The following is a 57,671-nucleotide window of genomic DNA, read 5'->3' on the forward strand; positions in this document are numbered from 1 at the left end:
AAAAAATTTGAACTATTGTTTGATCAAGATGAAAATAAAAAAGAATTAGCCCTCCGGTCATTGACAAACAAAATGAAGGCAAACCATGAACAATAAATATTAAAAAGTGAAATATAAATGCTAAAACAAATAGCAAATATTTATATTTCTGTTTCAAAAAAAGCCCAACAAAAAGAGCAATTTCTAAGATCATGACATACCAAGTAATTATAGTAATAGTATAGTCGTTTTCAAAAAGAAAACCAACAGATTTTTTCAACCAATAAGGAGCTCCAAATGTCGGGTCATTAAACCAATAATACACTGCTGTTCCATTTAGCCATTCTGGAGCAAACATTTTAGCAACGCTTGCATTAAAATATAAAACTGCCATTTGAATTTGTATAAAAACTAATGCAAATGAAGCATTACAAAGTAAAAATTGATTCGAAGTAACTTTTCTTTTGGAAACAATATGCCAACCATTTTTTCGGTTATCAAGTAAACATACAGGCAGAAGTAAAAAATTTAAAATCACATTTATTTGGTCTCCACCGTCATTAACAAGCATAGAATAAAAAATTGAATAAGAAACCCACGTCTGAAGTAAACAACTTAATCTAGGATATACTCCTGAAATTACTAATATCAAAATTACAATTGAAATGTAATAGTGTATATTGATATTGTCAAACCACAAATATATATTCAATTTAGACAGCCCATTAAAATCACTTTTAAGTTCCACAATATGTTGTACCGGAAATAAATCGTAAACTGGTGTAAAAATCAATGTAGTTAAGAAACACAAAGCTAAAAGTGATCTAGCAAGTGTTAATGTGTTTGATGTATATATTTCTTTAATTATTGTCATTGATACAAACTTTTACAACTAAAAAACGATTAAAATTTTCCTGATTAAATTTTGCCCACATATAAGGTATTGGCCGATAAAGCTTTAATAAATAATTTCCTTTTGTCACATGTTTAAAAGAAAAGTCAGTATTAATGACAATCATTTTATCATTGATGTTATCATAAATATTACCTGTTGAATTTTGTTTCCAATCATTATTTTTTACTTTCTCAGCTATTATTGACATCTCATAACCAATTATTCTAGCCGATCTTGAAAAGCCCAGTCTATTCTTTAAAGATTGATTTGAAATATCCATTTCCTCTAATTTACCATTTCGTATTTTATAAATTCTCAACACAAAATCACGAGGATTTTTTGTAAAAAATCCCCATCCTTGCGGTAAAACCTTATTTGTAAATTCTTTTAAGTTTTCATTTAATATTAACTGGCTTTTTAATGAAGAAAAAAAGACAGAAACTCCAAAGAGAATCCAACCACAAATTAGAGTTAATTTAAAAAAAATTGCTCTTTTCATATTTATCTTTAGTTACTGAAAAATTCTCCTGTTTGCGCTATAAATCGCTCTCGCTCAATACGAACACCACCATCATCGTGAAGTAAATCATCAGGAACCGGTATCCTCTCTTGTGGTCCCCAATATGCAACTTTAAAATAAACACTGTAAGCACCAACTGCAATTGAGACTGCAACTACACCTACGTAAGCAACTGCAAGTGCGGCGGCAAAGGCAGATGTAATACAGGTGTTTTTACCATTTATGTTCGTACCATTATTATTGTCAATTATAGCCTTAAACTTATCCATTCCTTCTGAAGTAGAAAGATCTAGTTCAGAAATTTGTTTCCTCAAATTATCATCATTACTAATCTTTTTTCCCATTAAGAATACAGCTCGATATTTATCCGACGACAATCCGGCTTGCTCAATATATTTGGATGCCTGATCTAAAACAGCACTAATTGAATACAGATTTCCAGAGTAGACTTTTTTTTGCAAATCATTAAAAAATTCCGGGTAGTGAGAATTTATGAAATCGACTGAAAGTTTTGAAAATTCATCCATAGACTCTCGAATTTCATTATAATTCTTTGCTTCTTGAATTTTATATTTTAAATGTGCTAATTGAGGAATACCCTCACTTATATCATTTTTAAAAAAGAAAAGTCCATTAAAAATATCTTCTCCCGAATATTTACTTTGATGATTTTCAATTATATTTTCATCAGAGCAACTAACAAACAAAAAACTTAAACTTAAAAAAAATGCAATCTTCCTTGATTTACTTCTAATTAATTTCATGATAATAATTTTTAATTCATATATATTTCTCATCCAGATTTATACTTCATTAATTTTTCTAAACCTGAATAAAATAACTAATGCAAATAAATAATATTTATTTTCTTACAAAATGAGCTAAACACATTTTGAATGTGAATTCAGCATACTCTAGGTATGCATACATTCTACTTCGTAAAAGTTAAAAAAAAGCATTTGGTGAGTATAAATAAGAAAAAATGTCCTCTATTGATTTTATAAGTATTTTCTTGTTTTATTAACTGAATAAGTACATTTATTATACATGAAACTATATCAAAAAGTAAAAGCTATTAGAGAAAGTAAAAAACTTTCACAAAGCTATCTGGCGTATGAATTAGGATTAGATCAATCCCAATACAGTAGAAGAGAAAAAGGTGAAGTTCAATTTGTGCCCGAAGAAATTATAAAAATTTCACATTTATTAAAAACTACCATTTCAGATTTATTTAGTGAATCTGAAACTCTTTCTAAAAAAGCCATTCAAAATACAGAAAATCTTATTTTAATTTCTGAAAAATTAATTGAACAATATGAATTCCGTTTAAGAGAAAAGGATGAGCTTATCAATATTTTACGAAAAAAATTAAAATCTAAAAATAGGTGAATCCAACATTCTATTTTATCTTTACAGAATGATATTAGTTACAGGAGGAACAGGTCTGGTTGGCGCACATTTATTGCTTCATTTAATTGAAAATGGAGAAAATGTGCGGGCTATTTACCGAAACCCAAACAACATTCAAAAGACAAAATCATTTTTTGATTTATACAAAAAAGCCGATTTGTTCGAAAAAATAGAATGGCTGGAAGCTAATATTCTGGATGTACCTTCCTTAGAAATTGCTTTCATAGACATTGAATACGTTTATCATTGTGCAGCATTTATTTCTCTTGACCCAAAAGACGAAGATGTACTGAGAAAAACCAATATCGAAGGAACGGCCAATATGGTCAATTTCTCTATTGCAAAAGGAGTAAAGAAATTTTGTTTTGTAAGTTCCATAGCTGCTTTAGGAGATTTAGCTACACATGAGACTATTATCACTGAAGAAACAGAATGGAATCCCGAGAAACCTCATAGTGATTATGCAATATCAAAATATGGTGCAGAAATGGAAGTCTGGAGAGGACTTCAGGAAGGCCTGGATGTCGTAATTGTAAATCCGGGAGTGATTTTAGGCCCAATTCCGAAATCAAAAACCTGTGAACAGGGAAGTGCCGAGTTTTATGTAAGAGTAGCCAATGGTCTTTCGTTTTATACTTTGGGAAGTACCGGATTTATAACCGTAAATGATGTGGTGCGAATTACATTTGAATTAATGAAAAGCGATATTAAAAACGAGCGTTTTACTTTAATTGCAGAAAATGTAGTTTTCCGCGATATTTTTAATACTATAGCGGATGCTTTAAAAGTAAAAAGACCTTCTGTTCATGCCAGCCCGTTTTTGGTGAATTTTGCCTGGATAGCAGACGGAATTGTATCTGCTATATTTTTCAGGAAAAGAAGAATTACCAAGGCTACCGCAAAAGCATCGTATTCGAAAAGTTTGTATTCTAACGAAAAAATAAAAACCGCTCTGGGAACGGTTTTTCAGGATGTACATCAATATATACATGATGTAGCTAAATTATAAGTCTATTTATTTTGCACTTGCTGCATTCTCCTCCTTGCCTGAATTGTTTTTCTTATCGAATCAACATTTGCTTTTTTGACTGTTGGAGGCACAGTTCCGTCTGCTTTTGGAGCAGGCCCTGAAACTTTATTTTTATTTTTTTTCTTTTCTTTTGCCGCTTTCTTCTCTTCAATTTTGACTAATGAATCTGCCTTTTTTTGATTTTTTTCTAACCTTTTGGCGATTTCATCAAACATATCTTTATACGTGTCATAATCTGAGGCGTAATAAATATTACTTTGCGCAAACTGAAGACTGTCTACTTTATACTTTTGGAGAACAAATTTTTTCTGATTGGTATCAATAGAATCAACTGATAGTGGATTTTGATATTTTATTGCTTCGAGAATCGATAAATCATACATAATATCAATCATTTTTTCTTTCTCAATAAGTCGTTTTGGCTCTTTTACCAAATCTTTTTTACAACTTACAGAAAGAAACAAAACCAATATTATCAATACAAAATTCTTCATTTGTCTTTTATTATCTGTCAAACAATAATCTTTTTCCGTTTCGTATATCTTTAACTTTGAAGTTATTATATACCAATTCGCCATTTACAAAAGTATGTGTTATTCTCGATCTGAAAGCATAACCTTCAAACGGAGACCAGCCACATTTTGATAAAATATTATCTGTATTGACACTCCATGGCAGAGTTGGATTTACAATAACCAAATCAGCAAAATAACCTTCCCTGATAAAACCTCTTTTTTCGATTTTAAAAAGTTTTGCAGGATTATGGCACATTTTCTCTACTATTTTTTCAATAGAAATTTTTCCCTGATGATGTGCTTCAAACATTGCCACAACAGCATGCTGAACCAACGGCCCTCCAGAAGGCGCATTCAGGTACGATTGTTTTTTCTCTTCTTTTGTATGAGGCGCGTGATCTGTTGCAATTACATCGATACGGCCATCATTCAGAGCTTCCCAAAGTGCTTTTCTGTCAGTGGCTGTTTTTACAGCGGGATTCCATTTTATAAAATTTCCTTTGGTTTTGTAATCCTCATCAGTAAACCAAAGATGGTGTACACAAACCTCAGCCGTAATTTTTTTATCTTCTAATGGAATTTTGTTGGTAAACAATTCCATTTCTTTTGCCGTTGAAAGGTGAAATATATGCAGACGTGCACCAGTTTTTTTGGCCAGCGCCACTGCTTTTGAAGATGAAATATAACAGGCTTCTGCGCTTCTGATTAAATGGTGTGCCGTTACCGGAACATCATCTCCATATTGCTCTTTAAAAGCGGCAAGATTATTTTTGATTGTCGTTTCATCTTCACAATGTACCGCAATTAACATTGGAGTACTTGAAAATATTTTTTCTAGAGTAGCTTCATTATCAACCAGCATATTTCCTGTAGAGGAACCCAGGAAGATTTTAATTCCGGCAACGTTTTTTGGATTTGTTTTTAAAACCTCTTCCAGGTTATCATTAGTTGCTCCCATCATAAACGAGTAATTCGCAAATGATTTTTCGGCTGCAATCTGATATTTATCTTCGAGGATTTCCTGAGTAACTGCATTAGGAACTGTGTTGGGCTGTTCGATAAAAGAAGTTATACCACCGGCAACAGCGGCTCTCGATTCAGATTCTATATCTCCTTTGTGCGTTAATCCCGGTTCTCTAAAATGTACCTGATCATCAATAGCGCCCGGCATCAGGTAATTTCCTTCGGCGTCTATAACTATACAATCGGATGTTTTCAGGCTGATACTGTCTGAAATTTCGACAATTAAGTCATTTTCAATCAATACATCTCCTTCAAAAATTGATCCTTCGTTTACAATTTTAGCATTCTTTATTAATATCCTATTCATCACCGTGACTTTATAATGTATTGAATAATTTTTTTAATCGAAGTGAAATCACACCAAGAATAGCTTCTTTTATAATGGCATTACTCATTTTCGAAACTCCTTTTGTGCGGTCTGTAAAAATAATAGGGACTTCTGTAATTTCAAATTTACCACAATAAGTTCTATATTTCATTTCAATCTGAAAAGCATACCCCACAAATTTAATTTTGTTGAGATTTATCTTTTCCAGAACTTCTCTTTTGTAGCAGACAAAACCTGCTGTAGCGTCGTGAATTTTCATTCCGGTAATGAATTTGACATATACCGAAGCAAAGTAAGACATTAAAACCCTGCTCAAAGGCCAGTTTACCACATTTACACCTTTTACATAACGTGAACCAATGGCTAAATCTGCTCCTCCAAAGTGGCAGGCATCATATAATTTTTCCAGATCGTTTGGGTTGTGCGAAAAATCGGCGTCCATTTCAAAAATGAAATCATATTTACGCTCTAATGCCCATCTAAAACCATGAACATAAGCCGTTCCCAAACCGGATTTTTTGGCTCTTTTTTCTAAAAACAATCTTTCCGGGAATTCTTCCTGTAATGCAATCACCTTATTAGCAGTAAAATCAGGTGAATTATCATCAATAATTAAAAGATGGAAAGGTTTATGCTGAGAAAGAACAGCTCTGACTATACTTTCTATGTTCTCAATTTCGTTATAAGTTGGAATTATGACAATACTATCATTCATTTTTCTGGGTAATTTCACCGCAAAAGTAAACTTTTTATGGCATTTGACTCATAATAAATCTATAATAAAAGTATTGATACAAAAAATTACTAATTTTGTAACGCTATGATTGAACAACTTCATCCCCGGGTTCTGGAAAACAAAGATTGGGCGACACTTTTATTTGTGTTAGCCTTTGCTCTTGTTGCTATTACTAAATCTGCTTACGAGACAAGATTCAGCGAATTCAGTAAACTTATTTTCTCTGATAAATATGCTAAAATTTATCGCGACACCAGTAACCTGAAAGGCAGTTTTATTGTCGGCCTGTTTTTTGTTCAGATTATCTCATTTTCATTTTTCATTCAGCTCACGATGCATATTTTTGGATATGCGTCAAAAACAGACTGGGTTTTATTTATCCAGATTGCCACATTTTTGCTTTATTTTATTTTAGCAAAATATTTAATCGAAAAAATCGTTGCTACTTCATTCAATATCGAAGATTTTATAGACACTCTTAACCTTCAGAAAGCGACTTACCGAACTTATATTGGCGTACTGGTGCTTCCGTTTAATGCTATTTTGTTCTATTATGACAATATTCCGAAAAGCGTACCACTAACAATCATTGGTGTTTCACTATGTATAAGTCTATTCTCATACTTTATTTCGATTAAAACGCATCAAAATATAATATTCAGCAAGTTATTTTATTTTATTTTATATCTTTGCGCTCTTGAAATAGCCCCTTATTATTTCATGTATTATTGGATTACAAAAGAGGTGGCTTAGTAAAAGTTTATAATATGAAAGTGAAAACAATTTTGGTGTCACAGCCTGAACCTAAAGTGGAAAATTCTCCTTACTTTGAGCTCCAACAAAAACACAAAATAAAAATTGATTTCAGACCATTTATTCATGTGGAGGGGGTTAGCGCAAAAGAGATCCGATTACAAAAAATCGATCTTAATCATTACACTGCGATTATTTTGACAAGCAGAAATGCAGTAGATCATTTTTTCAGAGTAGCGGACGAAATGCGCTATAAAGTTCCTGAAGGATTAAAGTATTTTTGTCAATCTGAAGCCGTTGCGTTTTACTTACAGAAATATGTAGTGTACAGAAAACGCAAAATTTATGTTGGCGCAAAAGATTTTGCAGATTTATCTCCATTAATCAAAAAATACAAAGACGAAAAATTCCTGCTTCCGGCTTCTGACCAGTTAAATGCTGATGCTCCTGTTACTTTAAACAACTTAAAAGTAGACTGGGCACAAGCGATTTTTTACAGAACTGTAATGAGCGATTTATCGGATCTTGCAGATGTTTATTATGATGTTTTGGCATTTTTTAGTCCAACCGGAATTAAATCATTATTTAAAAACTTCCCGGACTTCAAACAAAACAATACCAGAATTGCTGTTTTTGGAAGCACAACTCAAAAAGAAGCTCTGGATCACGGATTAAGAATCGACATTCTTGCCCCAACTCCTGAAACGCCTTCTATGACAATGGCTTTAGAAAAATATATTGCAGAAGCGAATAAAAGCAAATAATATTTTTTTTAAATATTAAAATTTTTAAAATTCCAAATTCCAACTTTACTGCTGGGATTTGGAATTTTTATATTTAATCAATTCATTATCCTCTTCCGTTTTACGTGGTTAAAACTACAGGATCTGTTTTTGGAATTGGGAATTTATCCCGAAGTTTCGGCATTGGGAATTTTCTTTTCCACAGCATTTTAACTACATTTGATTTCTATTCTAAACCAAACTACAAGAATTAGTTTCAAATATCAAGTTATGAAAATCAACTCCCTCCTAATTGAAATTGACGGTATCGACAAAGAAATACTTCGTTATCTTATGGACGATGCCCGAAAACCGATTTTACAAATCGCCAATAAAATTGGTATTTCCGGAGCTGCAATTCATCAGCGTTTAAAAAAACTGGAACAATCCGGAGTGATTTCAGGATCTAAATTTACTGTTAACCCAAAAGTTCTGGGATATAATACGATGGCATTTGTCGGGGTTTATCTTGACAAAGCTTCCAGAAACTCAGAAGCTGTAAAAGATTTAAAAAAAATCCCTGAAGTTTTAGAATGCCATTATACCACCGGCAACTGGTCGGTTTTGATTAAAATTATCTGCCGCGACAACGAACATTTGATGCAGCTTTTAAATACCAAAATCCAGGCAATCGAAGGCGTTTCAAGAACTGAAACGTTTATTTCTCTGGATCAGCAGATTGACAGGCAGATTCAGCTTTAGAATTGGACAATGTGTCAATTTGATAATTAGATAATTCTCTAAATGAGATAAAAACCAAAAACCCGACAGATTTTAAAAACCTGTCGGGTTTGCTATAAATTATCTAATTGACTAATTTTCTAATTGTCACATTAATTAATTCCTCCTGCTTCCTGAATAAATCGAAATATAGTACAACAACGTAGCGATTGATCCAAGCGCTGCTACAACGTATGTTCTTGCCGCCCACTTTAAGGCATCTTTTGCTCCCGCCTGTTCTTCTTGTGTCAGCATGTGTTTATTTTCTAACCAGGCCAATGCTCTGTTGCTGGCATCGTATTCTACAGGCAACGTAATGATCGAAAATAATGTTGTTGCAGCAAAAATGATAATCCCTATAAGCAGTAACTGAGGAAACGTACGAATCATCAGAATTCCGGCAAGTAAAATCCATTGCATATAGTTTGAGGCAACATTTACAATCGGCACTAATTTAGAACGCATCGTCAGCCATTCATAACCAATAGAATGCTGTACAGCGTGACCACATTCGTGCGCCGCAACAGCTGCAGCTGCCGCGCTGCGATGATTATAAACTGCTTCACTTAAATTTACCGTTTTATCACTCGGATTATAATGATCGGTTAACTGACCCGGAGTCGAAATAACACGAACATCAGTAATTCCGTTATCGGCCAGCATTTTTTCTGCAATCTCGGCACCACTCATTCCGTTTCGCAATTGCAATTTCGAATAAAGCTCAAATTTACTTTTCAGCTTTGAGCTTACCATCCAGCTAAAGAGCATAATTGCACCGGCAATTATTATATATCCGTATCCCATTTTTTTTGAATTTTTAGTTTTGAATTTAAAGTTACAAAACAAACATCAAAATGCGAACCATTTTAACAAAATGCCATTTTGACATTTTTCTGCCTAATTTGTCTTAATTCAACAAATTGTTTTTCAGCAGAAAGGCCATCAGTTCTGCTACATTTTTGGTTTTATATTTCTGAAGAATATTACGCCTGTGGGTTTGTACGGTTAAAAAACTCAGAAACAGCTCATCGGCAATTTCCTGGGTCGATTTCCCTTTTGAAAGTAGTGAGACAATATCTTTTTCCCTCCTGCTCAGACTCGGAATTCTGTCTAAATCTTCTGATTGTGGTTCGCTGATTATGGTTTTAACCTCATCGCTAAACACAATTTCACCTTCGATGGCTTTATAAATACAATTTTTAAATTCATCAAAAGAAGCACTTTTCAAAATATAACCGTTTCCTCCGTTTTGAATAAACTGCATAACCAGGCTCCTTTCGGACTGGCTGCTCATCCCGATAATAATGACTTTTGGAAACTTTTGCTTGATTATTTTACAAAGCTCAACCCCGTTTGTGAGCGGAAGGAAAATATCCATCAGAATAAGATCAACTTCATTGGCCTGAATATAATCCAAAAGCGTAACGCCTGATTCAAATTTTCCAACAATATCAATAATTTCTAAATCTGATAATAAACCCGAAATACCTGAAATCACAATAGGATGATCGTCAACAATTACTGTTTTATGTTTATTCATCGTCCTGGTTTTCTTTTTTTACTTTCAGCTCAATATAAGCCGAAGTTCCTTTATCGGTATCGCTTTCTATTTCCAGTTTTCCTTTTAGAAATTCCACCCGGTTTTTTATGTTTTTTAATCCCATTCCGGTACTTTTTGCAGAAACGTCAAAGCCAGTTCCGTTATCTTCAACCGTAATAAAAAAAGTATCTTTATTCTGAGAACAGGAAACTAGGATTTGCGATGCGTCAGAATATTTTAAGGCATTATTTAACAATTCCTGAATGATCCTGTAAATCACAATTTCATACGTTTTTGGCAAATTTGGTTTTGGAATTAAATACTGAAATTCAATATTGGTTTTGGAATTGGAACTGGCCATACACAAATCTTTTATTGCATGTTCCAGACTCAGTTCCAGAAGACTTTCAGGCATTAGGTTCTGAGATATATTCCTTAATTCTTTTATTGAATTGTCAAGCAGGGCACTAACTTCTGTTCTGTTTATGGTGTTGTCCCGATCTGATAATTTCAAATGGATTTTCAAACCCGAAAGCATACTTCCCAAGCCGTCATGTAAATCTCTGGCAATTCTTTTTCTTTCTATTTCCTCCCCTTCAATAAGCGCATTGGAAACGGACAATTTCTGTTGATTTTCTAAGGCGGTCAATTCCTGTTTATAATTGATTTCTTTCTGAACACTTAGCTTTTTCTGGTTCTTGTTAAAAACCCACAGAAACAAAACGGTAATCAGCAAAAAGACAGACAGAACCGCAAAAAGAATGACGTTTAGTGAATTATTACTGACCAGTAATGCTGCTTTTTCGTTTTGTGCCTGTAGTAAGCTAATCTTCTTTTCGTTCTCTGCTTTTTTGTATTTCGCTTCCAGTTCTACAATTTCACTTTCAAACTTGGTGCTGTTCAGGCTATCATTTATGACATTATATTTATCTGCATAAAAATAAGCCTTATCATAATTTTTGGTTGCACTGTATACCTTGGATAATTCTTTATAATAGTTTTTTTTATCTACAATAAGCTGGGAGTTTTCTATAAGATATTCCAGGTTTTCTCCGGCTTTTTTGTACTCTTTTAATTTGAACAGCACCTCATATTCTGCAAATTTCAACCTGTTTAGAGCTAAAGTATTTTGATGTTTCAGAGAAGATGCAATTCCTTTTTCATAACTCATGAGTGCTTTGGCATGCTGGTATTGTTTGGCATAATAAATTCCTTCTGCATAAAAATAAGAGTCGTTTATATTCGATTCCGGATGTTTGCTTAAAGTAGCAAAAGCTTTATCAAGTGTTTTTTTAGCATCATAAAAACGTTTTATTTCTACTAAATTTTCAGCTTTAATAATATATGTTTCCATTTTAGACTCAATAAGAGTTGGAGATCTTTTGGTGGCTTTTTCGATATAATTTTCTGCTTCTTCTAAATATTCTTCTGCTTTTTCGCGCTGGCCATTATTCATAAATATGATAGCCACGTTTTTATACAGGCCACTTATTAATTCATTGTCACCACTTTTTTTTGCAACCGGAATAGCCTCGTTGACTAATATTCGCATATAGGCTTTTTCGTTGCTTTTGCGCTGCTGCATTATACCATAATTCTGGAGCACAACTGCACGTAAGCGATAGGCTTCTATGACATTATATTTACTGAGTTTTTTATTGGCTACTAATAAGGTTTTTTCAAAACCGTCTGCATCGCCTTTTTCCAAAAACGTATAGGAGTTGTAGTAAACAGATAAATCGTTCAGGAAAGGAAATCTAACTTTAAGCTTATTGGCTTCTGCTAAATATTCTTTTGATTTTTTGACATCCTGAACCATCAGGTACAACTTGGATAATCTGAAACTGTATAAACATCTTATGCTGTCTGATTTTGTATTTCTGGTGACTTTGGCAATACTGTCGATATAAATCCTGTCATCATCAAGTGAAAGAATAACCTGAGAATAGGTTGTTGCAGAACTAAAAAATAAAAATAACAAAAGGGCGTAGAGATTCTTCATATGTGGCATTTACTCAAAGTTATAAAAAGTAAATTCTTTTTAAAAGGAAAAATCCTGTTTTTACCTGATATCAGGTAATACAAAATACATTTTATCAGGTATTGTCATCTCTTTTTATTGGGTCTAATTTTGTTAGAGATGAATAATTAATTACATATAAAACTAAATTTAACATGAAAACATTTAAAAATCTTATGCTGATGCTAACACTTGTATTTTCAATTGCATCTTGCAGCAGCGACAACGATAACGACAATGATGATACCGTAAATACCTCAAGAGAAGTGAAGTATGAAGTAACAGGGAATTTTTCAGGAGAACTTGATGCAAGTTACCTGGAGAAAAGCGGTGCTCCACTTATTGAAGATATTACGGCATTACCATGGACGAAAGAATTTACTGCCGATGCAAATTCTGATGGAGCATTAGTGCACGCCAGTGGTTACGGCGGAGTTAGTGGGCAGACCGTTACTGCTAAAGTTATTGTTGGAGGAAAAGTTGTTTCTGAATTAACAGGAACTGCAAACAGCGACGGAATTATTGTTGTGCATCCTAAAACTTACGTATTCCCTAGATAATTTAGATTAAGAATAGGATTTAATTAAAGAGCGCTTTGTAAAATCTACAAAGCGCTCTTTTTATGAATATAACTGATTGTTGACTTCTTCAAACTTTTTAATCAGATTATTTATTTTTCGCTGCTGTTTTTCAATTTGTTTTGGACGGATAAAGAACCAATTGATTCCCATCCAGAACAAAGTCATTGCATAAGTAAAAACGGCCCAGAAAATAGTCATCCTGCTTGCATATTCATACATATAAAGACAAAGTCCGATCGTAAGCAAAACAAAGTACAAACTCAATATCTTGGATTGCAGGTGCTGTTGCTTTTTCTTGATTGAAATCAATGTTTGCACATATTCCTGATTTGTTTGTGTTGAATCGATATTCTTATATGTTTTCAATAATCTGTTATAGATTACCAGATAAATAATCATGGTCAAAATGGTGATGATTATCCCAATTTTTGTCGAAACAAATTGTGGCTCATAATAATACCAGATAAAAGCAATAAAAATGCTGGTGGCGATAAGCAAAATATTAGTAATCCATAAACTGCGCAGGGCAGCCTTTTTAAACTGTTTTAATCTTGCCAGTAAATCTTCAAAGTTAGGCTGACTTACTGGCTGTTTTTTCCATAAATCCTTAAAGTCTATATTATTGTCCATTTTCTTTAAATTTTTGAGTCAGTTTTTCTTTTATCCTGTAGATTTTTACTCTTGTATTCGCTTCAGAAAGACCAACAATTTTTGCAATTTCTGTTTGCTTAATATCTTCCAGTTCCAATGAAATAATAATACGTTCTGTTTCGGGCAATTCTGCAATACATTTATATAAAAGCTGAATTTTTGGTTCTAGTGAGACTGGTTTCTCTTCGGCTATATGAAGCGGAAGTTCTGATTTAGGAAATCGTTTATCTTTTTCAATCTGCCTAAGGCAGTTGTTAGATGCAATTCTGAAAATCCAGGTTCCGATACCGGACTCGTTTCTAAAAGTGTCGAGTTTTTGCCAGACAATTATAAAGGTTTCCTGCGCCAGATCCTGTGCTGCATCATAATCATTTACAAAACCCATACAAAGTCTGAATATCTTTTCCCAATATAATTTGTAGATATTTTCAAACTCCATTATTTAACTTTTATAAAGTTGTTCAAATGTTTAAAATAAAACTCTTTGTCATCATACATGATAAAATGCAAACCTTTTGTAGCATATTGAAGATTGGCTGTTTTCAGGTTTTTGAATTGTTCTTCTATAGCCGGTTTTATATTTAAAAAATAAGATTCCAATAATATTAATGACGGGCATTTTATAGCCGAAATTTTTTCTCTTAAATCTGTATTGGCAAAATCACAATATACTTCTGCAAAAGTTTTTCTGTCCGATTTGGCACTCCAGCTCAATAATAAATCATACTTTGAAGCATCCGTCGTAAGCCTGTCTACATATTTTTTCTGATTTTCGGCAAACTGCTCATCTGTTAATGCTGACATCTGACTCACTATCGGACTGCAATCATTATTTTCTTTTGATTTGAATGAAGCATCCATCAAAGCAGCAAGACACGGAACCGCATCTACTACCACAATACGCTCTGCCAAATCCGGATAATCGGCTGCAATTGCCAATGCCAGTCCACCGCCCATACTGTGACCAATAAGAATTGGCTTTTCGATTTTATTGTCTTTTATGTAAGACGCAATGGCATCTTCCCAGTTCTTAAAAGAAGCATCGGTTTGTGGTTTTACTCCCGCAAAACCTGCCATGGTAAGTGTATAACAAGTAAAATTCTTTTCAAAATTGGCTTTTGTATCGTTCCATACTTCTCCGGAAGAAGCAAACCCCGGAATAAAGACAATAGCCTGTTTTCCTTTTCCTGATTTAACAACTTCAAAAGGATATGATTTTGTCTGAGCAAAAACATTTAAAAATGCAGCTGAAAATAATAATGCGATAACTAAGATGAAATGTTTTTTCATTAGAAATAGTTTTAAATTGTTAATTCGTCTTTTGGATACAAGAAGAATCAAAATGTTACAATGGAAATTAAATTTCAATAAAAAAATCCAAATTTCAATTTAAAGGTTAGTTAAATTATACCATCCTGAGTTACCAATCTTTTTCGATCTGGTGTGTGATACTTCGTTCTCAGAACAGGCAGACAAAAAAAAATCCAAATCCCAACAAAAATTGGAATTTGGAATTTTTATCCCGAGGCTTCGGGATTGGAATTTATTTGGTTAGCCCACCAAATTGATGATTTTTCCGGGAACAATAATCACCTTATTCGGAGTTCTTCCGTCTAATTGTTTTTGTGTTCTTTCATCTTTCATAATGATTTCTTCGATTTGCGCTGCGGTTAAATCCAAAGGCAATTCGATAGTGAAACGCATTTTTCCGTTAAAAGAAACCGGATATTCTTTATTGCTTTCAATTAAATGTTTTTCATCAAAAGCAGGAAAAGGCACTTTTGAAATAGACGTTGTATGCCCTAACTGTGACCATAATTCTTCTGCAATGTGAGGCGCATAAGATGAAACCAAAATGGCTAATGGTTCTAAAATCGCTCTTGAATGACAGTTTTGAGAAGACAATTCATTTACACAAATCATAAACTGAGAAACCGAAGTATTGAAAGAGAAATTCTCAATATCTTCTGCTACTTTTTTGATGGTTTTATGCAATGTTTTTAAGTTGTCTTTTGTTGGTTCGTCGTTGTTTACGATTAAACCATTATCATCAAAATACAATCTCCATAATTTTTTAAGGAAACCAAAGACTCCTGAAATTCCGGCAGTATTCCAAGGTTTTGCCTGCTCCAACGGACCTAAAAACATTTCGTATAAACGTAATGTATCAGCACCGTATTCGTTACAAATATCATCCGGCGTTACAACATTGTATTTTGATTTCGACATTTTTTCGACTTCGCGATTACAAATGTATTTTTCTTCTTCATTTAGAATAACTACGTCATTCAAATCTTCATATCTATTATCAGATCTAAATGCATCAACATTTAATTCGTCCGTAGTTCCTTTTAATAAACTTATATCGATATGTCTAGTAAGAACTGTTTCATTAGAAGAAATAATATCGAATGATCTTTCTGATTTTGCACCGTATTTCTTTTCTACCCAATTTTCTACTTCATCAGGTACAATTCCTGAAATTATTTGCTCGTAAGATGCCTTAGAAATTAATAGCTTTTGAGGAAAAGGCAAATCTATCGCCATGTTTCCTTTATTATAACCTTCTTTAGTTCTTGTGCTAAGCAAATAAACATAAACAAATGCACTCATCCCCAAAATCATTCCCTGATTAATCAGTTTTTTGAATGGTTCTTCGGTTGGAGCAAAACCTTTGTCTTTTAAGAATTTGTTCCAGAAACGGGAATACAATAAGTGCCCGGTTGCGTGTTCGCTTCCTCCAATGTACAAATCAACGCTTTCCCAGTATTTTAATGCTTCTTTGCTCGCAAATTCATTTTCGTTGTGTGCATCCATGTAACGCATCCAGTACCATGAACTTCCCGCCCAACCTGGCATTGTGTTCAATTCCAAAGGAAAAATAGAAACATTGTCCACTAAATCGGTATTGACAACTTTATTTTGTTTGGTGTCCCATGCCCAGACTGCTGCGTTTCCTAATGGAGGCAGACCGTCTTCAGTTGGTAAATATTTCTCAACTTCCGGCAAAATAATTGGCAAATGCTGTGCATCAATCATTTTTGGAAGACCGTTTACATAATAAACCGGGAAAGGTTCTCCCCAATAACGCTGACGGGAGAAAACAGCATCACGCAAACGGTAGTTTGTTTTTCCTGTTCCCTGTCCAATTGCTTCTAATTCTGCAATTGCTTTTTTAGTAGCGTCCTTATAATTTAATCCGTTTAAGAAATCAGAATTTGCAATTTCAACGTTGTCTTTTGATCCGTAAGCTGCTTCAGAAATATCAACATTAGCGAAGATATTTTTGATTTCCTGCATTCCCTTCTCATTCTTAAAGAAATTAGCAAAAGCGTAATCTCTTTCATCTCCGCAAGGAACGGCCATTACAGCACCAGTTCCGTAACCTGCCAAAACATAGTCACCAATCCAGACCGGAATTGATTCTTTTGTAAAAGGATGTTCTGCATAAGCTCCGGTAAATACTCCCGAAATGGTTTTTACATCAGCCATACGCTCACGCTCGGAACGTTTTGCTGTTTTTTCGATATACGCTTCAACAGCCGCTTTTTGTTCCGGAGTTGTAATTTTAGCCACCAAATCATGTTCTGGTGCCAACGTCATAAAAGTAACTCCAAAAATTGTATCAGGACGAGTAGTAAAAACCTCGATTACTTCATCATGATTTTTCACATTAAAAGTAACCAAAGCTCCAACCGATTTCCCAATCCAGTTTCTTTGAGATTCTTTGATTGACTCACTCCAATCGATATCATTTAAACCCTGAAGCAAGCGTTCGGCATAAGCAGAAATTCGCATACTCCATTGTGTCATTTTTTTTCTTATAACAGGAAAGCCTCCACGTTCAGAAACTCCGTTTACAATTTCGTCATTTGCCAGAACAGTTCCCAAACCAGGGCACCAGTTTACTTCTGTTTCTGCCAAATAAGTTAATCTGTATTGTAAAAGGATTTTTTCTTTTTGATCTTCAGAATAAGAATTCCATTCTTGCGCAGTAAAAATGGCAACATTGTCATCGCAAACCGCTTCGACCAAAACGTTTCCTTCTTCGGCAAAAACCTCGACCAAAGTTGAAATATCAAATGCCTTTCCTTGTTTTCTGCAATACCAGGAATTAAATAACTGAATAAAAATCCATTGTGTATGTTTATAATAATCAGGATTTGACGTACGAACTTCACGGCTCCAGTCAAAAGAAAACCCTATTTTATCTAATTGTTTTCTGTATCCTGCAATTTGTTTTCCTTCTTTATCTACTCCACCGTCAATATTTACGCGTGTTGTATCTTCAGGACGCTGCCCTGTCTGAATCGCATATTGTTCTGCCGGCAATCCGAAACTGTCGTAACCCATTGGATGCAAAACATTGAATCCCTGATGTCTTTTGAAACGAGAATACACATCTGAAGCGATATAACCCAGCGGATGCCCAACGTGTAATCCTGCTCCTGATGGATAAGGAAACATATCGAGAACATAATGTTTAGGTTTTTCAGCCCCGACACTTTCGGGGTTTTCAGCAGCAAAAGTTTGATTTTCTGCCCAATACTTCTGCCATTTGGCGTCTATTTCGTTTGGATTGTACTTCATTTCTAAGTGACTAAGATTCTAAGTTACTAAGGTTCTAAGGCTTTTCACTAAATTAATTATTTGGCGCAAATTTACATTTATTGCGCATTGTACCAAAGCTATTTCATTGACAAACAAATAAAATAACAAATTACGTATTTACGATTAAGTAAAAATACGTATTATTGCAAGAACATAATACTTATTTATTCGCGAATAAATGGCAGAAAATAAGAAATACAATATTGAAGTCCGCGTCTGGATTGAGGAAACGGAAGGTGCTTTTCTTGGAATTGGAAAAATCTGGCTTCTTGAAAACATCAGGAAAACCGGATCGATTACCAATGCCGCAAAAGAAATGAAAATGGCCTATCGCCAGGCCTGGCAACTGGTTGAAGAAATGAATCAGCGTGCCGAAAGTCCGCTGGTGGAAAAACTTCTTGGCGGAAAAGGAGGAGGCGGTGCAAAACTGACTGATGCCGGAGAAAGAGCGATAACTGTCTTTTATGAGATTGAAAAACGCATTAAAGAATTTGCCCAAAAGGAAACCCAGAATCTGAAATTTTAAAACCCAACCTGTTTTTAAAAAAAATAATTAACCAAAAAATAATTTTTCTAATCAGCAGTATTCATTTTAAAACATACTGAAAAACACCACAATTTATGAAACAAAAAATATTAATTATTTTGCTTTTTCCGTTTATCGGATTTTCACAGCAAAACAATTCAAAAACAACAGATTCCATAAAAACATCAAACGTTTTTATACTCGGAGAAGTTATTATAACCAATCATCAAAATAAAGACACTTTAAACAGGATAACATCAAAAACGATGGAATCTCAAAATAAAATGGAAGTTTCAAAAGCATTGAATATGCTTCCGGGAGTTAGTTTAACCGCTTCCGGCCCGAGAAACGAATCCATGGTTTCAGTTAGAGGTTTTGACTTAAGGCAGGTTCCTGTCTATATGGATGGAATTCCGGTTTACGTTCCTTATGACGGTTATGTCGATTTGGCCAGGTTCACCACTTTTGATTTGGCGGCAGTTGATGTTTCAAAAGGATTTTCATCTGTTCTTTATGGACCCAATTCGCTTGGCGGTGCAATAAACCTTGTTTCCAGAAAACCTTTCAAAAAATTAGAATACGATGGATCACTCGGAATGATTAATGAAAATGGCTATAAAGGAAACATCAACATTGGTTCTAACTTCGGGAAATTTTATGTTCAGGGCGGATTTTCTTATTTAGACAGAAATTCAACAAAAATGCCTTCAGATTTTATTCCGACTGCAAATGAAAATGGAGGCCAAAGAGACAATTCTTATCGGACAGATCAAAAAATTAGCTTCAAAATTGGCTGGACACCGACTGAAAAAAGTGAATATGCTATTGGTTACATTAATCAGCAGGGTGAAAAAGGAAATCCGGTTTATACAGGAACCGACACCCAAAATTCACTTTTACTAAAACCCAGATTTTGGCAGTGGCCGAATTGGGATAAAGAAAGTTTTTATTTTATTTCAAACTCTGCCTTTGACGATAAAAACAGTTTGAAAACGCGATTGTATTTTGATCGTTTTAAAAATACTTTAGACAGTTATGACGATGCGACATATTCTGCACAAACCAAAGCGTATGCATTTAAAAGCATTTACAATGACTATACTTATGGTGGAAATTTAGAATACAACACAAAGTTTATTCCGGAAAATGATTTAAAAATTGCTTTTCATTTTAAAGAAGATGTGCACCGCGAAAATAATCTTGGAGAACCGGTTCGTCATTTTACAGACAATACGGTTTTAGTTGGAATTGAAGATATTTATAAAGTAAATTCAAAATTTACTCTAATTCCCGGCGTTAGTTACAACATTAGAAAAAATAAGGACGCCGAAGATTACAACAGTACAACAAAAGTAATTTCTGATTATCCTTCTGCTGACGCCAGCGATGCTTTTAACGCACAGATTGGACTGTTTTATCAATTACACCAAGATCAAAAATTTGGTGCAACAGTTTCCCAAAAAACAAGATTTGCTACTATCAAAGACCGTTATTCCTACCGAATGGGAACTGCGATTCCGAATCCGGATTTGAAACCTGAAAAAGCTACCAATTACGAATTAAATTATACCGCCAGTCTTTTCGATAAAATTACATTTCAAACCGCACTTTTTTATAGTTCGCTTTCCGATGCTATTTTAAGTGTAAGCAATGTTGAACCCGGAAAAGCTCAAATGCAGAATTTTGGCAAAGCAGAATATAAAGGAATTGAAGCACAATTGGATTATGCTGTTCTGAAAAATTTATCTTTCAATGCAAATTATACCTACATCGAAAGAAAAAACGTCACCAGCCCCATTATTCATTTGACAGATGTGCCAAATACAAAAGTAATGGGAACTATAAAATACAGCCCGATTAAGATTCTTCTATTAATTGCCAGTTCAGAATTTAATTCTTCAAGATTCAGCACAAGTTATGGTACACGGGTTCCGGATTATACCCTTTTGAATTTATATGCTTCTGGACAGATTTCTAAAAATTTCAGCATAGATGCGGGCATAAATAATATTTTCGACAAAAACTACAGTCTTGTAGAAGGTTATCCGGAGGAAGGCCGTAACTTTTTTGTGACACTTCGTTTTTTTAATTCAAACTAATTCAAAAACAAATTTCATATGAAAACTCAAAATTATATTATCGTTTTATTAATTGCATTTTCGTTCGTAATGTGTAATTCTCCTAAAAAAGATAAAGAAGAAACTGTTTCTACAGAGAAAACCTCAAAAACCGACAACGGCAAACACCCTGTTCTTTCAGCTGCCGACAGTTTAAAAATGGTCAACCACCAAATCGAAGTAAAAGGCGATGTTGAATTCCCTCTGCAATTAACTGTAGATTCTTTAAAAAAGATGAAAGTAGTAACAATTGATGATTTCAAAGTCGTTTGCCAAACCGGTGAAGTCAAAAAAGATGATAAAATTTGTAAAGGTGTACTTTTGAAAGATATTTTAGAAAAAGCCAAAATCAGACAAAACGGTCACAAAGACAGGAATTTTTATATTGTTGCAAGAGCTTCAGACGATTACAAAGCTACTTTTTCATGGGCAGAAATCTTCAATAATCCAACGGGAGACAATACCTATATTTTATTTGAAGAAAACGGAAAACCAGTAAAAAACGGCGAAATGATTGCTATTTGCAAAAATGATATCAAAACCGGACCGCGACATGTTTACTGGCTTAAGAGCATCGAGGTTTATAAAGTAAAATAGCTTTTTTTTAAGGTTTAAAGTGGCAGAGTGACAAAGGTTCAAAGTCGAAATGCACATTAAGATTTTTATTTAAATAGTACACTCTCAAACGTAAAGTTCGCAAAGCTGTATCAGTACAAAGCTTTGCGAACTTTTTAGTGTTTTTAGCCATAGATTAAAGGATTAATACCGATTTCAAAAATCATTTTAATCTTTTAATTTGTGGCTATTCTCTTTTAACTTTGCGAACTTTGCGTAAAACCTTGCGCACTTAGCGGTTAAATAAATATCAAATCGTACATTTATAGTACAAAAGTTCGTTATTAACTTTAAATAAAGAAATTCTTTATTATTTTTACCACATAATTTAAGCAGACTATGAGTTCTAACTTTGATAAATTTCAAAAACGCAGGTTAATTTCCTCTTATTTTTCGGTTGTATTAAGTGTATTTCTGGTATTATTCCTTTTAGGAGTACTGGGATTATTTATTATAAATTCTAAAAAACTGGCAGATGACTTTAAAGAAAAAATCGCAATGACGGTTTTCTTTAAAAATGAAGCCAATGACAGTGTTATAAAAGCATTTGATACAGAATTGAAAAGAGCGCCTTTTGCAAGATCATATGTTTATGTAACTAAAGAAAGAGCTGCCAAAGAACACACTGACATTATTGGTGAAGATTTCCTGACTTTTTTAGGGGAAAATCCATTGTTGAATTCTTATGACATCCATTTAAAAGCGGATTATGTAGAAAGAGACAGCATCGCTAAAATCGAAAGCCGTTTACGTCAAAACACTATGATTTCTGACATTGTTTATGATAAACAATTGGTAAATCTGGTAAATGACAACATCAGAAAAGTAAGTATGTGGATTTTGATCATCAGCGGATTCCTGACTGTAATTGCTGTATTATTAATCAATAGTTCATTGCGTTTATCGATACACTCCAATCGATTTATCATTAAAACGATGCAGATGGTTGGTGCAACAAAATCGTTTATCCGTAAACCATTTGTTATGCGCAGCGTAAAATTGGGAATTTTGGGTGCAGGTTTGGCTATTATTGCTTTGATAGGAGTTTTATTCTACGTTGAAACTAATTTCCCGGGATTAGGAATTTTAGAAGACAAAGTTTTAATCGCATTGGTTTTACTGGGTGTTTTCGGATTAGGAGTTTTAATTACCTGGGTAAGTACACACTTCGCAACACAACGTTTCCTTAATTTAAGAACAGACGATCTTTATTAGTTTTAGATCACAGTCCCGAAGCCTCGGGATTAGATTTTAAAAAATGCCTTCTTCCGAAGTTCGGAATGCTCCGGCTGACAAATAAATTAAATAATCTTTGACTCAGTAAGGGTTACAAAAAAACAACAATGAAAAACAACAATAAAGAAACAGACCAACATAAGCAGGAATTCCTTTTTGAAGGTATCAACTACAAAATCCTTCTGATCGGAATCGCAGTAATTGCTTTAGGATTTATTTTAATGTCTGGCGGAGGAAGTGATAATCCGAATGTTTTTAATGAAGATGTTTTTAGTTTTAGACGTATTCGTTTGGCACCGACAACTGTGCTGATTGGTTTTGGAATCACGATTTATTCCATTTTCAAAAAATCTAAATAAATAAAGAAATAGATTTTAGTGATACTGCGCACAGCGAAGAAAACAATCTGAAATCTGAAATCTAAAATTTTAAATGAACACATTACAAGCTATTATTCTTGCCATTATTGAAGGAATTACAGAATTTCTGCCTGTCTCTTCAACCGGGCATATGATTATTGCCTCTTCTTTTTTCGGAATCGCAAAAGACGATTTTACTAAACTTTTTACCATTGTAATTCAGCTAGGAGCGATACTTTCGGTTGTGATTTTATATTTTAAACGTTTCTTTCAGACGTTTGATTTTTATTTTAAACTTCTGGTCGCTTTTGTTCCCGCAGTAGTTTTAGGATTATTGCTGAGTGATTTTATCGACGGACTGTTAGAGAATCCCGTTACGGTTGCTATTTCTCTTTTAATCGGAGGAATTATTTTATTGAAAGTTGACGAATGGTTCAACAATCCAAATACAGCCGAAACTTCTCAGGAAATTACATATTTACAGGCTTTTAAAATCGGACTGTTTCAGTGTATTGCCATGATTCCCGGAGTTTCACGTAGCGGTGCAAGTATCGTTGGGGGAATGTCTCAAAAATTATCAAGAACAACTGCTGCTGAGTTTTCATTTTTCTTAGCCGTTCCAACAATGCTTGGAGCGACCGTAAAAAAATGTTACGATTATTATAAAGCCGGATTTGAATTATCTCACGATCAGGTCAATCTATTGATTATTGGAAATATTGTAGCTTTTATTGTTGCCCTTTTAGCCATTAAAACTTTCATTGGTTTTCTGACCAAAAACGGTTTTAAAGTTTTTGGTTATTACCGAATCATCGCCGGAATCGCTTTATTACTGATTCACTTTTTCATTCACCCGCTTACCATTATATAATGACTCCTGAAGAATATTTAAACGGACAGGTTTTATTGATAGACAAACCTTTAAAATGGAGTTCGTTTCAAGCAGTCAATAAACTAAAATACCTTTTAATCAATAAAGTCGGGCTTCCAAAAAAGTTCAAAATCGGTCATGCCGGAACTTTAGATCCTTTAGCTACTGGTTTGCTATTAATCTGCACCGGAAAATTCACCAAAAGAATTTCAGAACTGCAGGGCCAGGCAAAAGAATATACCGGAACTTTTTATATTGGAGCTACTACTCCGTCTTATGATTTAGAGACAGAAATCGATCAGACTTTTCCAACAGAACATATCGACGAAGCTTTAATTCATGAAACTGTAAAGCAATTTTTAGGCGAAATCGACCAGAAACCGCCCATATTTTCTGCTATTAAAAAAGATGGTGTTCGCCTCTATGAACATGCACGTGCAGGAGAAACTATCGAAATTGAAAGCAGAAAAACAACTATTCATGAATTTGAAATTACAAGAATTGCATTACCTGAAGTAGATTTTAGAGTAGTTTGCTCTAAAGGGACTTATATTCGTTCCCTTGCATACGATTTTGGGAAAGCAATGAATTCAGGTTCACACTTAACTGTTTTACGCCGTACAAAAATTGGTGATTACGATGTGAAAAATGCAATAGACATTACATTGTTTGAAGAAACTCTTTTGGACTAAAAAAATTAAGCACATTACAAATAAACTATAGTAATGTGCCAACTCCTTAATTTGCTAATACCTGATTCTTTCAAATTAATAGTGTGGAATATTTTTTCCTCCAAACAAAAATTTTGAAAATAAATCATAAAACCTTTCGAATAACTTTTTCATAATAGTGCATTTTTTAATTGTTAAAGATTAAATAAACACCAATAAAAAGAGTAAATCAAAAAATAAATAATAGAGGTGGGATCTTCAGCAAGATACAAAATTTTACATTTAAAAAAAACGTTTTTCTTACTTTTTCTAATGTATGATATTTATTTTCAACACATTATAAAAAACACCTCTGATTTTATGATTTTTATCTAAAGAATTATAAACGGTTATATTTTATGTTTTCCATAATCTCAATCAATTCCTGCTGAACAGAAATCCCTTTGTCTGCCAAATACCATAACTGCAAATCGGTTTTTATTTTTTCATCAATTACACCAAATTCTTTTTTATAATTGGCCATTAATTCTGTTGCTCCTTTTGGTCTTGGTCCCCAATCTGCGCGAACAATTCCGGCTTCTTTGCAAATCACGATAACTTTTGGGATTGCCCTGCCGCCATTTGTCAGGTACTGGCTCATTAAATCATCATTTTCGTCACGCAAAACAATTTTGAGATTAATTTTATTATTGGAGCCTAAAGCCATTTTATTCAAAATCGGAAGTATTTGTGCAGCATCACCGCACCAGCCTTCAGATAGTACAAGCCAGATATAATGATTGTTTAAATGCTGCAATTTTTCTAATATATCATCAGAGATTTTGATGGTTTTTTCAAGACGGTTCATTCGGGCTTCGTTCAGACTGGTATAATGTGTCAGGCTTTCAGATTGCTGATCCCCGGTTGATTTTCCTTCGGATAATAAATCGGTAACTAATTTTCGGTATTCAGAATAAGAGTGACTATTGAATAGTGCTTTGGCTACAATACTTTTCATATTTCTTCGTTTTTTGGTAGAATAAAAATACGAATTTTAGGAAGACATCAGAATGACTTTTGTCATATTCGGGAGAAATAAACTCTAAAATTATTTTTTCAAAACATTATTTTTAAAAATCAGAATATGTCTATATTTGCACAAATTAACGCAACACACAAATGAAATATAAAAGAATTCTTCTAAAACTTAGCGGCGAGGCCTTGATGGGTGATTTACAATATGGTATTGACCCAAAAAGATTAGCCGAATATGCCGATGAAATTAAGCAGATTCACAGTAAAGGAGTAGAAATTGCTATTGTAATCGGAGGAGGAAATATTTTTAGAGGCGTTGCGGGTGCAAGTGCCGGTATGGATAGAGTACAAGGCGATTATATGGGAATGCTTGCTACCGTAATCAACGGAATGGCATTACAGGGTGCTCTTGAAGACAAAGGAATGAAAACCCGTCTTCAGACTGCTTTAAAAATGGAATCTATTGCCGAACCTTATATCAAAAGAAGAGCAGACCGTCACCTTGAAAAAGGAAGAATTGTAATTTTTGGTGCCGGAACCGGAAACCCATATTTTACTACTGATACTGCAGCCGTTTTAAGAGGAATCGAAATTAATGCAGATGTGATCTTAAAAGGAACCCGTGTTGATGGTGTTTACGATTCTGATCCTGAGAAAAATGCTTCGGCTGTAAAATTTGATTTTATTTCTTTTGATGATGTCCTGAAAAAAGGACTGAACGTAATGGACACAACCGCTTTTACATTAAGCCAGGAAAATAAGCTGCCAATTGTTGTTTTTGATATGAACAAAATTGGAAATTTATTAAAAATCTGCGAAGGCGAAAATATAGGAACTGTTGTTAATATATAAATTCTCAGTATAGTTGTACAGACGTATTTCCGGGTAAAACTAAAACTGAGATTGAAAACTGAAAACTTTAAAAAAAAATGAGCGAAGAAATAGATTTTATATTAGAAAGTACAGAAGAATCAATGAATGGTTCGATTGCGCATTTAGAGAAAGAATTTCTAAACATTCGCGCAGGAAAAGCTTCTCCGGCAATGTTAGGAAGCGTTTTTGTGGATTATTACGGATCTGCAACTCCTCTTTCACAAGTGTCAAAAATCAGCGTTCCTGATGCGAGAACAATTACATTACAGCCTTTTGAAAAAAATATGCTGTCTGTGATTGAAAAAGCAATTATGATCGCCAATATTGGTTTTAACCCAATGAATAACGGTGACGTTATCATCATCAGCGTACCGCCTTTGACAGAAGAGCGTCGTCGCGATTTGGCAAAACAGGCAAAATCAGAAGCTGAAGATGCAAAAATTGGTGTACGTAATGTGCGTAAGGACGCCAATACCGATATTAAAAAATTAGAAAAAGAAGGAACTTCTGAAGACGTTTGTAAATCTGCAGAAGAAGAAGTTCAGAACTTAACGAATGCTTACATTAAAAAAATTGATGAATTATTGGCTGCAAAAGAAGCCGAAATTATGAAAGTGTAACTCAATCGTCATAAAATATTAATCCGTTTAGTTAAATTGCACTAGACGGATTTTTTTTATTCTTATTTTTGCATCTAAAATTTAGTCTTTTCGTTTTTGAAACTATAACCCGTTGTATGAAGCTATTTTGTTTTCTGTCTTTGTTTTTCACGCTTACCATTCAGGCGCAATTTCAAATCAACGGAATTGTAAACGACTCCAACAACAAACCTCTTCCGTTTGCTACCATAAAAACTTCAGACAGCAACAGTACAATTACAGATATTGATGGGAAATTTATTTTCACCATTTCACCAAAAACTGCTTTTTTTACCGTTTCCTATGTAGGTTTCCAAACCAAAACCATTCCTGTAACAGATAATAAAAAGTTCTATCCCGTTGCTCTTTCCCAGAAAACAGATGACTTAAAAGAAGTTATTATTTCTAATGAAAATCCGGCTTTGGCGCTGTTAAAAAAAGTAATTGCAAACAAAAACGGGAACAACCCACAGAGAAAACTGAAGAGTTTTGAATACAAAACTTATAATAAACTTACTGTTACCGCCAATCCGGATTCGATTGACGGCCGCATAGATTCTTCTGCTTCCTATAAAGATTTAGACAAAAAAATCATCAATGTTGATTCTTCCGACTATAAGTTTAAGGAAATAATCAGTAAACAACATTTATTTCAGACTGAAAAAATATCACAATATCAGTTTGGGAACAACAAGCTGAAAGAGACTGTCCTTGGAACAAAAATGGCTGGTTTTAAACAACCTGTTTATGAAATCATTGCCTTCAATCTCCAGTCAATTTCTATTTATGACCCAAAATATGAGTTGCTGGAAACAAAATATGAAAGCCCCATCTCAAATAGCGCTCTGGCAGATTACAATTACAAACTGCTGGATACCGTGAGTATAAAAGGCCGTGATACTTACATGGTTTACTTTAAATACAAACAAAAAAGAAAATCGGGATTAGAAGGCGTTTTATATATTGATAAGGAAAATTTTGCCATTGCCAAAGCAGTAATGCGTATAAAAGGTGTTTTGGACATCAGCGGAATTCATGAATTTGAATATGATTCGGCTGAGAAAATATGGTTTCAGAGTAATACGACTTTTAAAATTGTAAAAGGAAAAAATGACGAGGATATCAAGATTCTTGGCGGGACAATTCAGTTTGATGCCGATTCTGACGAGGATGTCGGCCCCCGAAAAAAAGTAGCTTCTGATTTTACATATTTAATTTCCGAAAGCAATAGTTTTGATGTTCATTTCAATACCGGTTCAGTTATAAAAAACCCGTCGCTTTATATCGAAATTAAAGACGATGCAAACAAAAAACCGGAAAGTTTTTGGGAAGCCTACCGAAAAGAAAATCTTGATTTAAAAAGCCAAAGAACTTATTTGTTACTTGATAGTCTTTCTATCGAGAAAAGAGTTGAAAAACGTTTAGGAATTGGTCGTAAAATCATAAATGGTTTTTATCCGATAGGACCAATTGATCTTGATCTGAAGAAAATCATCAGTTATAATAATTATGAAGGTTTCAGGCTTGGATTAGGCGGTATTACAAACGACCGCTTTTCGAGAAATTTCCGTCTGGAAGCTTATACAGCATACGGAACTAAAGATGGTGTTTTTAAATACAGTTCAGGTGCGGGCGTTTTACTTGACAAAAGCACAAATACCTGGATAAATGCATATTACACAGATGATGTCAGGGAGATTGCGAGTACGGTTTTTGCCGTAGACAAACGTGTTTTTAAAATTTATGATCCGCGTCCGATTAACATTAGTACTTTTTATGAATATTCCGGCTGGAAAACCAATCTTCAGACCAAAATTATTCCGAAAACGGAAGCTATTCTTGAAGTATCCCGAAATTTCATCGAACCAAAATTCGATTATCTGTTTAATCTCAACGGAAAATTGTATTCGAGTTATATCATGACAACTGCAATGCTTTCTATAATGTGGGCACCGTTTAGTGATTTTATGCAGACCCCAACCGGAAGAACAGAATCTGATAAAAGATTTCCGAGGTTTACTTTTCAATATACACAGACTTTGCCTGGTGTTTTGGATAACGACTTTAATTTCGGAAAAATAGATTTTAAAACCGAGTATGAAAAAAAATACCTGAACGGTCAGAAGACCAGTTTATTATTACAGGGTGGATATGCTTTTGGTGACGCTCCAATTACACACTTATATAATACAGCCCCAAATAACCTGACTAAAGAAACCATTATTCAGCGTATCACTTTTGCAGGAAGAAATGCGTTTGAAACCATGTATTTTAATGAGTTTTTCTCCAGTCAGTATCTTTTCTTTCAAATCAAACATGGTTTTGACAGGATTACGCTTTTCAGAAAAGTACGCCCCTCATTGGTATTAGTAACCAGAATGGTTTGGGGAAATATGGAAAAACCGGAGCAGCATGTCGGACCGACTTATAAAACTTTAGATAAAGGCTTTTTTGAATCAGGAATTGAATTAAATAAAATTTACAAAGGTTTCGGTCTGGGCGGATTTTACCGTTACGGTCCCAATCAGTTAGCTCGATTTGATGACAATATAGCGGTTAAGGTTTCTTATGTACTTGATCTGGGACTTTAAGGTTTAAATTGCAATAAAAAAATTCCAAATTCCAAATAATTTTTTTATTGTTCGATGTAAGTACAAATCGTATTTAATAATCCTTCATATACACGATATTTGTTTATTCTGAAGAACGAGGATACAAGCGACAACGAACTGGTAAAGCAATCACACTCGTGTATCGAAAAAGATTGGGTTTGCTTTATGGAATCTCTAGTGCGATTCTTCGTTCCTCAGAATGACACACTAAACAATAAACATCAAAAACAAAAAATCCCAAACTCCAACAAGCATTGGAATTTGGGATTTTTAAATTGAAATTTTTAAACTTTATGGTTTAAGAATCAGAACCGAAGGCGTATTATTCAGCCAGGTACTTTGCGATTCGATTAGTTTTTTCCAGCTGTCCAGACTAATAATCATAAGATTCTGGCTTTGTAAAAATTCTTTCTTGATCGTTCTGTCGTGCATAATCATAATATGATTTGGAGCAATCTGTTCGATTGAACGAATTGTTTCCTGAAGATCTCGGGTGCTTTTTACTTCTCCGCTTGCATCCAGAACTGTAATTTGAGAACCGTTGTTATTGATCAGTTTTTTAGCATATTCAATTAAGAAAGCATCTTCTTTACTAAAAACCGGCATAAAAATCTGATCTACATCTTCTAAGTCCTTATCAATAAAAATTCCGACGGGCATTTTACTTTTAGCAATAATATGGCGGGTTCTTTCATCAAAAGGAGAGTTTTCAAACAAACCTTCTTTTCCTGTAAATTTATCAATCAAACGATCCGGATTTACAATCCTGGTCGTAAAACCAAGGATTTTACCCAGTAGTGTTCCGTCAAAAATAGACTGTCCAAGACCAACCAGTAATAGATCATATTCTCCGTGATTTGCTGTATCAATAATATCGGTATCAATATCATTTGAGACTTTAAAAAGACTCACCATATTCTGGTTCAGTTTTTCTGATTCCTGAATAACCGGAACCAGCATTTTGCGCTCATGGTCTTTCACATCAAATGAATGCACTTCTGTACTCAAAGACAAATGCATCGCTGTTACTATAGAATTGTCCGGCTGTTTTTTTACTAAACTATTGGCGATTTTCAACAACTTTTTACCTTTTTCGGGAGTACCGAATGAAAGCAAAATCCTGTATTTACTTTTATTTCCAATTTCCTGCGGAATTGCTGTCGCTTTATCTTTAAAAACCCATCCGATAAAATCTAATGCCGGACCCGTCATAAAAGTTGTTACTAATGCCATGATGACCATCATGGTGAAAATTTCTGTAGAAAGAACCCCAAGATCATATCCGATATTCAAAACTACCAGTTCCATTAAACCTCTGGTATTCATCAAAGCTCCTATTGCCAAACTATCTTTCCAGTTTTGCCCGACAAATTTGGCTGCCAGAGCACTACCAAAAAATTTACCTACAACCGCAACTGCAATAATTAATCCCGTAATCTTCCATAAATAAGGATCATTAAGCAAACCGATTTGTGTACGCAGCCCTGTAAAGACAAAGAAAAGTGGCAGTAAAACAATAATGGAAACGTCTTCTACTTTTTCTATAAAAATATTTCTGAATTTATTATTTTCAGGCATGATTGCTCCTGCCAGGAATGCTCCGAACAAAGCATGAATACCGATAAGTTCTGCTGCATAAGCCGAAAACAAAAGTGTTATAAAGAAAATAGCAACAACCGGTTTATTAAGGCTTTCTCGTGTTGCGTTTAAATCCCCTACACGTTTTAAGAACGGACGAACAATTTTCAGCATGACAATGACATATAAAATTGCCAGACCAATTACATATAAGGCACTTGTAAACGAACCTGCTTTTACAATTGCAATTACAACTGCCAGAATACACCAGGCCGTAATATCATCAGCTGCAGCACAGGTGATCGCAATCGTTCCTAATTTTGTTTTCTGCAGACCGCGCTCCTGCACGATTCTGGCCAGAACAGGAAATGCCGTTATACTCATGGCAATTCCCATAAATAAACCGAAAGAGGCAAACTCAACACCGATTGGCGCAAAAGTGTGGTAGATAAAATAAGCCAGGCTTAATCCCAAAGCAAACGGAATCACAATACTGGCATGACTGATTACTACGGCATCATGCGCTTTATTTTTCAAAACCTTAAGATCTAATTCCATCCCGATCACGAACATGAAAAGTATCAGACCAATCTGGCTTAAAAACTGAAGGTTTCCTAAAGATTCTTTTGGGAATAAAACAGCCGAAAATTCAGGAAAATACATTCCGACCAAAGAAGGTCCTAAAAAAATTCCGGCAATCATTTCACCAATTACAGAAGGCTGCCCGATTTTTCTAAAAAACCATCCAAACAAACGTGCCACTAAAATGATTGTCAAAATCTGGGCCAGTAAAATAGCCAACGGATGCTGTAAATTATCAACCATGGAATGCAGGAAATCATTCCAATGATTACTTTCTATTTTTTTCTTAACGATTTCCCGGCCTACTTCAAGCGAAACACCTTTTGAAATCACCCAATATATCAAAGCTGTAAAGCCACCAATTACGGAAACGTAGAACAAGGAGTTTTTAATGTTATTCATAACCCTTTTATTAAATTTGTGGAACAAATATCCAAACTCATCCTTACGTGAAAAAGCAAATCCTGTCCTAATTTTCAATTCATGTAATAAGTCGGGAGAATTTTGTAATAAGTTAGATTTTTACCTTTTTTACAAAATCAGAACGATAGGTTTCACTCAAAATCATGGTCGCATTTTTATTGCTTTCTTCTATATGATGCAGGACAATTTCGTTATGATTAAAGAATTTGATTGCTTTTACGGCAACAATTTCTTTTTTATTCACCCTGCAAAAATCAGCTTCCGGTAATTCACTTAAGAGCGTATCAAACTTAACATTTTTAAGGTTCAGAAAACTCCCGTCTGTAAGCAATACGGTTTTATCACGGCTGTCGCTCAGGGCTGTTTTGATATATTGAATCTGATTAAAATACAAAAGTGTTTTTCCTTTGTCGGTATTTAACTGAATAAACTTTTTGGAAGTATCCGGTTTATGAAATCGCTCAAAGGCTTTTGAAACTGCTTTTTGAAGACGTTCCAGTTTTACGGGCTTTGTGATATAATCTACTGCATCAATATTAAAAGCATCGGCAGCATATTCTTTATACGCCGTGCAAAAAATAACCAGTTTGTCTTCCAGCATCCCGGCCAGATGCAATCCGTTAGTTCCCGGCATTTCGATATCAGAAATCAACAAATCAAAATCTAAATCGGGAATTTCGGCAAGAAGTTTTTCGGGATTATTAAATGTTTTTACGATTTCCAGATCCGGAATTTGTTCGCAAAGCATTTTTAAATAAGTCAGCCCGGGCAACTCATCGTCCAGAAGCAAGCATTTCAGTTTTGTATTCAAGTAAATCTATTTTTAGATGAGCAATATAAATATCGTTTTCTACAAACTGGTCAAGTTTGAAATTATTTTTATAAATAATCCGAAGGCGGTGCTCCAAAGTAGCATGACCAAAACCGCTCCGCTCCTTCTTCAATACTTTTTTGTCTGAGATTTTATTCGAAACGGTCATAAAAAAAGCATTGTCCTTAAATTCAAAAATAACCGAAATAAAGGCATCGGCACTTTGAAGATCGGCATGTTTAAAAGCATTTTCGATTAAATCAATAGAAATTAGCGGCGCCAGCAAAGGCTGCTCGTACAATTTGTCTTCTGTATTGATATTGGTTCTGATTTTCAGCTCAAAAAGAGGGCTGATTTTGATTTTGTTGATTTCAATTAAATTCAGTGCAAAGTCAATTTCTTCTTTTGCCGTCACAAATTTCTTTTTGCTTTCGTACAAAATATAATCCAGGACATTGGCAAGCTTGTCCAAAGCAAAATACGTCTGATAAGCGTGGGACTGAATCGAGTTTAAGATGTTCTTAAACAAATGCGGATTCAGTTTTGATTCTAAGTTTTCTAACTGCAAATCATTCACTTTCATTTCGAGTGCATAGAAACTTTTCTCGGCATCCTCCTGTGATTTTTTGGCTTTTGTTAATTGAAAAACCATCAGACAGATGATCACGATGAGCAGCAAAATAATTGCCAGAAAAATAAAAGTGGTGGTATTGTTTTGCATTTAAGTTAGTTTTTTTTCGCAGATTAAAAATAGTTTTAATATTTAAAAAACCTTAAAATCTTCAGCTTATATTTTTTAATGACTGGAAACAAATTTCAATCCGATAATTGAAGCAATCAAAGTCGAAAGGAAAAAGATTCTCCAGAAAGCAGCCGGTTCTTTAAAAATAAAAATTCCGACCAAAACCGTTCCAACGGCACCAATCCCTGTCCATACGGCATAAGCTGTACCTATTGGCAAAACCTGAGTCGCTTTATATAACAAAATCATACTTATAGAAAGACAGACAAAAAAGCCGATCATCCAATAAGTCGATACAAGTCCTGTTGTTTCTTTGGCTTTTCCTAAGCAGGATGCGAATCCAACTTCAAAAAGTCCGGCAATAATTAATAAAATCCAATTCATTTTCTTTTCGTTTTTAAATTAACTGCAAATATGAGAAAAGCTAAGGTACAAACGATAAAAACATCAAAATTTTCTTAGAAACCCAATTGTAAATTTGTGTTAAGATACCGTAAATACCGAATCAATTATTTATGATTTCGAGCACTTTTCACTACATTTGCAACCATTTTTAAAGATTTTATGAAAAACGCTATTAAAGTTGGATTTTGGGAGAAACTAGCCCGGATTATACTTAAAAACAGAATAACAATTCTGGTTATCCTTTCTGCATTGACAATTTTCCTTGGTTATCAATGGAAAAACCTTTCTATGACCTATACCGAAGCAAACCTGCTTCCTAAAGATCATATTGCAAACAAAGAATATCAAAAATTCTTAGACAAGTTTGGTGAAGAAGGAAATCTTGTTGTTATTGGTTTTCAGGATAAAAACTTTTTTACGCCAAAAAATTATGCAGCCTGGAATGAATTAATGACGGGTTTAAAAAAATCAAAAGAAGTTGATTTAGTCGTTTCATTAAACGATTTGAAAAAACTGGAAAAAGATACCGTTAACGAAAAATTCGTTTTAACACCTTTTATCGACCAGAGTAAGGCTTTGGATCCGGCTTATCTAAAAAGCGTTCAGTACGATTTGTTTCATAATTTACCTTTCTACGAAGGGCTTTTGTTTAATAAAGAAAGCGGAAGTGTCCGTTCTGCGATTTACATCAACAAAGCTCTGGTAAATACTCCTGAAAGAAAGACTTTTATACTTGAAAATTTAGTTCCTAAAATCGCTAAATTCGAAAAAACAACCGGAATTGACCTGCGTGTTTCGGGAATGCCATACATCAGAACCATTAACGCTGATGACATGAAAGGCGAAATCGGGCTTTTCATTGGAGCTGCCTTATTTACGGTTTCATTGATTTTCTTTTTCTTTTTCCGTTCGTTCAGAGCTACTTTTATTTCGATTTGTATTCTGATTGTCGGTGTAATCTGGTCGTTTGGAACGCTTGGATTATTTGGTTATAAAATCACGATTTTAACGGCGATTATTCCGCCATTGATTATTGTAATCGGAATTACGAACTGTATTTTCCTAATTAATAAATACCAGCAGGAAATCAAATTGCATAATAATCAGGCTAAAGCTTTACAACGTGTTATTTCTAAAATCGGGGTTGCGACTTTAATGACGAACTTAACCACAGCGATTGGTTTTGCTACATTTATGATTACCGGAAACGACTTGCTTTTTGAGTTCGGAATGGTAACTTCAATCAATGTGATTTCTGTTTATCTGCTGACACTTTTTATTGTGCCAATTGTTTACAGTTTCTTGCCATTGCCAAAAGAAAAACATTTATACCATTTGACCAAAACGTATATTTCGACTTTATTGAATGTTGTTGAAAATGTAGTTAAATCAAAACGACGATATGTTTATATCATTTATGGTCTGCTTTTGGTTTTTAGTGTAATTGGGGTTTCTCAAATGAAAGTTTCAGGAAGTTTAATTGGTGAAATGCCAAAAAGCGCTTCTTTCTTTAAAGATATTTTATTTTACGAAAAAGAATTTAACGGAGTAATGCCGTTGGAAATCATGATTGACACCAAAAAGAAAAAAGGTGTTATGAAAGCGTCAACCATTCGTAAAATGGACGAATTACAAAATACGATTGCTGCAATACCGGAATTGGCAAAACCGGTTTCTGTGGTGAATTTGGTAAAATATTCGAAACAGGCTTTCTACAACGGAAATCCGGAATATTACCAATTGCCAACTTCACAGGAGCAGACTTTTATTTTGAGTTATGCTAAAAATGCAACCAAAAACAGCAAAGAAAACCTGATGAAAGCTTATGTAGATTCAACCGGGCAATATGCCAGAATCACGACTTTCATGAAGGATATCGGAACGGATGAAATGGCAAAAGTCGAGAAAAAATTACATTCAAAAATCGATGAAATTTTCCCGAAAGACCGTTTTGAAGTTACCGTTACCGGAAAAGCATTGGTTTTCCAGAAAGGAACTTCATACTTAGTTGACAACTTAATCGAGTCTTTAATCTTTGCAATTTTGACGATTGCCGTTCTGATTTTATATTTATTCCGTTCATTCAAAATGGTTTTAGCATCGGTAATTACAAACATTTTACCGCTTTGTATTACCTCTGGATTAATGGGTTATTTCGGAATTCCGTTAAAACCGTCTACGATTTTAGTATTCAGTATAGCCTTCGGAATTTCGGTTGATAATGCGATTCAGTTTATGGCGAAGTACAGACATGACCTGCTTCAAAGCGGAGGAAAAGTAAAGAAATCGGTTTTTAGTGCTTTAAGAGAAACCGGAATCAGTACTTTTTACACATCAGTTGTTTTGATTCTAGGTTTTGCGACTTTCACCTTATCAAGCTTTAGCGGAACAATCGCACTTGGCGGATTAATTTCCTGTACTTTGGCTTTTGCAATGTTTGCGAATTTGGTTGTATTGCCTTCTTTGGTTTTGACTTTTGAAAAGAAGAAAACTAAGAAAGAGGAATTGGAGGGATTGGAGAAATAATTTTTTTTTTGATTGCCACGAGTTACACTTATTGACGCGAATTAAAAATTAATGGAAAAAATTGAAATCTACTCAAGTAAGAAGAAAACGTTCTTATTATTAATTGGTTCTCTGCTATTTATTGCGGGAGGAATTTGGATGTTGATGGATGCCGAAAACTTAACTGGTTTTCGTTTACGAAGTCCAATTTTAGTAAAATGTATCGGAATAATTTCAGTTTTATTTTCTAGTTTAGGAGTTTATATTTCAATCAGGCAATTAGTTAAAAACAAGCTTTTTTTAATTATTGAGGAAAATGGAATTAATGTTAATCCGAAGAAGAATTCTAATGAATTTATAAATTGGAAAAATATTGAAGGATTTTCAGAACTAAAAATACAAAGCCAAAAAATGGTGCTTATTAAAGTTAATAATTCTGATTTTTGGATTGAAAATGAAAAAAATCGAATACGAAAAAGATTAATCCAATTTAATTTTAATAATTACGGTTCGCCATTTTGTCTTTCAGCAGTTTCGATGCAAATAAATCATACTGAACTTATGAAAGTATTAAATGAGAATCTTGAGAAATATAAAAAATTTGCATAAGGATTAACGCTTAGTTTGTCATTCCGAGGAACGAGGGCACGAGCGATAGCGAACTGGCGAAGCAATCACACTCGAAACTCGACTAAGATTGGCGATTTACTTTGCGGAATTACTAGTGTGATTCCTCGTTCCTCGGAATGACAAAAACAAAAAAACAATTTGGCCCTCATGAAACCGAGTGTCCTAGCCCCGATAGGAGCGGTATCCTTTTTCTTGCTCCTTTAGCAAGGAAAAGATATAGCGGAGAGCGGGAAATAGCTTCAAAAATTAATTATTATCGTTTATATTTGCAATTCGATATAAAAACACTGATTTTATTTTAATCTAAAATCAGCAATCTATAAATCTAAAATAAAAATGAAACACACAAAGGTTAAAGACTTATTAAACAGTACGACGACGCTACAGGAAGTGAATGCAAAAGGATGGGTGAGAACTTTTAGAAATAATCAGTTCATCGCGCTTAATGACGGTTCTACCATTAATAATATACAATGTGTTGTTGATTTTGAAAATACACCGGAAGAGACTTTAAAAAGAATCACAACTGGAGCTGCAGTTTCTGTATTTGGAACTTTAGTTGAAAGTAAAGGTGCGGGTCAGAAATACGAAATTCAGGTTACTAAATTGGAAATTCTTGGAGATTCTGATCCTGAAAAATTTCCAATGCAGCCTAAAAAACATACTTTAGAATTCTTACGCACAAATGCACATTTACGTGTTCGTACAAATGCTTTTGGAGCTATTATGCGTGTACGTTCGGTATTGTCTTATGCAGTTCACAAATATTTTCAGGAAAAAGGTTTTGTTTACGTAAATACGCCAATTATTACTGGAGCTGACGCTGAAGGTGCTGGAGAAATGTTCCAGGTAACTTCTTTACCACTTGACAATCTTCCAAAAAATGAAGAAGGAAACATTGATTTCAAAAAAGATTTCTTTGGGAAACATACCAACTTAACGGTTTCTGGACAGTTGGAAGGTGAAACTTTCGCAATGGCTTTGGGTCAGATTTATACTTTTGGACCAACGTTTAGAGCGGAGAATTCAAACACTTCTCGTCACTTGGCAGAATTCTGGATGATCGAGCCGGAAGTTGCTTTCAATGATTTGGATGACAACATGGATTTGGCTGAAGATTTTATTCAGTACGTTATTAAATATGCTTTAGACAATTGTCAGGATGATTTGAAATTCTTAGAAGGAAGACTTTTAGAAGAAGAAAAATCAAAACCACAGGCAGACAGAAGCGAAATGGCTTTGTTAGAGAAATTGAACTTCGTATTGGAGAACAACTTCAAACGTGTTTCTTATACGGAAGCAATTGATATTTTAAGAGATTCAACTCCAAATAAAAAGAAAAAGTTCCAATATATCATTGAAGAATGGGGAGCTGATTTACAGTCAGAACACGAGCGTTATTTAGTGGAAAAACACTTTAAATGTCCGGTAATCTTATTTGATTACCCGGCAAATATCAAAGCGTTTTACATGCGTCTGAACGACAACACGGAGCCAGGAAGAGAAACGGTTCGTGCAATGGATATCCTTTTCCCTGGAATTGGAGAAATCGTTGGTGGTTCTGAAAGAGAAGAGCGTTATGATGTTTTGGTTGAAAAAATGAAAGCCTTAGAAATCGACGAAGAAGAATTATACTGGTATTTAGACACCAGAAGATTTGGTTCTGCAACCCACGCAGGTTTTGGTTTAGGATTTGAGCGTCTGGTATTGTTTGTAACAGGAATGACAAACATTAGAGACGTAATTCCTTTCCCGAGAACTCCGGGCAGCGCGGAGTTTTAATCGATTTAGTTTAAAAAAGTTTCAAGTTTCAGGTTTCAAGTTATTGGAGCTCGAACTAAAATAATAATATTTGTTTCAGGTTTCAGGTTTCAAGTTGTAGCACGTTCTGCAACCTGAAACCTGAAACTTGAAACTTTTAACAAAAACAAATGCTAAAGCAATTTTTAAATTTAAAATTATCACAAAAATTATCTCCACAGCAAATACAGCTGATGAAGTTAATTCAATTGCCTACGCAAGCTTTTGAACAGCGTTTATTAGAAGAAATGAACGAAAATCCGGCACTTGAAGCCGGAAAAGAAGATGAATACGAAGCAGATGAATTTGCTAATGAAGACTACGACGATTATGATGATGCAGAATCTGACAGAATCGAAGCAGACGACATTAATATTGATGAATACCTAAGCGACGACGATACTCCTGATTATAAAACCCAGGTTAATAACTATGGAGACGAAGAAGAACGTGAAACACCTTTTGCTTCTCCGATAAGTTTTCATCAGGATTTAATCAATCAGCTGAATACTTTTATTTTGAATGATGAAGAGCGCGAAATCGCTGAATTCTTGGTAGGAAGTATTGATGATATGGGTTATATCCGCAGAAGCGTTCCGGATATTGTAGATGACATGGCTTTTACGCAGGCAATTTACACTGACGAGGCAATGGTCGAAAAAATGTTGCATGTCATTCACGAACTCGAACCTTCGGGTGTTGGTGCGCGCGATTTACAGGAATGCCTTTTATTACAATTAAAGCACAAAACACCAACCGAATATGTAGATTTAGCGATTGACATTATCGAGAACCAGTTTGATGCTTTTACCAAAAAACATTACGATAAGTTATTACAGAAATACGGTGTTTCAAACGAACAGCTTAAAAAAGCGATTCATGAAATAGAGAGACTGAACCCTAAACCGGGCGGTTCTTATACCGGAAATAATAAAGTTACCGAAAACGTAGTTCCTGACTTCGCCATCAGAATTGTAGACGGTGAACTGGAACTGACTTTAAACGGACGAAATGCTCCTTCCCTGCACGTTTCTAAAGATTATCAGGAAATGATGCAGACGTATAAAGATTCACGTGATAAATCGACGGCTCAGAAAGATGCTGTTCAGTTTATCAAACAAAAACTGGATTCGGCTAAATGGTTTATTGATGCGATCAGACAGCGTCAGGAAACTTTATTTGTAACCATGAATGCGATTATGCATTATCAGGAAGAATATTTCTTAGACGGTGACGAAACCAAGCTAAAACCAATGATCTTAAAAGACATTGCCGATATGGTTGGTTTGGATATTTCGACGATTTCGCGTGTAGCCAACAGTAAGTATGTTGAAACCCCATACGGAACAAAACTGATTAAGGAATTCTTCTCTGAAGCGATGAAAAATGATCAGGGTGAAGATGTTTCGACTTTAGAAATCAAAAAGATTCTGAAAAACACCATTGAAGAAGAAGATAAAAAGAAACCGCTTCCGGACGATCAACTGGCTGAAATCTTAAAAGAAAAAGGATACCCAATTGCGCGTAGAACGATTGCAAAATATCGTGAACAATTAGATATACCCGTAGCAAGAATGAGAAAGAAGATTTAGGTTTTCTTTTTTAACCATATAAGAAATATAAGTTCATTTTAAAAGACAGCCCCGATAAACTTTCGTTTGTCGGGGCTGTCTTTTTATTTTTCAAAATATAAAACATTCATTATCAAACTGGACTGAAGTCTAGCTCTACAAAATAATTCCTTCCTTCGGAACTGATAAAAGAGCCTTCGGCTCGATTCATATTGTAGGGCTGGACTTCAGTCCAGTTTAAGCAAAGGATGTAATAAAACAACAAACCCGACAGATTTTCTAATTTGTCGGGTTTATTTAAATATAGTACACCGTTTGAATCGTGGGCTATTTTTTCTTTACAGATTTAGAAAGGGGAAAATCAAATCATTTATACTGATCAGGTAATATTTTCACATTAAACAAAGACACTTTCTTCTTGTCGTAATAATTATAAATCAGAATGAAATCATTATCTCTAAAAACCTGAAGTCCCGGATTTGCTTTCGCTGTACTGATCAGGCTTTTTTCTATTTCCTGCTTTATTACGTCAACTTCGGCAGTTGACTTTTCTACATTTACTAAAGTCAAATTATACTGGGCAACTTGTTTTTCAGGTAAACTTACACTGTCCAGACGAATTCCTTCCTGAATAGTCAAAGGGCAGTTTTTATTATATTTCCCGACCAGTTCTGTTATTTCAGAATTTACCTCGTCTAAATTTCTGTAAAAATAAAACTGAATAAACCCAACTAAAATTAATGCTGCACCAATTGTAACTAACAACCAGATATTCTGTTTTCTTTTACTTTCTTTTTCCTGCATGATTCAATTTAGCTTAAAATATTATTTAGAAATTTAAATTAGGATTTATTTTTCCTTATTCTTTTTCATTGCATTATAATATGCCGCGCGGCTCAACGGCTCGTATTCTTCCGTTTCACCCAGCATAACCAATTTGTCATTATCGGTTTTTCTAAAACTGTAGTTGGCTAAGTTTCCTGTTCTCGTGCAGACTGCATGAACTTTTGTAACATATTCTGCAGTTGCCATAAGTGCCGGCATTGGTCCGAAGGGATTTCCTTTAAAATCCATATCCAGGCCTGCAACAATGACACGAATTCCCTGATTGGCCAAATCATTACAAACCGTAACAATTTCATCATCAAAAAACTGTGCTTCATCAATACCAATTACATCACAGCCTTGTGCCAAAATAGCAATATTGGCAGCAGCAGGAACCGGTGTTGAGCGGATTTCGTTGGCATCGTGCGATACCACCATTTCGTCATGATAGCGGGTATCAATAGCAGGTTTAAAAATTTCGACTCTTTGTTTGGCAAATTTGGCGCGTTTTAATCTGCGGATTAACTCCTCGGTTTTACCCGAAAACATTGATCCACAAATAACTTCAATCCAACCAAATTGTTCTTTGTGATTTACTGTATTTTCGAGAAACATTTTGTATTTTTCTACCTTTAAAGATGAATAGTTTTTATTACTTTGTACTAGTAATAATTTGACGTAAAAAATTACTGTTTTTACGTTTTTTCAAAAGTAGAAAAATTTTATCAAATCGAAGATTCGCAAACGCTTATTAACAGAAATAAAAAAAATATTTAGGCGAATTTACTTCAATATTAAAACATTCGAAAAACACAAAATATACAAAGTACCGTATTCACTATAATTTCAACCGTTATGAAAAAAAAATTGGAAGCCGATTTAATCAGCATTGCTCATCGAATTTTAAAGCTTAAAAATAAATCCGATATCAATCAATTGTATCTTGAAACACAGAAATTATATGAAAAACTGGCGGTTCTAAAATTTGTTGATGAAAATTTCGACAACCTCAAACCTACTATCGGACGCACTGAAGTGGAATCCCAGATAGAAACCATTTTTGAAAACGAAACAACAGCACCGCAAACTGTTAAAGCTGAGGAAGAAATTGCCATTCCCGTTGCAGAAACTGTAACAGAAGAAATTCCACAGCCGGAAACTGAAGAAACCAAAGAAGAAGTGGTTTCAGAAATTCCGGAAGAAATAATTCCGGAACCTGTCAGCCAATCCACAGAAGAACCCGTTATTGTTTCTGAAGAACCGATTATTGAAGAAAAGGAAGAAATACAGGCTGCGGAAGAACTTTCGTTTAGAACAACAAATGATTTAAAACCAATTCCTGATTTTAAACCTGCATTTGAATTAGAAAGAGAAGAAACTAAGGAAGAACCAAAAATAGAAACTCCTGCAAAATCAGATGCGGTACATATTTCTTTTGAAGATATTTTGGGAGTAAATTATGCCAATGCACAATTTGTAAAAGTAGATGATTTTGAAAATGTTACTCCAAAATCGTCTCCGATAAATGATTTTAAAGAGAACAAAGCTCCTGTTGACACTATTTTGGAATCAGCAAAACCAAAAACAGTTCCGTTAAACGAAAAATTAGCGAAAGGTTTTCACATTGACCTTAATGACAGAATTGCTTTTACCAAAAATCTTTTCGGAAACAGTACAGAGGATTACAGCCGCGTTTTAAATCAGTTACTAACTTTTGGCTCTTATAGTGAAGCGGTTGATTTTATTGAAAACATGGTAAAACCGGATTATAACAACTGGGAAGGAAAAGACGATTATGCAGAACGTTTTCTGGGAATTATCGAGAAAAAATTCGCTTAAAACAAAACACTAATTTCACGAATTAACACTAATTATTGCTTGGTGCAATTTTCCAGAACATTTAGAATTTGTGTTAATTAGTGCAATCCGTGTTAAATATTAAAATGAACTATGTCTAAATTATATATCGTTCCAACGCCAATCGGCAATCTTGAAGACATGACTTTTCGTGCGATTCGGATTCTCAAAGAAGTCGATTTGATTTTGGCCGAAGATACCCGAACAAGCGGAAAACTCCTAAAGCATTTTGAAATTGGTACGCACATGCACAGCCATCATATGCACAACGAACATAAAACGACTGAAAACCTGATTTCAAGATTGAAAGCGGGTGAAACTATTGCTTTAATTTCTGATGCAGGAACTCCGGCGATTTCAGATCCCGGATTTTTATTGACACGTGCCTGTGTCGAAAATAAAATTGAAGTAGAATGCCTTCCAGGCGCAACGGCTTTTGTTCCCGCATTGGTAAACAGCGGACTCCCAAATGACAAATTTGTTTTTGAAGGCTTTCTTCCTGACAAAAAAGGGCGTCAGACCCGTTTTTTGACTTTAGCCGAAGAAACCCGAACGATGATTTTATACGTTTCTCCCCATAAACTCGTTAAAACTTTAGCCGAATTTATTCAGTATTTTGGAGAAGACAGACAAGTTTGTGTTTCGAGAGAATTATCAAAATTACATGAGGAAAATGTACGCGGAACGGCGAAAGAAGTTCTAGCTCATTTTGAAAAAACCGCCCCACGAGGCGAAATCGTCGTGGTCGTTGCCGGAAAAACAATAGAAAAAGAAGCTAAGAAAAGTAAGTATTCTAAGGACGAAGAAGAATAATTTTCGCCACGAATTAGCTCGAATTAAATTAGTGGAAATTCGTGGCAAAAAACTAATATATAACAACATGAGCATTCAAGCCTTTTTAGAAAAAGTAAAACAAACTCCAACTCAAATCACATTTCCGGAAACTATTGCCGTAATCGAGGAAAACTACAATTTTACGCCAACTGCTTTCCAAAACGGAACGCAGCATAATGCTGCCGGAGAAAATTCCGGTTCCTGTAAATTATTTTCTTTTGCAAAATTGCAGAACTTAAGCAAAGAGGAAACTTTAGCTTGTTTTGGCGCTTTTTATTTTGAAGAAGTTTTAGGAGATCCAAACGGAACCAATCACCAGAACATTAGGAATTTTATCCATTTAGGCTGGGATGGGATTAAGTTTGATGGAAATGCTTTGGAAGCTAAATAAATGCTAAGATGAAGGAAAGATTAAGCGAAATCCCAATTATAATACTTTTGCTTATAATTAGCATTCCTTTGTCTATATTGTTTATTCCTATAATTATAGCTTATTTAGTATTTGAATTTTTTCAAAAAAAACGATTCAAAAAAAGGCATCGTGATTACTTATTATCCATTGAAGGGAAAAAATTATTCTGTTATAATACCCGGAAAAACAACCATCACTATATTGAAAAAAATATCTTACCAAAACTTTCAGACGATATTGAGTATGTTTTTTTGGAACGTAAAAACTTAAAATCCGACTACATTCAGGAATATATTTCTTATATGCTCACTGCCATTTCTGATCGAAAAGGTTTTCCATACTTGATAAAAATAAACAATGGAAAAGCATTAGATAAGTCAATGAATAATGAATTTTACAATTTCAAAAGTCAAAATAAAAATCCCGAAGATTTAATAATTATAATAAACGACAATTATAATAACCTAACCGAATCTTAGGAAACTTAAATTACACAAAAAATGCGTTGGACCTTAAAACCAAAACCTTCTGAGGATAAAGTCAAAAATCTGGCACAAGCCTTAAATGTAGAAGATTTTGTAGCAACACTTTTAATTCAGCGTGGTATTGAAACTTTTGAAGACGCCAAAAATTTCTTTCGCCCTTCGCTGGAACATCTGCATGATCCTTTCTTAATGAAAGATATGGACAAAGCCGTTGCCAGAATTGAACTGGCAATAGAAAATCAGGAAAACATTATGGTTTTTGGTGATTATGATGTTGACGGAACCACAGCGGTTTCATTGGTATCTTCTTATCTTAAATCGTATTATCCAAATATTGCCACTTATATTCCGGATCGTTATGACGAAGGTTACGGAATTTCGTATAAAGGAATCGACTACGCAGACGACAACGGAATTTCGTTAATTATCGCTCTTGACTGCGGAATAAAATCGATTGACCATATCGCCTACGCGAAAGCAAAAAACATTGACTTTATCATTTGTGACCACCACAGACCCGGCGAATTTCTTCCGGATGCCATTGCTATTTTAGACCCAAAAAGAGAAGATTGCTCGTATCCCTATGATGAATTATGCGGCTGTGGCGTTGGTTTTAAACTGATTCAGGCTTTAGGAAAAAACCGAAACGAGACCATCGAAGATATCGTTCCGTATCTGGATCTGGTGGCTACTGCAATTGCGGCAGATATTGTCCCGATTACAGGTGAAAACAGGGTTTTGGCCTACTTCGGGTTACAGGTTATTAATCATAATCCGCGTCCCGGAATCAAAGCTTTGGTACATCAGGTAAAAAAGAAAGTCCTGGATATTTCTGATGTCGTTTTTATTATTTCACCAAGAATAAATGCCGCCGGAAGAATCAAACACGGAAACCATGCCGTCGAATTACTGACGGAGTTTGATTTTGAGCAGGCACAACAATTTGCATCGGAGATAGAACATTATAATGCTGACCGAAAAGATCTGGACAAAAAAATAACCAAAGAAGCTTTTCAGCAAATTATAGAAAACAATGAGCAGGAAAGGTTTTCGACAGTTGTTTTTCAGGAAGACTGGCACAAAGGCGTGATCGGAATTGTAGCTTCGAGATTAATTGAAACCTTTTATCGCCCTACTCTGGTTTTTACTAAAAGCGGGGACAAATATGCCGCTTCTGCAAGATCCGTAAAAGGTTTTGATGTTTATAATGCATTAGACGCCTGTTCAGAACATTTAGAACAGTTTGGAGGTCATATGTATGCTGCCGGAATGACGTTAAAAGCAGAAAACTATAACTCTTTTAAAGATGCTTTTGAGAAATGTGTAGCCGAAACCATTTTGCCGGAAATGCGAACACCTGAAATCGAGATTGACGCCGCAATAAACTTCAACGATATAACACCAAAACTAATCCGGATATTAAAACAATTCGAGCCTTATGGACCACAAAACATGACGCCGGTTTTTATGACTACTGACGTTAAAGATACCGGTTATGCCAAAACCCTGGGCGCAGACGAAGAGCATTTAAGGCTTTTTGTGAAACAAACAGGAACAGACGGAATTGCTGCCATTGGTTTTGGGCTTGGAAAAAAAATAGATATTACCAAAAATCAAAATTCTTTTCAGGTTGCGTACTGCATTTCTGAAAACGAGTGGAACAATACCGTTTCGACTCAACTTATGCTAAAAGATCTTAGAACAAATGAAAGATAAAATAAAAAAAGCCGATCCGTATCAGGCCTTGCGTTACAGAGAATTTAATGTGTTTTTATTATTGCGTTTCGCCATGGTATTTGCCTGGTCAATGCAGTTTATTGTTATTGAGTGGGAAGTTTACAGTCTGACCAAAAATCCGCTTTCGTTAGGGATTATTGGTCTGATGGAAGTAATTCCCGCCGTTTCAATGGCTCTATTTGCCGGTCATATTGTTGATCAGAAAGAGAAAAAAGGATTATTGGTAAAATGTATTCTGGGCTTTTCAGTCATTAGTTTCGGATTGTTTTTATTAACCTGGCCGAAAGTGGTTGGCGGTTTATCCTCAAATGTAATCCTGTACTTGATTTACTTTTTAGTTTTTTTAGGAGGGTTGGTGCGTGCTTTTCTTGGCCCGACTATTTTCTCACTGCTGTCACTTATTATCCCTAAAAAAGTGTACCCAAATGCGGCTACCTGGAGTAGTTCGGTCTGGCAGATTGGAGCCGTTATGGGACCTGCACTGGCAGGATTCTCCATTAACTGGATTGGCGTTCACTGGTCCATGTGCCTGGTTTTTGCATTCTCAATACTATCCTTAATTGCCTTGTCACAAATCAGTAAAAAACCGATCATAAATCCGAAGATTGGAGAATCAATAAAAGACAGTCTTACAGAAGGCTTAACTTTTGTATTCAGAAACAAGATTGTTTTAGGTGCCTTATCACTAGATATGATTGCGGTACTTTTTGGTGGTGCAGTCGCCTTATTGCCGGTTTTTGCACAGGACATCTTAAAAGTTGGTGCTGAAGGCTTCGGGATATTAAGAGCTGCCCCTGCAGTGGGAGCTTTCATTACCATGATCGTTTCTGCGTATGTCCCATTATATCAAAATGCCGGAAAAAAACTTTTAGTCGCCATATTTGTTTTTGGATTATCGATCATCTTATTTGGACTTTCTACCTCATTCTGGCTTTCTGTTTTCGCCTTATTTTTGAGCGGACTTGCCGACGGAATTTCGGTCGTAATTCGCCAGACCATTTTACAGCTTAAAACTCCCGATCACATGCGTGGACGTGTGGGTGCCGTAAATTCGATTTTTGTTGGTTCTTCTAATGAATTAGGTGCTTTTGAAAGTGGTGCAACGGCCAAATTGATGGGAACGGTAACTTCGGTTATTTTTGGAGGAAGTGTTACCCTTTTGACCGTTTTAGGCTTTGGTTTTATATCTCCTACTTTTAGAAATTTAGATCTTCACAGGGATATGGAAGAGCATAATAAACTGGAATAAATGAAGTCACTTTTTCTTTCTTTATTTCTCGCATTTTCCATTTTCGCAAATGGACAAAACCTTTATATCAAAACCTACGGAAATGAAAAGAACAAACCCGTAATTTTCATTCACGGAGGTCCGGGCGGCAACGCCACTTTGTTTGAAGGAACAACAGCCCAAAATCTGGCCGACCAGGGTTTTTATATTATTGCCTATGACCGGAGAGGTGAAGGAAGATCTGTAGATCCTGATGCCAAATTTACTTATGAAGAAGCTTTTCAGGATTTAAATTCTATTTATAAAAAATATCATTTAAAAAAAGCGGTTTTACTTAGCCATAGTTTTGGAGGTTTGGTGGCGACACTTTATACCAATAAATATCCTCAGAACGTAAGTGCTTTGGTTTTGGCCGGAGCCTTATTTTCCCAACAGGAAACGTATGATCATATTTTAAATACGCTAAAGAAAAAATACAGCAATGATTCTGAACAATTAAAAAAAATAAACATTGTTGAAAATCTTGACAAAAGCTCCGCTGAATACAGAAAAGGATGTTATGATTTAGCGGGTGAAAATGGCTTTTTTAAAATACCAAATCCAACAGCAGCATCCAAAAAATTATATGCTGATTATGAAGCCGGCTCATTTTTTAAAACTAACATACGAAACAAAAATGCCCCTTTGCTATTTTATAAAAACGAAAAGCAAAACAATATTGACAGCAGGCCTTTATTAAAAAAAATCAAAGCAAAAGATATTCCCATTTTTGGCATATACGGAAAAGATGACGGCGTTTTTTCATCGGCACAAATCGATTCGATTAGAAATTTAGCCGGTGAAAATCATTTCATTTTTATTTCCAATTGTTCCCATTATTTGTTTGTTGACCAGCAAAATGAGTTTATTTCCGGTGTTAAAAACTGGATAAGCCAAAATTAAGGTTCAACACATTTTGTTTACCATTAATTTACTTATTTACAATTAATTAAACTCTGTCCTAAAATAAGTGATATAAGTGAATTTAATTTCATGGTGTAGTCATCCCGCAATTTAACTTATAACACCGGTATAAAACTTCCATTTTTTAACTGTTTTTCCTGTTCTTTTATTTAGAACTAATATAAATAATATTTATATTTGTTGAAATAATAAAGATGTACAATGAGAGAAATTGAACAAATATATCATAACAATTACGGAATAGCGTTTTACTGGAAAAACGGAAAAGAAGTTATATCTGAAAAAATACAGCTGGTTTTTAAAGAAACCGGTTTCTATTTTACCGTTCAGGAATTGATTCAGTTTTGTGATTTAATTGAAGACAGTATGATCGAAAATGCTTGTTGTGAAGCATGCGAATTAAAATACTCCTGTCATAAATTTCTATTAAAAACACCTTGCCCTCAAATTGATTTAGCGGTTTCTATGACAGAATTAAAATCTATTAAAGATTTGATAGAAGGCTCGATATTCAAAATTGAATTAGATGAATATGTTTACGGAGTGGGATTAAACTAAGAAGCATTCTAAATTATTTAACACTTATTTTTCATTATATAAATATATTTTAGATTTACACTAAAAAAAGTATATTTACCTTAATGAAAAAAACCGGATATCTACTTGCAATAGCTTTTTTGGCAGTTCTCCTAACGAATTGTACCAATAAGTCTGATGATTATATCGATCCGCGCGGAACCGATTATGCGGGTTCTGAAAGCTGTATTCAATGCCATCAGGCACAGTACGAATCTACTTTACATACTTCACATTTTAAAGCGACTGCTCCTGCAACCAAAGAGAACATTCTGGGTCATTTCGTAAATGGAAAAAATACCTTTGTTTATGACAAAGACACTAAGTTAGTCATGGAAGAGCGCAACGACTCACTTTATCAGGTACTTTATAAAAACGGAAAAGAAGTTGAAGCCTACCCTTTTGAAATTCTTTTCGGGAAAAAACATGCGCAAACCAGTGCTTACTGGAAAAACCATTATGCCTATGAATTACCCGTTTCATATTACAAAGCCATAAACAGCTGGGCAACCAGTCCCGGTTATTCTGCTACAAAAACCAACTTTGAGAGAAAAATAGATAAGGAATGTTTTGGCTGCCATAGTTCCAATATTGCCAGCAGATATATCACGACAAGTTCTGACAGCATCACTTTTATGACAATGGAAGTAGAAGATTTTATGAGCCCAAAAACGCTGCTTTACGGAATTGACTGCGAACGCTGCCACGGCCCGGCAAAAAAACATGTTCATACCCATCTGAAATTTCCTGATTTAAAAGTGGCTCAGGATATCGTTGCTTTTAAAAATCTAAACCGACAACAAAAGATAGACGCATGCGCTTTGTGCCATTCCGGAAATAGCAAAATGAAATTAAAATCACGTTTTCAATTTAAACCGGGAGAGAGCCTTACCTCCTATTTCAGGGAAATCCCAGGTTCAAAAGACAGCTTAAATTATGACGTGCACGGAAATCAGCTTGGCTTGCTTTCACAGAGTAAATGTTTTCAGAAAAGCCTCACTATGAATTGCATTTCCTGCCATAACCCGCATGAAGATGCACCGCAGAATCTTGCCAGCTATTCAAAAATTTGCATGAGCTGCCATCAGGACACGAAACACAAAGCAGAGACTGTAAAAACACTCTCAAAATCAATGCTGGCCAATAATTGTGTGGAATGCCATATGCCAAAACAGGATTCAAAGGCGATACGTTTTCAAAAATCGAATACGGCACCTGTTACGAGTTATTCACTTAGAACCCATAAAATTGCTATTTATCCGGCTGTGAAAAAATAATTTATTTTTCGAATTTTTTAAGTTCAAAAGTTTCACCATTAAAAACACCGTAAGTAAAATATCCGATCCAGTCGCCAAGATTCACATATTCGGAATTTTTTCCGACAGGAATAATCATGGGTAAATGACGGTGTCCAAAAATAAAGTAGTTATAATGTTTGGTTTCGAGTTTACGCTTGGCATAGAGAACAAGCCACTCGTTTTCTTCGCCCAGGAATTTTACATCTTCGGCACCCGAAATCAATTTGTTTTTTACTGATAAATATTGGGCCAGACGGACACCAACATCAGGATGAAGCCAGCGAAAAAGCCATTTTGAAAACGGATTGGTAAATACCTTTTTCATTCTCTTATACCCTTTGTCGCCCGGGCCTTTTCCGTCACCGTGACCTATTAAAAAGGTTTTTCCGTTAAACGTAAATTCCTTATTATCATGATAAACCGGAATATTCAGTTCTGTTTCAAAATAATCATTCATCCACAAATCATGATTTCCAACGAAGAAATAAATCGGAACGCCGCTGTCGCGAATTTCGGCCAGTTTGCCTAAAATACGGACAAACCCTTTGGGAACAACAGTTTTATATTCAAACCAAAAATCAAATAGATCGCCCAGCAAAAAGATTGCTTCGGCATCTCCTTTTACCTCATTAAGCCAGGCAACAAATTTTTGTTCCCGGGGAAAACTCAACTCAGGAGTCGGAGCGCCAAAATGCTGGTCTGAAGCGAAATATATTTTTTTCATTTAGTTTTTTTGTGAAATGTGAGTTGTGAAATGTGAGATGTGAGATGTAAGTTGTGAAACTTTAAACTTTTCACTAATTACTTTTCACTAATTACATTTTACAAATTATCAGATGCATACCATTCGGCAAACGACGATTCTGTTTCCTGCAGTTTAAGTGAGAAAAGTGAAATTCCTTCAGGAAGGCGTGCTACAATCCTTTCGGCAAAATCAACCACCATATTTTCGCTTGTTGGCTGATAATCTACTAAAATAACGTGGTGACCACGATTTTTTAATTCATTTGCCAATTCTATATGTGGGGTTGTTTCATTAAAAACAGTCGCATGATCAAACTGATCGACAATTTCTTCTTTTACAATTTTCTTTAAATCCGAAAAATCAATTACCATTCCGAATTTCACATTGTTACGGTCCGTGATTGGCGAACCAATAACCGTTACCGATAATTTATAACTATGCCCGTGAACGTTTTTACATTTTCCGTCATAGCCGTACAAGGCATGTCCGGTTTCGAAATTAAATTGTTTTGTAATTCTGATTTTGCTCATCGATTTGAATTTTAGGTTGCAAATTTACAAATTAATAACCGTTTTCATCTCTTTTTTTAGCTCTGATATACATCCAGTAGGCAATTCCGACTAAAATCACGAAAGGAATAAAAGATCCGATAATCACGCCAATCTGATAACCGCTATCCGGTGCGTTTTTAATTTTCTCAGCAACGTCTGCCTGCTGAAATAATGAGATAATTTTCATTTTATGCTAATTGTTTATTGTTGTCTTTTTTTAGCCACAGAATTAAAGGATCCAATTGATCCTTAAACCTGCATGGAAAAATTTATTTTTTAAACTGAAGCAAAGCATTTCTGCTAAAATCAGACAGGACAAGTTTTCCTGTGATATTAGCACGCTCAATCAAAATAGACTCCCATTGCTCTGTGCCTTCCCAGATAATCTTTTTCATTTCCTGCAAAGCTTCAGGGTTATAGGAACTTAATTTTTTAGCAAAATTTTCGACTGCATTATCCAGATCTCCGGTTTCGCATAAAACCGAAAAAAGCCCTTTTTGAAAAGCCCAGTCTGCCGATTTCCATTCGTGTGCCGCAAGTGTCATTTGAGTCATTGCTGTTTTTCCAATTTTACGGGAAACAGCCGGTTCAATTACAAAAGGTCCGATTCCGATGGCAAGTTCAGATAATTTCACATCACTTTGAGGAGTGGCAAACACATAATCGCAAGCCGAGATAATGCCAACTCCCCCGCCAACAGCTTTTCCCTGAACGCGGCCGATTATTAATTTATTGCAATTGCGCATCGCATTTAACAAATGGGCAAATCCGGAGAAAAACTCCGTTCCCTGTTCCTCATTTTCTACCAGTAAAAGTTCGTCAAAAGAAGCACCGGAACAAAAAACCCTGTCCCCTTCGCTTTTCAGGACAATAACCGAAACCTCTTTATTCCGGCTTAAGGAATTAATTTCAGCAGTAAGTCGGTCTAACAATTCACGTGGAAAAGAATTACTTGCCGGATGGCCAAACTGAACTGTTGCAATGGTATTCTGAAAGGAAGTTTCTAAACTTCCGTTTAAATTTTCTAAACTCATAAAAAAACAGATTTAATCGTAAAGTTACGCTTTTGAAAAATATTTCTCCTGAAACTCTCCGAAATTTGTTTTTTGAAAAATATTTGACTTTATTTGCTAACGCTTTGGGGGATTAGCTCATTTGGCTAGAGTATCTCGATGAAAATCGGGAAGGTGACAGTTCGAATACGGTATTCTCCACAAAACAAAACAAGGGTGATTAGCTCATTTGGCTAGAGTATCCCGATGAAAAATCGGGAAGGTGACAGTTCAAATACGGTATTCTCCACAAAACAAAACAAGGGGGATTAGCTCATTTGGCTAGAGTACTTGCCTGGCAGGCAAGGGGTGACCGGTTCGAATCCGGTATTCTCCACATTTTTTTTATAAATTATTCACAACAAAAATACCCAAACAAATCTGTTTGGGTATTTTTGTTATTTATGTTTTATAACAATTATGTTTTACACTTACATCATATATTCCAAAACACTGAACAAGTATTACATTGGATCTTGTCAAAATATTGAACAACGCTTACAAGATCATTTAAACAGCAGAAGTAAATTTACTAAAGTCGCTAAAGACTGGGAATTAAAATATTTTGAGACATTCTTAACCAGAAGCGAAGCCTGCAAAAGGGAATTACAAATAAAAAAATTGAAAAGCAGAAAGTATATTGAAAACCTCATAGCAACAAAAGGCTAGAGTATCCCGATGCATCGGGAAGGTGACCGGTTCTCCCGATACATCGGGACGGTATTCTCCACAAAACTAAAAACCCTTGTAATTATTTACAAGGGTTTTATTTTTCTACCATTTCACAATCTTGTCATTTCTCGAGCGATAGCGAATAAGCAAAGCAAATCATACCAGAAGTTCCGTAAAGTATGTCATTAATCGTTGTCGATTCGCCAGTGTGATTTCTCGTTCCTCGAAATGACACATCTATTATTATAATAGCCCGTGGTTTCAACCACGGGAGACAGATGTTATATATATATTGCGTCCCAACGGTTGAAACCGTTGGCAATGTTCATCTGAAATGACACATCTATCGTTATAATAGCCCGCGGTTTCAACCACGGGAGACAGATGTTATGCATTACGTCCCAACGGTTGAAACCGTGGGCAATGTTCAGTTGAAATGACATCTCTATCGTTATAATTCTAAAATCCTTAAATGATTATTTTTCATTTGCCGAGTCCTCAGCATTAATATCCTCTTTTTCAGTTTTCTTGAAATCATTGTTCAATAAATCTGTCAGTTTCTTTTTTTCACGGTGATTTTTTCGAATTGTAATGACAACTAAAATGACAATCAACACTGCTACAATTCCTATTACAACCCAGTTAATTTCCATAGTTTCTAATTTTTAATAAATGTAAAAATTCAAAGCTAATTTCAATATTATCAAAAGGTTAAATATTATTTTTCCTTATCTTTTGCAACTAAAAATTGTTTTCGATAAAATACAATAGCGAAGTTTTCATCATTTTGATAAAAAATAAGCAATTATTTCCAAAATGTCCATTCAGAGCCATTATAGATACAAACCATTTTTTTTGCGCTATCATAACAAATAGTTCCTGCCATTGGTTTTATAATATTAAGATGTGGTGAAACTACATTTGGCAATATCAATGCTTTGTCCGACGATTCTAAAACCAGCACGCCATCTATAGTGCTGCTCTTTGCCCCAATTACGGTTCCTTTTTCATCCGATTCCGGCACCGATTCCTGAATAGACAAATCTACCGCCCCGGTATGAATAGATAAATCTACCCAGTCTGTACCGTTATAGTACATGACTTTTTTAAGGTTGGCATCATAAATCATCACGCCGCCTGTCAGGGCGTTGCCTGTAGGCAGTGTTGTTACCCAGGGGAGAACAATACCTGCTTTGCCACCTGCATTAAAATCCAGTACACCTGAACCACTCGGAACTGTCTTTTTTCCGATACTTGATTGTGCATTTGCTGCCATTGCTGCAAAAACTGCATAGATCACAAAAAGTATTTTTTTCATAATTATTTTTTTATTCTTTTCTATACCTGCAAATCGTAAACCTAAGACCTGTCTCCTAAAATCTTAATTAGGACATCCTTGTTGTGTCATTGCTTTCCACACTGTACCGTTGTAGAATTTTATCACATTATTTGCGGTATCATACACAATCATTCCTGCTAAAGGGTTTTTAATAGTGGTTTCCGGCCAAGCCATTCTGGTCAGTACCAATCCTCTTGTTTTAGATTCCAATATTAGGCTTCCTGCTCTTGGGTCCGACCAGTTGCGCGGTACAGCTGTCCTGTCGAGTGTAGATATGATTGTTTTTATTGGCTCTGCTGTACCTGTTACAACGGCAGGTTTATAACAGGCCACACATGCATAATCAATTCCAACACTAAGTGAAGCTGTCGGTGAAGAACATTCATAATTTTCCGAATAATACCTTAAAAAATATACACCTTCCACCCTTACATTGGCAGGATCTGCTATAACAGCTCCAGTTCTTCCATCTGTCCACTGCAAAACTGTACCGGCAGGTGGTACAGTAGAAATTATATAACTATTTAAGTTAATACTTTTTCCATTACATATGTATGCAATACTACTGCTCAATTTTGGCGAATTATCTCCAGTGGGACACTGAAATATAACCGCATTATTACTGGTAAAGGTACCTGGTGTAGAGCCAAAATCCATTGAAATACCAATTCCGTTATCAACCTTCCCTAAATCGATAGTATTCTTGAATCTCATCCAGGGAGCTGCACCCAGATTATCATTAAGATTGTTATAGTAAGCAGAATAATACCCTGACCATGCAACACCTCCTTTATACTGGAAAGCCTCATACGCGGGGGGGCGTGTGACTCCCATAATTAGGTTGGGTGCTGTGCCTTTGACAAACCCCGGTCCAGTATCATCTCCATCCAGATAGGTATCCCATGCATGTGCCAATTGTACTTTTTCGGTATTACCCTCAGGTATGGTTACCTTGTAATCAATAAGGAAATTGGCATCAGGATACCTATAGGTGTATTTTACTTCCAAAAAGTAAGTCAAGCCGTTTTTAACTGCAGCCATTTTAATCACATCTATATAATTATTTCCGTTTTCGATGTCAGACTGTTCTGTACTACTTATAACGGTAAGTCTCTGATCAAGACTGACTGGATATAAAGTTCCACCAGCATAAGATGTATTACCTATAGAAAGCACCAAACCATGTGTAGTACCCGGCACATTATAAGGCGATGTAGTACCGGTTAATAGATCCTTATCATACCTGTAAATCTGAAATTTACCTACACCAGATGCATTCCATTTTCTACGGATCTGCATGTTTCCTGCTCCGGACAAATTAATTCTAATCCCATCAGAACCATCTGCCAGCATACCTCCGGACTTATTAATTATGGTTTGTCCATAATATTCGCAGATGCGGTTATTGATAGTAAAACGATACAATTGTCCGCTTGCAGGACGTGTGGTAATTGATCTGACTAAAGTTCCGGAAGTTCCTGGATTGGTAGCAGGATCTGTTAACCACGTTTGTACGACAGACATACCAACATTATAATAAAGACCAATAGCTGCAGGATAAGTTACTGCATTAAAAACATCATTAGCTTCCTGATTATAGATATATTCAACTGAATTGGTCCCTTCGTAAATTTTTACCTGAAAGCTAATAACAGATCCGGTAGCATTATAAGCCCATTTCCAGTTTTTCCATTCTGCGGTAAACACACGATTAGGTGCTGCACCACTTGTCTGATAGGAGAAAGCACCAGTTCCTGCACCGCTTAAATGAGTCCATAAAGGAGCTAATACTGTTTCGGCGCCTGATACACTAGCAAATGAAGTTGAAATTGACTTACCAAAAGACAAATATCCATTAGAACTGGCGTAAAAAGTGGTGTAATCTGTACATCCGACCGTAAAAGTAAACCCAATAGGCAACGCAGTACTTATTCGCTCATCTCCATTAATATTTGATACGGCTGTACCACCAACCAGAGGTATAAAAGTAAAAATCAAATTCCTGTAGACCATATCAGTATTTCAAGAATATCTGATTGTGACGGCGCTTTGTTTGTCGTGGGCGATGGTATGCAGCCTATACTCAGAAGCGGTGATATCGTGGTGTACAAAAAAACAAATAATCCCGCGTTCAATATCATTTGGGGTGAAATGTACCTCATCTATGTTTATAATGACGGCAACGAATTCTTTTTGACCCGTTTCCTGATGAAGTCGGAACGCGAGTCGTATGTACGTTTTGTTTCTCAAAATCCCAGTCATCAGACTTTGGAATTTCCGGTAAGCAGTATTAAGGCACTGGCTTTGGTAAAGGCCTCGGTGAAGATTAATTCGCAGTTTTAGTTTTTTTGGCGAAGATTTATACCTATAAGTTTAAATAACCGTGATTTGCTTCGCTGCGCCTGAAGTGCGGATTGGCGCAAA

58 protein-coding genes and 1 tRNA gene are annotated in these 57,671 nt (G+C 35.0%); 32 read left to right on the forward strand and 27 right to left on the reverse strand.

Features of this window, described 5'->3' with window-relative positions; all coding sequences use genetic code 11:
- The 3 genes from DCO46_RS07355 to DCO46_RS07365 all read right to left on the reverse strand — a co-directional run.
- Positions 1-853, reverse strand: an 853-nt coding sequence (locus DCO46_RS07355; protein ID WP_116751918.1) for a sporulation-delaying protein SdpB family protein, incomplete at its 3' end; no start/stop codon positions are given.
- The gene (locus tag DCO46_RS07360; protein ID WP_116751919.1) at positions 840-1,373 is read right to left on the reverse strand and encodes an SdpA family antimicrobial peptide system protein; all 534 of its coding nucleotides are present in this window, start codon (positions 1,371-1,373) and stop codon (positions 840-842) included. The genes DCO46_RS07360 and DCO46_RS07355, both read right to left, overlap by 14 nt.
- Before the next feature lie 8 nt (positions 1,374-1,381).
- A complete protein-coding gene (locus DCO46_RS07365) occupies positions 1,382-2,158 on the reverse strand; it encodes a hypothetical protein (protein WP_124019549.1) in 777 nt (258 codons plus the stop codon).
- A gap of 283 nt (positions 2,159-2,441) precedes the next feature.
- Between DCO46_RS07365 and DCO46_RS07370 the strand changes: the two genes are divergently transcribed.
- The gene (locus tag DCO46_RS07370) at positions 2,442-2,783 is read left to right on the forward strand and encodes a helix-turn-helix transcriptional regulator (RefSeq protein WP_116751921.1); all 342 of its coding nucleotides are present in this window, start codon (positions 2,442-2,444) and stop codon (positions 2,781-2,783) included.
- Positions 2,784-2,811: 28 nt separating this feature from the next.
- Entirely contained in the window at positions 2,812-3,813 is a 1,002-nt protein-coding gene (locus DCO46_RS07375; protein WP_116751922.1) for an NAD-dependent epimerase/dehydratase family protein, read from the forward strand.
- Between the two features lie 2 nt (positions 3,814-3,815).
- On the opposite strand, the gene DCO46_RS07380 is transcribed toward DCO46_RS07375, so the two are convergent.
- From DCO46_RS07380 to DCO46_RS07390, 3 genes are read right to left on the reverse strand one after another with little or no spacing between them, the layout of a single operon-like run.
- Positions 3,816-4,328 (reverse strand): DUF4296 domain-containing protein, encoded by a 513-nt coding sequence (locus DCO46_RS07380; RefSeq protein WP_116751923.1) that lies wholly within the window; start codon positions 4,326-4,328, stop codon positions 3,816-3,818.
- A gap of 10 nt (positions 4,329-4,338) precedes the next feature.
- Positions 4,339-5,679, reverse strand: coding sequence for a dihydroorotase (locus DCO46_RS07385; RefSeq protein WP_116751924.1), 1,341 nt, complete (start codon positions 5,677-5,679; stop codon positions 4,339-4,341).
- A 10-nt stretch (positions 5,680-5,689) separates the two neighbouring features.
- Positions 5,690-6,415 carry a polyprenol monophosphomannose synthase gene (locus DCO46_RS07390; protein WP_116751925.1) on the reverse strand — a complete coding sequence of 242 codons (726 nt, stop codon included), beginning with the start codon at positions 6,413-6,415 and terminating at the stop codon, positions 5,690-5,692.
- A gap of 105 nt (positions 6,416-6,520) precedes the next feature.
- On the opposite strand from DCO46_RS07390, the gene DCO46_RS07395 reads away from it, so the two are divergent.
- The 3 genes from DCO46_RS07395 to DCO46_RS07405 all read left to right on the forward strand — a co-directional run bounded on the left by DCO46_RS07395 (position 6,521) and on the right by DCO46_RS07405 (position 8,673).
- The gene (locus DCO46_RS07395) at positions 6,521-7,189 is read left to right on the forward strand and encodes a DUF4271 domain-containing protein (protein WP_116751926.1); all 669 of its coding nucleotides are present in this window, start codon (positions 6,521-6,523) and stop codon (positions 7,187-7,189) included.
- A gap of 14 nt (positions 7,190-7,203) precedes the next feature.
- Positions 7,204-7,953, forward strand: coding sequence for a uroporphyrinogen-III synthase (locus DCO46_RS07400; protein WP_116751991.1), 750 nt, complete (start codon positions 7,204-7,206; stop codon positions 7,951-7,953).
- A 249-nt stretch (positions 7,954-8,202) separates the two neighbouring features.
- Positions 8,203-8,673: an Lrp/AsnC family transcriptional regulator gene (locus DCO46_RS07405; RefSeq protein WP_035681816.1), complete on the forward strand. Its 471-nt coding sequence runs from the start codon at positions 8,203-8,205 to the stop codon at positions 8,671-8,673.
- Between the two features lie 135 nt (positions 8,674-8,808).
- Here DCO46_RS07405 and DCO46_RS07410 read toward each other — a convergent pair whose 3' ends face one another.
- The 3 genes from DCO46_RS07410 to DCO46_RS07420 all read right to left on the reverse strand — a co-directional run bounded on the left by DCO46_RS07410 (position 8,809) and on the right by DCO46_RS07420 (position 12,233).
- Positions 8,809-9,495 (reverse strand): zinc metallopeptidase, encoded by a 687-nt coding sequence (locus tag DCO46_RS07410; RefSeq protein ID WP_116751927.1) that lies wholly within the window; start codon positions 9,493-9,495, stop codon positions 8,809-8,811.
- 103 nt (positions 9,496-9,598) lie between these two features.
- Positions 9,599-10,231: a response regulator transcription factor gene (locus tag DCO46_RS07415; protein WP_116751928.1), complete on the reverse strand. Its 633-nt coding sequence runs from the start codon at positions 10,229-10,231 to the stop codon at positions 9,599-9,601.
- Positions 10,224-12,233, reverse strand: coding sequence for a sensor histidine kinase (locus tag DCO46_RS07420; RefSeq protein WP_116751929.1), 2,010 nt, complete (start codon positions 12,231-12,233; stop codon positions 10,224-10,226). The genes DCO46_RS07415 and DCO46_RS07420 overlap by 8 nt, the downstream gene beginning before the upstream one ends.
- A gap of 173 nt (positions 12,234-12,406) precedes the next feature.
- Here DCO46_RS07420 and DCO46_RS07425 point away from each other — a divergent pair, with 173 nt between their 5' ends.
- Positions 12,407-12,811 (forward strand): MmpS family transport accessory protein, encoded by a 405-nt coding sequence (locus tag DCO46_RS07425; protein ID WP_116751930.1) that lies wholly within the window; start codon positions 12,407-12,409, stop codon positions 12,809-12,811.
- Positions 12,812-12,871: 60 nt separating this feature from the next.
- Here DCO46_RS07425 and DCO46_RS07430 read toward each other — a convergent pair whose 3' ends face one another.
- The 4 genes from DCO46_RS07430 to DCO46_RS07445 all read right to left on the reverse strand — a co-directional run bounded on the left by DCO46_RS07430 (position 12,872) and on the right by DCO46_RS07445 (position 18,073).
- Positions 12,872-13,462 carry a hypothetical protein gene (locus DCO46_RS07430; RefSeq protein WP_116751931.1) on the reverse strand — a complete coding sequence of 197 codons (591 nt, stop codon included), beginning with the start codon at positions 13,460-13,462 and terminating at the stop codon, positions 12,872-12,874.
- Positions 13,452-13,922: an RNA polymerase sigma factor gene (locus DCO46_RS07435; RefSeq protein ID WP_116751932.1), complete on the reverse strand. Its 471-nt coding sequence runs from the start codon at positions 13,920-13,922 to the stop codon at positions 13,452-13,454. The genes DCO46_RS07430 and DCO46_RS07435 overlap by 11 nt, the downstream gene beginning before the upstream one ends.
- Entirely contained in the window at positions 13,922-14,773 is an 852-nt protein-coding gene (locus DCO46_RS07440) for an alpha/beta fold hydrolase (protein ID WP_116751933.1), read from the reverse strand. The genes DCO46_RS07435 and DCO46_RS07440 overlap by 1 nt, the downstream gene beginning before the upstream one ends.
- 261 nt (positions 14,774-15,034) lie before the next feature.
- Positions 15,035-18,073: a leucine--tRNA ligase gene (locus DCO46_RS07445; protein WP_116751934.1), complete on the reverse strand. Its 3,039-nt coding sequence runs from the start codon at positions 18,071-18,073 to the stop codon at positions 15,035-15,037.
- 199 nt (positions 18,074-18,272) lie between these two features.
- Here DCO46_RS07445 and DCO46_RS07450 point away from each other — a divergent pair, with 199 nt between their 5' ends.
- From DCO46_RS07450 to truB, 7 genes are all read left to right on the forward strand, one after another.
- A complete protein-coding gene (locus DCO46_RS07450; protein WP_116751935.1) occupies positions 18,273-18,620 on the forward strand; it encodes a winged helix-turn-helix domain-containing protein in 348 nt (115 codons plus the stop codon).
- A gap of 95 nt (positions 18,621-18,715) precedes the next feature.
- Positions 18,716-20,719, forward strand: coding sequence for a TonB-dependent receptor plug domain-containing protein (locus DCO46_RS07455; protein ID WP_116751936.1), 2,004 nt, complete (start codon positions 18,716-18,718; stop codon positions 20,717-20,719).
- Between the two features lie 18 nt (positions 20,720-20,737).
- Positions 20,738-21,334 (forward strand): molybdopterin-dependent oxidoreductase, encoded by a 597-nt coding sequence (locus DCO46_RS07460; RefSeq protein ID WP_165828869.1) that lies wholly within the window; start codon positions 20,738-20,740, stop codon positions 21,332-21,334.
- Positions 21,335-21,691: 357 nt separating this feature from the next.
- Positions 21,692-22,567 (forward strand): cell division protein FtsX, encoded by an 876-nt coding sequence (locus DCO46_RS07465; protein WP_116751937.1) that lies wholly within the window; start codon positions 21,692-21,694, stop codon positions 22,565-22,567.
- 128 nt (positions 22,568-22,695) lie between these two features.
- Entirely contained in the window at positions 22,696-22,947 is a 252-nt protein-coding gene (locus tag DCO46_RS07470) for a DUF3098 domain-containing protein (RefSeq protein ID WP_116751938.1), read from the forward strand.
- Between the two features lie 73 nt (positions 22,948-23,020).
- Positions 23,021-23,818 (forward strand): undecaprenyl-diphosphate phosphatase, encoded by a 798-nt coding sequence (locus tag DCO46_RS07475; RefSeq protein ID WP_116751939.1) that lies wholly within the window; start codon positions 23,021-23,023, stop codon positions 23,816-23,818.
- A complete protein-coding gene (gene truB / locus DCO46_RS07480) occupies positions 23,818-24,510 on the forward strand; it encodes a tRNA pseudouridine(55) synthase TruB (protein WP_116751940.1) in 693 nt (230 codons plus the stop codon). Before DCO46_RS07475 ends, truB begins: the two co-directional genes overlap by 1 nt.
- Before the next feature lie 358 nt (positions 24,511-24,868).
- On the opposite strand, the gene DCO46_RS07485 is transcribed toward truB, so the two are convergent.
- Positions 24,869-25,486: a thioredoxin family protein gene (locus tag DCO46_RS07485; RefSeq protein ID WP_116751941.1), complete on the reverse strand. Its 618-nt coding sequence runs from the start codon at positions 25,484-25,486 to the stop codon at positions 24,869-24,871.
- Positions 25,487-25,647: 161 nt separating this feature from the next.
- On the opposite strand from DCO46_RS07485, the gene pyrH reads away from it, so the two are divergent.
- The 3 genes from pyrH to DCO46_RS07500 all read left to right on the forward strand — a co-directional run bounded on the left by pyrH (position 25,648) and on the right by DCO46_RS07500 (position 29,605).
- Complete coding sequence (pyrH, locus tag DCO46_RS07490) at positions 25,648-26,355, forward strand: UMP kinase (protein WP_035681787.1); 708 nt, start codon at positions 25,648-25,650, stop codon at positions 26,353-26,355.
- A gap of 77 nt (positions 26,356-26,432) precedes the next feature.
- Entirely contained in the window at positions 26,433-26,996 is a 564-nt protein-coding gene (frr, locus tag DCO46_RS07495) for a ribosome recycling factor (RefSeq protein ID WP_116751942.1), read from the forward strand.
- A 116-nt stretch (positions 26,997-27,112) separates the two neighbouring features.
- Positions 27,113-29,605, forward strand: a complete 2,493-nt coding sequence (locus tag DCO46_RS07500; RefSeq protein WP_116751943.1) for a DUF5686 family protein — start codon at positions 27,113-27,115, stop codon at positions 29,603-29,605.
- A gap of 312 nt (positions 29,606-29,917) precedes the next feature.
- On the opposite strand, the gene DCO46_RS07505 is transcribed toward DCO46_RS07500, so the two are convergent.
- The 4 genes from DCO46_RS07505 to DCO46_RS07520 form a co-directional block, all read right to left on the reverse strand.
- The gene (locus tag DCO46_RS07505) at positions 29,918-32,188 is read right to left on the reverse strand and encodes a cation:proton antiporter (protein WP_116751944.1); all 2,271 of its coding nucleotides are present in this window, start codon (positions 32,186-32,188) and stop codon (positions 29,918-29,920) included.
- Positions 32,189-32,300: 112 nt separating this feature from the next.
- The gene (locus DCO46_RS07510) at positions 32,301-33,020 is read right to left on the reverse strand and encodes a LytR/AlgR family response regulator transcription factor (RefSeq protein ID WP_116751945.1); all 720 of its coding nucleotides are present in this window, start codon (positions 33,018-33,020) and stop codon (positions 32,301-32,303) included.
- A complete protein-coding gene (locus tag DCO46_RS07515; RefSeq protein ID WP_116751946.1) occupies positions 32,983-33,741 on the reverse strand; it encodes a sensor histidine kinase in 759 nt (252 codons plus the stop codon). The genes DCO46_RS07510 and DCO46_RS07515 overlap by 38 nt, the downstream gene beginning before the upstream one ends.
- A 75-nt stretch (positions 33,742-33,816) precedes the next feature.
- Positions 33,817-34,146, reverse strand: coding sequence for a DMT family transporter (locus DCO46_RS07520; protein ID WP_116751947.1), 330 nt, complete (start codon positions 34,144-34,146; stop codon positions 33,817-33,819).
- A 180-nt stretch (positions 34,147-34,326) separates the two neighbouring features.
- Between DCO46_RS07520 and DCO46_RS07525 the strand changes: the two genes are divergently transcribed.
- The 4 genes from DCO46_RS07525 (at position 34,327) to rpoN (ending at position 40,694) form a co-directional block, all read left to right on the forward strand.
- On the forward strand, positions 34,327-36,693 hold the full coding sequence (locus tag DCO46_RS07525) for an efflux RND transporter permease subunit (protein WP_116751948.1): 2,367 nt from the start codon (positions 34,327-34,329) through the stop codon (positions 36,691-36,693).
- Between the two features lie 51 nt (positions 36,694-36,744).
- Positions 36,745-37,281, forward strand: coding sequence for an STM3941 family protein (locus DCO46_RS07530; RefSeq protein WP_116751949.1), 537 nt, complete (start codon positions 36,745-36,747; stop codon positions 37,279-37,281).
- 357 nt (positions 37,282-37,638) lie between these two features.
- Complete coding sequence (asnS, locus tag DCO46_RS07540) at positions 37,639-39,084, forward strand: asparagine--tRNA ligase (RefSeq protein WP_116751951.1); 1,446 nt, start codon at positions 37,639-37,641, stop codon at positions 39,082-39,084.
- A gap of 149 nt (positions 39,085-39,233) precedes the next feature.
- Positions 39,234-40,694: an RNA polymerase factor sigma-54 gene (gene rpoN / locus DCO46_RS07545; RefSeq protein WP_116751952.1), complete on the forward strand. Its 1,461-nt coding sequence runs from the start codon at positions 39,234-39,236 to the stop codon at positions 40,692-40,694.
- Positions 40,695-41,039: 345 nt separating this feature from the next.
- Here rpoN and DCO46_RS07550 read toward each other — a convergent pair whose 3' ends face one another.
- Positions 41,040-41,477 (reverse strand): hypothetical protein, encoded by a 438-nt coding sequence (locus tag DCO46_RS07550; RefSeq protein WP_116751953.1) that lies wholly within the window; start codon positions 41,475-41,477, stop codon positions 41,040-41,042.
- A 45-nt stretch (positions 41,478-41,522) separates the two neighbouring features.
- A complete protein-coding gene (locus DCO46_RS07555; RefSeq protein WP_116751954.1) occupies positions 41,523-42,113 on the reverse strand; it encodes a thymidine kinase in 591 nt (196 codons plus the stop codon).
- Between the two features lie 240 nt (positions 42,114-42,353).
- Here DCO46_RS07555 and DCO46_RS07560 point away from each other — a divergent pair, with 240 nt between their 5' ends.
- The 9 genes from DCO46_RS07560 (at position 42,354) to DCO46_RS07600 (ending at position 50,867) form a co-directional block, all read left to right on the forward strand.
- On the forward strand, positions 42,354-43,337 hold the full coding sequence (locus DCO46_RS07560) for a hypothetical protein (protein ID WP_116751955.1): 984 nt from the start codon (positions 42,354-42,356) through the stop codon (positions 43,335-43,337).
- A 111-nt stretch (positions 43,338-43,448) separates the two neighbouring features.
- Positions 43,449-44,168: a 16S rRNA (cytidine(1402)-2'-O)-methyltransferase gene (gene rsmI, locus DCO46_RS07565; protein WP_116751956.1), complete on the forward strand. Its 720-nt coding sequence runs from the start codon at positions 43,449-43,451 to the stop codon at positions 44,166-44,168.
- A 67-nt stretch (positions 44,169-44,235) separates the two neighbouring features.
- Entirely contained in the window at positions 44,236-44,580 is a 345-nt protein-coding gene (locus DCO46_RS07570; protein WP_116751957.1) for a HopJ type III effector protein, read from the forward strand.
- A gap of 8 nt (positions 44,581-44,588) precedes the next feature.
- Positions 44,589-45,080, forward strand: coding sequence for a hypothetical protein (locus DCO46_RS07575; protein WP_116751958.1), 492 nt, complete (start codon positions 44,589-44,591; stop codon positions 45,078-45,080).
- Between the two features lie 21 nt (positions 45,081-45,101).
- Entirely contained in the window at positions 45,102-46,802 is a 1,701-nt protein-coding gene (gene recJ / locus DCO46_RS07580; RefSeq protein ID WP_116751959.1) for a single-stranded-DNA-specific exonuclease RecJ, read from the forward strand.
- The gene (locus DCO46_RS07585) at positions 46,792-48,072 is read left to right on the forward strand and encodes an MFS transporter (protein ID WP_116751960.1); all 1,281 of its coding nucleotides are present in this window, start codon (positions 46,792-46,794) and stop codon (positions 48,070-48,072) included. The genes recJ and DCO46_RS07585 overlap by 11 nt, the downstream gene beginning before the upstream one ends.
- Positions 48,073-48,993: an alpha/beta fold hydrolase gene (locus DCO46_RS07590; RefSeq protein ID WP_116751961.1), complete on the forward strand. Its 921-nt coding sequence runs from the start codon at positions 48,073-48,075 to the stop codon at positions 48,991-48,993.
- Positions 48,994-49,215: 222 nt separating this feature from the next.
- Positions 49,216-49,572 carry a hypothetical protein gene (locus DCO46_RS07595; RefSeq protein WP_116751962.1) on the forward strand — a complete coding sequence of 119 codons (357 nt, stop codon included), beginning with the start codon at positions 49,216-49,218 and terminating at the stop codon, positions 49,570-49,572.
- Between the two features lie 83 nt (positions 49,573-49,655).
- Positions 49,656-50,867 (forward strand): cytochrome c3 family protein, encoded by a 1,212-nt coding sequence (locus tag DCO46_RS07600; RefSeq protein WP_116751963.1) that lies wholly within the window; start codon positions 49,656-49,658, stop codon positions 50,865-50,867.
- A 1-nt stretch (position 50,868) separates the two neighbouring features.
- On the opposite strand, the gene DCO46_RS07605 is transcribed toward DCO46_RS07600, so the two are convergent.
- The 4 genes from DCO46_RS07605 to DCO46_RS07615 form a co-directional block, all read right to left on the reverse strand.
- Complete coding sequence (locus DCO46_RS07605; RefSeq protein WP_116751964.1) at positions 50,869-51,612, reverse strand: UDP-2,3-diacylglucosamine diphosphatase; 744 nt, start codon at positions 51,610-51,612, stop codon at positions 50,869-50,871.
- A 98-nt stretch (positions 51,613-51,710) separates the two neighbouring features.
- On the reverse strand, positions 51,711-52,163 hold the full coding sequence (locus DCO46_RS07610; protein ID WP_116751965.1) for a 6-pyruvoyl trahydropterin synthase family protein: 453 nt from the start codon (positions 52,161-52,163) through the stop codon (positions 51,711-51,713).
- A 31-nt stretch (positions 52,164-52,194) separates the two neighbouring features.
- Complete coding sequence (locus DCO46_RS22640) at positions 52,195-52,371, reverse strand: hypothetical protein (RefSeq protein ID WP_165828871.1); 177 nt, start codon at positions 52,369-52,371, stop codon at positions 52,195-52,197.
- An 82-nt stretch (positions 52,372-52,453) separates the two neighbouring features.
- On the reverse strand, positions 52,454-53,218 hold the full coding sequence (locus DCO46_RS07615; RefSeq protein WP_116751966.1) for an enoyl-CoA hydratase/isomerase family protein: 765 nt from the start codon (positions 53,216-53,218) through the stop codon (positions 52,454-52,456).
- 281 nt (positions 53,219-53,499) lie between these two features.
- On the opposite strand from DCO46_RS07615, the gene DCO46_RS07620 reads away from it, so the two are divergent.
- Positions 53,500-53,573 (forward strand) — tRNA-Ala (locus DCO46_RS07620).
- Positions 53,574-53,656: 83 nt separating this feature from the next.
- Positions 53,657-53,905 carry a GIY-YIG nuclease family protein gene (locus DCO46_RS07625; RefSeq protein WP_116751967.1) on the forward strand — a complete coding sequence of 83 codons (249 nt, stop codon included), beginning with the start codon at positions 53,657-53,659 and terminating at the stop codon, positions 53,903-53,905.
- Between the two features lie 479 nt (positions 53,906-54,384).
- Here DCO46_RS07625 and DCO46_RS22645 read toward each other — a convergent pair whose 3' ends face one another.
- The 3 genes from DCO46_RS22645 to DCO46_RS07635 all read right to left on the reverse strand — a co-directional run bounded on the left by DCO46_RS22645 (position 54,385) and on the right by DCO46_RS07635 (position 57,260).
- Positions 54,385-54,561 (reverse strand): hypothetical protein, encoded by a 177-nt coding sequence (locus DCO46_RS22645; RefSeq protein WP_165828873.1) that lies wholly within the window; start codon positions 54,559-54,561, stop codon positions 54,385-54,387.
- A 152-nt stretch (positions 54,562-54,713) separates the two neighbouring features.
- Positions 54,714-55,226, reverse strand: a complete 513-nt coding sequence (locus tag DCO46_RS07630) for a hypothetical protein (RefSeq protein WP_116751968.1) — start codon at positions 55,224-55,226, stop codon at positions 54,714-54,716.
- 63 nt (positions 55,227-55,289) lie between these two features.
- The gene (locus DCO46_RS07635; RefSeq protein ID WP_116751969.1) at positions 55,290-57,260 is read right to left on the reverse strand and encodes a hypothetical protein; all 1,971 of its coding nucleotides are present in this window, start codon (positions 57,258-57,260) and stop codon (positions 55,290-55,292) included.
- Between the two features lie 15 nt (positions 57,261-57,275).
- Between DCO46_RS07635 and DCO46_RS07640 the strand changes: the two genes are divergently transcribed.
- The gene (locus DCO46_RS07640; RefSeq protein ID WP_243416274.1) at positions 57,276-57,590 is read left to right on the forward strand and encodes a S24 family peptidase; all 315 of its coding nucleotides are present in this window, start codon (positions 57,276-57,278) and stop codon (positions 57,588-57,590) included.
- The last annotated feature ends 81 nt before the right edge of the window (positions 57,591-57,671 follow it).

The sequence above is a fragment of the Flavobacterium sp. HTF genome, from assembly GCF_003105115.1.
Lineage (GTDB): Bacteria > Bacteroidota > Bacteroidia > Flavobacteriales > Flavobacteriaceae > Flavobacterium.

What these genes read in the sequence shown, in the direction of transcription:
- DCO46_RS07360 (WP_116751919.1), bottom strand. Translation starts at nt 1,373, where the DNA reads ATGAAAAGAGCAATTTTTTTTAAATTAACTCTAATTTGTGGTTGGATT.
- DCO46_RS07365 (WP_124019549.1), bottom strand. Translation starts at nt 2,158, where the DNA reads ATGAAATTAATTAGAAGTAAATCAAGGAAGATTGCATTTTTTTTAAGT.
- DCO46_RS07370 (WP_116751921.1), top strand. Translation starts at nt 2,442, where the DNA reads ATGAAACTATATCAAAAAGTAAAAGCTATTAGAGAAAGTAAAAAACTT.
- DCO46_RS07375 (WP_116751922.1), top strand. Translation starts at nt 2,812, where the DNA reads ATGATATTAGTTACAGGAGGAACAGGTCTGGTTGGCGCACATTTATTG.
- DCO46_RS07380 (WP_116751923.1), bottom strand. Translation starts at nt 4,328, where the DNA reads ATGAAGAATTTTGTATTGATAATATTGGTTTTGTTTCTTTCTGTAAGT.
- DCO46_RS07385 (WP_116751924.1), bottom strand. Translation starts at nt 5,679, where the DNA reads ATGAATAGGATATTAATAAAGAATGCTAAAATTGTAAACGAAGGATCA.
- DCO46_RS07390 (WP_116751925.1), bottom strand. Translation starts at nt 6,415, where the DNA reads ATGAATGATAGTATTGTCATAATTCCAACTTATAACGAAATTGAGAAC.
- DCO46_RS07395 (WP_116751926.1), top strand. Translation starts at nt 6,521, where the DNA reads ATGATTGAACAACTTCATCCCCGGGTTCTGGAAAACAAAGATTGGGCG.
- DCO46_RS07400 (WP_116751991.1), top strand. Translation starts at nt 7,204, where the DNA reads ATGAAAGTGAAAACAATTTTGGTGTCACAGCCTGAACCTAAAGTGGAA.
- DCO46_RS07405 (WP_035681816.1), top strand. Translation starts at nt 8,203, where the DNA reads ATGAAAATCAACTCCCTCCTAATTGAAATTGACGGTATCGACAAAGAA.
- DCO46_RS07410 (WP_116751927.1), bottom strand. Translation starts at nt 9,495, where the DNA reads ATGGGATACGGATATATAATAATTGCCGGTGCAATTATGCTCTTTAGC.
- DCO46_RS07415 (WP_116751928.1), bottom strand. Translation starts at nt 10,231, where the DNA reads ATGAATAAACATAAAACAGTAATTGTTGACGATCATCCTATTGTGATT.
- DCO46_RS07420 (WP_116751929.1), bottom strand. Translation starts at nt 12,233, where the DNA reads ATGAAGAATCTCTACGCCCTTTTGTTATTTTTATTTTTTAGTTCTGCA.
- DCO46_RS07425 (WP_116751930.1), top strand. Translation starts at nt 12,407, where the DNA reads ATGAAAACATTTAAAAATCTTATGCTGATGCTAACACTTGTATTTTCA.
- DCO46_RS07430 (WP_116751931.1), bottom strand. Translation starts at nt 13,462, where the DNA reads ATGGACAATAATATAGACTTTAAGGATTTATGGAAAAAACAGCCAGTA.
- DCO46_RS07435 (WP_116751932.1), bottom strand. Translation starts at nt 13,922, where the DNA reads ATGGAGTTTGAAAATATCTACAAATTATATTGGGAAAAGATATTCAGA.
- DCO46_RS07440 (WP_116751933.1), bottom strand. Translation starts at nt 14,773, where the DNA reads ATGAAAAAACATTTCATCTTAGTTATCGCATTATTATTTTCAGCTGCA.
- DCO46_RS07445 (WP_116751934.1), bottom strand. Translation starts at nt 18,073, where the DNA reads ATGAAGTACAATCCAAACGAAATAGACGCCAAATGGCAGAAGTATTGG.
- DCO46_RS07450 (WP_116751935.1), top strand. Translation starts at nt 18,273, where the DNA reads ATGGCAGAAAATAAGAAATACAATATTGAAGTCCGCGTCTGGATTGAG.
- DCO46_RS07455 (WP_116751936.1), top strand. Translation starts at nt 18,716, where the DNA reads ATGAAACAAAAAATATTAATTATTTTGCTTTTTCCGTTTATCGGATTT.
- DCO46_RS07460 (WP_165828869.1), top strand. Translation starts at nt 20,738, where the DNA reads ATGAAAACTCAAAATTATATTATCGTTTTATTAATTGCATTTTCGTTC.
- DCO46_RS07465 (WP_116751937.1), top strand. Translation starts at nt 21,692, where the DNA reads ATGAGTTCTAACTTTGATAAATTTCAAAAACGCAGGTTAATTTCCTCT.
- DCO46_RS07470 (WP_116751938.1), top strand. Translation starts at nt 22,696, where the DNA reads ATGAAAAACAACAATAAAGAAACAGACCAACATAAGCAGGAATTCCTT.
- DCO46_RS07475 (WP_116751939.1), top strand. Translation starts at nt 23,021, where the DNA reads ATGAACACATTACAAGCTATTATTCTTGCCATTATTGAAGGAATTACA.
- truB (WP_116751940.1), top strand. Translation starts at nt 23,818, where the DNA reads ATGACTCCTGAAGAATATTTAAACGGACAGGTTTTATTGATAGACAAA.
- DCO46_RS07485 (WP_116751941.1), bottom strand. Translation starts at nt 25,486, where the DNA reads ATGAAAAGTATTGTAGCCAAAGCACTATTCAATAGTCACTCTTATTCT.
- pyrH (WP_035681787.1), top strand. Translation starts at nt 25,648, where the DNA reads ATGAAATATAAAAGAATTCTTCTAAAACTTAGCGGCGAGGCCTTGATG.
- frr (WP_116751942.1), top strand. Translation starts at nt 26,433, where the DNA reads ATGAGCGAAGAAATAGATTTTATATTAGAAAGTACAGAAGAATCAATG.
- DCO46_RS07500 (WP_116751943.1), top strand. Translation starts at nt 27,113, where the DNA reads ATGAAGCTATTTTGTTTTCTGTCTTTGTTTTTCACGCTTACCATTCAG.
- DCO46_RS07505 (WP_116751944.1), bottom strand. Translation starts at nt 32,188, where the DNA reads ATGAATAACATTAAAAACTCCTTGTTCTACGTTTCCGTAATTGGTGGC.
- DCO46_RS07515 (WP_116751946.1), bottom strand. Translation starts at nt 33,741, where the DNA reads ATGCAAAACAATACCACCACTTTTATTTTTCTGGCAATTATTTTGCTG.
- DCO46_RS07520 (WP_116751947.1), bottom strand. Translation starts at nt 34,146, where the DNA reads ATGAATTGGATTTTATTAATTATTGCCGGACTTTTTGAAGTTGGATTC.
- DCO46_RS07525 (WP_116751948.1), top strand. Translation starts at nt 34,327, where the DNA reads ATGAAAAACGCTATTAAAGTTGGATTTTGGGAGAAACTAGCCCGGATT.
- DCO46_RS07530 (WP_116751949.1), top strand. Translation starts at nt 36,745, where the DNA reads ATGGAAAAAATTGAAATCTACTCAAGTAAGAAGAAAACGTTCTTATTA.
- asnS (WP_116751951.1), top strand. Translation starts at nt 37,639, where the DNA reads ATGAAACACACAAAGGTTAAAGACTTATTAAACAGTACGACGACGCTA.
- rpoN (WP_116751952.1), top strand. Translation starts at nt 39,234, where the DNA reads ATGCTAAAGCAATTTTTAAATTTAAAATTATCACAAAAATTATCTCCA.
- DCO46_RS07550 (WP_116751953.1), bottom strand. Translation starts at nt 41,477, where the DNA reads ATGCAGGAAAAAGAAAGTAAAAGAAAACAGAATATCTGGTTGTTAGTT.
- DCO46_RS07555 (WP_116751954.1), bottom strand. Translation starts at nt 42,113, where the DNA reads ATGTTTCTCGAAAATACAGTAAATCACAAAGAACAATTTGGTTGGATT.
- DCO46_RS07560 (WP_116751955.1), top strand. Translation starts at nt 42,354, where the DNA reads ATGAAAAAAAAATTGGAAGCCGATTTAATCAGCATTGCTCATCGAATT.
- rsmI (WP_116751956.1), top strand. Translation starts at nt 43,449, where the DNA reads ATGTCTAAATTATATATCGTTCCAACGCCAATCGGCAATCTTGAAGAC.
- DCO46_RS07570 (WP_116751957.1), top strand. Translation starts at nt 44,236, where the DNA reads ATGAGCATTCAAGCCTTTTTAGAAAAAGTAAAACAAACTCCAACTCAA.
- DCO46_RS07575 (WP_116751958.1), top strand. Translation starts at nt 44,589, where the DNA reads ATGAAGGAAAGATTAAGCGAAATCCCAATTATAATACTTTTGCTTATA.
- recJ (WP_116751959.1), top strand. Translation starts at nt 45,102, where the DNA reads ATGCGTTGGACCTTAAAACCAAAACCTTCTGAGGATAAAGTCAAAAAT.
- DCO46_RS07585 (WP_116751960.1), top strand. Translation starts at nt 46,792, where the DNA reads ATGAAAGATAAAATAAAAAAAGCCGATCCGTATCAGGCCTTGCGTTAC.
- DCO46_RS07590 (WP_116751961.1), top strand. Translation starts at nt 48,073, where the DNA reads ATGAAGTCACTTTTTCTTTCTTTATTTCTCGCATTTTCCATTTTCGCA.
- DCO46_RS07595 (WP_116751962.1), top strand. Translation starts at nt 49,216, where the DNA reads ATGAGAGAAATTGAACAAATATATCATAACAATTACGGAATAGCGTTT.
- DCO46_RS07600 (WP_116751963.1), top strand. Translation starts at nt 49,656, where the DNA reads ATGAAAAAAACCGGATATCTACTTGCAATAGCTTTTTTGGCAGTTCTC.
- DCO46_RS07605 (WP_116751964.1), bottom strand. Translation starts at nt 51,612, where the DNA reads ATGAAAAAAATATATTTCGCTTCAGACCAGCATTTTGGCGCTCCGACT.
- DCO46_RS07610 (WP_116751965.1), bottom strand. Translation starts at nt 52,163, where the DNA reads ATGAGCAAAATCAGAATTACAAAACAATTTAATTTCGAAACCGGACAT.
- DCO46_RS22640 (WP_165828871.1), bottom strand. Translation starts at nt 52,371, where the DNA reads ATGAAAATTATCTCATTATTTCAGCAGGCAGACGTTGCTGAGAAAATT.
- DCO46_RS07615 (WP_116751966.1), bottom strand. Translation starts at nt 53,218, where the DNA reads ATGAGTTTAGAAAATTTAAACGGAAGTTTAGAAACTTCCTTTCAGAAT.
- DCO46_RS07625 (WP_116751967.1), top strand. Translation starts at nt 53,657, where the DNA reads ATGTTTTACACTTACATCATATATTCCAAAACACTGAACAAGTATTAC.
- DCO46_RS22645 (WP_165828873.1), bottom strand. Translation starts at nt 54,561, where the DNA reads ATGGAAATTAACTGGGTTGTAATAGGAATTGTAGCAGTGTTGATTGTC.
- DCO46_RS07630 (WP_116751968.1), bottom strand. Translation starts at nt 55,226, where the DNA reads ATGAAAAAAATACTTTTTGTGATCTATGCAGTTTTTGCAGCAATGGCA.
- DCO46_RS07635 (WP_116751969.1), bottom strand. Translation starts at nt 57,260, where the DNA reads ATGGTCTACAGGAATTTGATTTTTACTTTTATACCTCTGGTTGGTGGT.